General features: G+C 72.8%; 45 protein-coding genes, 1 tRNA gene and 2 pseudogenes. 27 read left to right on the top strand and 21 right to left on the bottom strand.

Annotation, left to right across the window (positions count from 1 at the left end; translation table 11 throughout):
- Positions 1-90: 90 nt before the first annotated feature.
- The gene (locus tag AB0J04_RS25740) at positions 91-651 is read right to left on the bottom strand and encodes a hypothetical protein (RefSeq protein WP_363170903.1); all 561 of its coding nucleotides are present in this window, start codon (positions 649-651) and stop codon (positions 91-93) included.
- 276 nt (positions 652-927) lie between these two features.
- Between AB0J04_RS25740 and AB0J04_RS25735 the strand changes: the two genes are divergently transcribed.
- Complete coding sequence (locus tag AB0J04_RS25735) at positions 928-1,443, top strand: DUF732 domain-containing protein (RefSeq protein WP_363170902.1); 516 nt, start codon at positions 928-930, stop codon at positions 1,441-1,443.
- A 203-nt stretch (positions 1,444-1,646) separates the two neighbouring features.
- Here the strand turns inward: AB0J04_RS25735 and AB0J04_RS25730 are convergent, their stop codons facing one another.
- The 4 genes from AB0J04_RS25730 to AB0J04_RS25715 all read right to left on the bottom strand — a co-directional run bounded on the left by AB0J04_RS25730 (position 1,647) and on the right by AB0J04_RS25715 (position 5,205).
- Positions 1,647-2,075, bottom strand: coding sequence for a hypothetical protein (locus AB0J04_RS25730; RefSeq protein ID WP_363170901.1), 429 nt, complete (start codon positions 2,073-2,075; stop codon positions 1,647-1,649).
- 169 nt (positions 2,076-2,244) lie between these two features.
- On the bottom strand, positions 2,245-2,922 hold the full coding sequence (locus AB0J04_RS25725) for a hypothetical protein (protein WP_363170900.1): 678 nt from the start codon (positions 2,920-2,922) through the stop codon (positions 2,245-2,247).
- Between the two features lie 734 nt (positions 2,923-3,656).
- Positions 3,657-3,730, bottom strand: a tRNA-Pro gene (locus AB0J04_RS25720).
- A 44-nt stretch (positions 3,731-3,774) separates the two neighbouring features.
- Positions 3,775-5,205 (bottom strand): MFS transporter, encoded by a 1,431-nt coding sequence (locus AB0J04_RS25715; protein WP_363170899.1) that lies wholly within the window; start codon positions 5,203-5,205, stop codon positions 3,775-3,777.
- Between the two features lie 159 nt (positions 5,206-5,364).
- Between AB0J04_RS25715 and AB0J04_RS25710 the strand changes: the two genes are divergently transcribed.
- Positions 5,365-5,943 (top strand): helix-turn-helix domain-containing protein, encoded by a 579-nt coding sequence (locus AB0J04_RS25710; RefSeq protein WP_363170898.1) that lies wholly within the window; start codon positions 5,365-5,367, stop codon positions 5,941-5,943.
- 9 nt (positions 5,944-5,952) lie between these two features.
- Here the strand turns inward: AB0J04_RS25710 and AB0J04_RS25705 are convergent, their stop codons facing one another.
- Positions 5,953-7,149, bottom strand: coding sequence for a serine hydrolase domain-containing protein (locus AB0J04_RS25705; protein ID WP_363170897.1), 1,197 nt, complete (start codon positions 7,147-7,149; stop codon positions 5,953-5,955).
- Between the two features lie 171 nt (positions 7,150-7,320).
- Here AB0J04_RS25705 and AB0J04_RS25700 point away from each other — a divergent pair, with 171 nt between their 5' ends.
- The 12 genes from AB0J04_RS25700 (at position 7,321) to AB0J04_RS25645 (ending at position 19,941) form a co-directional block, all read left to right on the top strand.
- Positions 7,321-8,487: an acyl-CoA dehydrogenase family protein gene (locus AB0J04_RS25700; protein ID WP_363170896.1), complete on the top strand. Its 1,167-nt coding sequence runs from the start codon at positions 7,321-7,323 to the stop codon at positions 8,485-8,487.
- Positions 8,487-9,254 (top strand): SDR family NAD(P)-dependent oxidoreductase, encoded by a 768-nt coding sequence (locus AB0J04_RS25695; protein WP_363170895.1) that lies wholly within the window; start codon positions 8,487-8,489, stop codon positions 9,252-9,254. The genes AB0J04_RS25700 and AB0J04_RS25695 overlap by 1 nt, the downstream gene beginning before the upstream one ends.
- Positions 9,255-9,329: 75 nt before the next feature.
- On the top strand, positions 9,330-10,079 hold the full coding sequence (locus AB0J04_RS25690; protein WP_363170894.1) for an FCD domain-containing protein: 750 nt from the start codon (positions 9,330-9,332) through the stop codon (positions 10,077-10,079).
- 98 nt (positions 10,080-10,177) lie between these two features.
- Positions 10,178-10,978 (top strand): enoyl-CoA hydratase/isomerase family protein, encoded by an 801-nt coding sequence (locus AB0J04_RS25685; protein WP_363170893.1) that lies wholly within the window; start codon positions 10,178-10,180, stop codon positions 10,976-10,978.
- 2 nt (positions 10,979-10,980) lie between these two features.
- A complete protein-coding gene (locus AB0J04_RS25680) occupies positions 10,981-12,024 on the top strand; it encodes an acyl-CoA dehydrogenase family protein (protein ID WP_363170892.1) in 1,044 nt (347 codons plus the stop codon).
- Positions 12,021-13,208, top strand: coding sequence for an acyl-CoA dehydrogenase family protein (locus AB0J04_RS25675; protein WP_363170891.1), 1,188 nt, complete (start codon positions 12,021-12,023; stop codon positions 13,206-13,208). The genes AB0J04_RS25680 and AB0J04_RS25675 overlap by 4 nt, the downstream gene beginning before the upstream one ends.
- The gene (locus AB0J04_RS25670; protein ID WP_363170890.1) at positions 13,208-14,794 is read left to right on the top strand and encodes a FadD3 family acyl-CoA ligase; all 1,587 of its coding nucleotides are present in this window, start codon (positions 13,208-13,210) and stop codon (positions 14,792-14,794) included. The genes AB0J04_RS25675 and AB0J04_RS25670 overlap by 1 nt, the downstream gene beginning before the upstream one ends.
- 1 nt (position 14,795) lies before the next feature.
- On the top strand, positions 14,796-16,007 hold the full coding sequence (locus AB0J04_RS25665) for a CaiB/BaiF CoA-transferase family protein (RefSeq protein WP_363170889.1): 1,212 nt from the start codon (positions 14,796-14,798) through the stop codon (positions 16,005-16,007).
- A complete protein-coding gene (locus tag AB0J04_RS25660) occupies positions 16,004-16,822 on the top strand; it encodes an enoyl-CoA hydratase (RefSeq protein ID WP_363170888.1) in 819 nt (272 codons plus the stop codon). The genes AB0J04_RS25665 and AB0J04_RS25660 overlap by 4 nt, the downstream gene beginning before the upstream one ends.
- Positions 16,822-17,955, top strand: a complete 1,134-nt coding sequence (locus AB0J04_RS25655; RefSeq protein ID WP_363170887.1) for a thiolase family protein — start codon at positions 16,822-16,824, stop codon at positions 17,953-17,955. The genes AB0J04_RS25660 and AB0J04_RS25655 overlap by 1 nt, the downstream gene beginning before the upstream one ends.
- Before the next feature lie 11 nt (positions 17,956-17,966).
- On the top strand, positions 17,967-19,115 hold the full coding sequence (locus tag AB0J04_RS25650) for an acyl-CoA dehydrogenase family protein (protein ID WP_363170886.1): 1,149 nt from the start codon (positions 17,967-17,969) through the stop codon (positions 19,113-19,115).
- Between the two features lie 67 nt (positions 19,116-19,182).
- Positions 19,183-19,941, top strand: coding sequence for an SDR family oxidoreductase (locus AB0J04_RS25645; protein ID WP_363170906.1), 759 nt, complete (start codon positions 19,183-19,185; stop codon positions 19,939-19,941).
- A 5-nt stretch (positions 19,942-19,946) separates the two neighbouring features.
- Here the strand turns inward: AB0J04_RS25645 and AB0J04_RS25640 are convergent, their stop codons facing one another.
- Entirely contained in the window at positions 19,947-21,236 is a 1,290-nt protein-coding gene (locus tag AB0J04_RS25640) for an amidohydrolase family protein (protein ID WP_363170885.1), read from the bottom strand.
- A gap of 25 nt (positions 21,237-21,261) precedes the next feature.
- Entirely contained in the window at positions 21,262-22,236 is a 975-nt protein-coding gene (locus tag AB0J04_RS25635; protein ID WP_363170884.1) for a CoA transferase, read from the bottom strand.
- A gap of 172 nt (positions 22,237-22,408) precedes the next feature.
- Between AB0J04_RS25635 and AB0J04_RS25630 the strand changes: the two genes are divergently transcribed.
- From AB0J04_RS25630 to AB0J04_RS25595, 8 genes are all read left to right on the top strand, one after another.
- Entirely contained in the window at positions 22,409-23,380 is a 972-nt protein-coding gene (locus AB0J04_RS25630; protein WP_363170883.1) for an enoyl-CoA hydratase/isomerase family protein, read from the top strand.
- Between the two features lie 555 nt (positions 23,381-23,935).
- A complete protein-coding gene (locus tag AB0J04_RS25625; RefSeq protein WP_363170882.1) occupies positions 23,936-30,886 on the top strand; it encodes an SDR family oxidoreductase in 6,951 nt (2,316 codons plus the stop codon).
- 29 nt (positions 30,887-30,915) lie between these two features.
- A complete protein-coding gene (locus AB0J04_RS25620) occupies positions 30,916-35,358 on the top strand; it encodes a beta-ketoacyl synthase N-terminal-like domain-containing protein (RefSeq protein ID WP_363170881.1) in 4,443 nt (1,480 codons plus the stop codon).
- An 86-nt stretch (positions 35,359-35,444) separates the two neighbouring features.
- Positions 35,445-35,702, top strand: coding sequence for an acyl carrier protein (locus AB0J04_RS25615; RefSeq protein ID WP_358808058.1), 258 nt, complete (start codon positions 35,445-35,447; stop codon positions 35,700-35,702).
- A 3-nt stretch (positions 35,703-35,705) separates the two neighbouring features.
- Positions 35,706-36,521 (top strand): alpha/beta hydrolase, encoded by an 816-nt coding sequence (locus AB0J04_RS25610; protein ID WP_363170880.1) that lies wholly within the window; start codon positions 35,706-35,708, stop codon positions 36,519-36,521.
- Positions 36,518-37,720, top strand: a complete 1,203-nt coding sequence (locus tag AB0J04_RS25605) for a glycosyltransferase (protein WP_363170879.1) — start codon at positions 36,518-36,520, stop codon at positions 37,718-37,720. Before AB0J04_RS25610 ends, AB0J04_RS25605 begins: the two co-directional genes overlap by 4 nt.
- Positions 37,717-38,787, top strand: a complete 1,071-nt coding sequence (locus tag AB0J04_RS25600) for a class I SAM-dependent methyltransferase (protein ID WP_363170878.1) — start codon at positions 37,717-37,719, stop codon at positions 38,785-38,787. Before AB0J04_RS25605 ends, AB0J04_RS25600 begins: the two co-directional genes overlap by 4 nt.
- 116 nt (positions 38,788-38,903) lie before the next feature.
- On the top strand, positions 38,904-39,845 hold the full coding sequence (locus AB0J04_RS25595) for an alpha/beta hydrolase (RefSeq protein ID WP_363170877.1): 942 nt from the start codon (positions 38,904-38,906) through the stop codon (positions 39,843-39,845).
- A gap of 90 nt (positions 39,846-39,935) precedes the next feature.
- On the opposite strand, the gene AB0J04_RS25590 is transcribed toward AB0J04_RS25595, so the two are convergent.
- The 9 genes from AB0J04_RS25590 to AB0J04_RS25550 all read right to left on the bottom strand — a co-directional run bounded on the left by AB0J04_RS25590 (position 39,936) and on the right by AB0J04_RS25550 (position 47,216).
- Positions 39,936-40,724: an alpha/beta hydrolase gene (locus AB0J04_RS25590; RefSeq protein WP_363170876.1), complete on the bottom strand. Its 789-nt coding sequence runs from the start codon at positions 40,722-40,724 to the stop codon at positions 39,936-39,938.
- Positions 40,725-40,972: 248 nt separating this feature from the next.
- Positions 40,973-41,227: a hypothetical protein gene (locus AB0J04_RS25585; protein WP_363170875.1), complete on the bottom strand. Its 255-nt coding sequence runs from the start codon at positions 41,225-41,227 to the stop codon at positions 40,973-40,975.
- A 42-nt stretch (positions 41,228-41,269) separates the two neighbouring features.
- Positions 41,270-42,220, bottom strand: coding sequence for a VOC family protein (locus AB0J04_RS25580; RefSeq protein ID WP_363170874.1), 951 nt, complete (start codon positions 42,218-42,220; stop codon positions 41,270-41,272).
- Entirely contained in the window at positions 42,217-43,293 is a 1,077-nt protein-coding gene (locus tag AB0J04_RS25575) for a 4-oxalomesaconate tautomerase (RefSeq protein ID WP_363170905.1), read from the bottom strand. The genes AB0J04_RS25580 and AB0J04_RS25575 overlap by 4 nt, the downstream gene beginning before the upstream one ends.
- A 50-nt stretch (positions 43,294-43,343) precedes the next feature.
- A complete protein-coding gene (locus tag AB0J04_RS25570; RefSeq protein ID WP_363170873.1) occupies positions 43,344-44,048 on the bottom strand; it encodes a 4-carboxy-4-hydroxy-2-oxoadipate aldolase/oxaloacetate decarboxylase in 705 nt (234 codons plus the stop codon).
- Complete coding sequence (locus AB0J04_RS25565) at positions 44,045-44,809, bottom strand: PIG-L deacetylase family protein (protein WP_363170872.1); 765 nt, start codon at positions 44,807-44,809, stop codon at positions 44,045-44,047. Before AB0J04_RS25565 ends, AB0J04_RS25570 begins: the two co-directional genes overlap by 4 nt.
- A 50-nt stretch (positions 44,810-44,859) precedes the next feature.
- The gene (locus tag AB0J04_RS25560) at positions 44,860-45,510 is read right to left on the bottom strand and encodes a GntR family transcriptional regulator (protein WP_363170871.1); all 651 of its coding nucleotides are present in this window, start codon (positions 45,508-45,510) and stop codon (positions 44,860-44,862) included.
- A 105-nt stretch (positions 45,511-45,615) separates the two neighbouring features.
- On the bottom strand, positions 45,616-46,143 hold the full coding sequence (locus AB0J04_RS25555; protein WP_363170870.1) for a hypothetical protein: 528 nt from the start codon (positions 46,141-46,143) through the stop codon (positions 45,616-45,618).
- Between the two features lie 68 nt (positions 46,144-46,211).
- Entirely contained in the window at positions 46,212-47,216 is a 1,005-nt protein-coding gene (locus AB0J04_RS25550; protein WP_363170869.1) for a LacI family DNA-binding transcriptional regulator, read from the bottom strand.
- 126 nt (positions 47,217-47,342) lie between these two features.
- On the opposite strand from AB0J04_RS25550, the gene AB0J04_RS25545 reads away from it, so the two are divergent.
- Both AB0J04_RS25545 and AB0J04_RS25540 read left to right on the top strand, forming a co-directional pair.
- Positions 47,343-48,536 (top strand): Gfo/Idh/MocA family oxidoreductase, encoded by a 1,194-nt coding sequence (locus tag AB0J04_RS25545; protein ID WP_363170868.1) that lies wholly within the window; start codon positions 47,343-47,345, stop codon positions 48,534-48,536.
- A gap of 147 nt (positions 48,537-48,683) precedes the next feature.
- Positions 48,684-49,358 (top strand): hypothetical protein, encoded by a 675-nt coding sequence (locus AB0J04_RS25540; protein WP_363170867.1) that lies wholly within the window; start codon positions 48,684-48,686, stop codon positions 49,356-49,358.
- 52 nt (positions 49,359-49,410) lie between these two features.
- Here AB0J04_RS25540 and AB0J04_RS25535 read toward each other — a convergent pair whose 3' ends face one another.
- Positions 49,411-50,445 carry a LacI family DNA-binding transcriptional regulator gene (locus AB0J04_RS25535; RefSeq protein WP_363170866.1) on the bottom strand — a complete coding sequence of 345 codons (1,035 nt, stop codon included), beginning with the start codon at positions 50,443-50,445 and terminating at the stop codon, positions 49,411-49,413.
- A gap of 135 nt (positions 50,446-50,580) precedes the next feature.
- On the opposite strand from AB0J04_RS25535, the gene AB0J04_RS25530 reads away from it, so the two are divergent.
- The 3 genes from AB0J04_RS25530 to AB0J04_RS25520 all read left to right on the top strand — a co-directional run bounded on the left by AB0J04_RS25530 (position 50,581) and on the right by AB0J04_RS25520 (position 53,774).
- Positions 50,581-51,774, top strand: a complete 1,194-nt coding sequence (locus tag AB0J04_RS25530; protein ID WP_363170904.1) for a phytanoyl-CoA dioxygenase family protein — start codon at positions 50,581-50,583, stop codon at positions 51,772-51,774.
- Positions 51,775-51,789: 15 nt separating this feature from the next.
- Positions 51,790-52,566, top strand: coding sequence for an SDR family oxidoreductase (locus tag AB0J04_RS25525; RefSeq protein ID WP_363170865.1), 777 nt, complete (start codon positions 51,790-51,792; stop codon positions 52,564-52,566).
- Positions 52,567-52,769: 203 nt separating this feature from the next.
- Complete coding sequence (locus tag AB0J04_RS25520) at positions 52,770-53,774, top strand: Gfo/Idh/MocA family oxidoreductase (protein WP_363170864.1); 1,005 nt, start codon at positions 52,770-52,772, stop codon at positions 53,772-53,774.
- A 58-nt stretch (positions 53,775-53,832) separates the two neighbouring features.
- On the opposite strand, the gene AB0J04_RS25515 is transcribed toward AB0J04_RS25520, so the two are convergent.
- The 3 genes and pseudogenes from AB0J04_RS25515 to AB0J04_RS25505 all read right to left on the bottom strand — a co-directional run.
- Positions 53,833-54,018: a hypothetical protein gene (locus tag AB0J04_RS25515; RefSeq protein WP_363170863.1), complete on the bottom strand. Its 186-nt coding sequence runs from the start codon at positions 54,016-54,018 to the stop codon at positions 53,833-53,835.
- Between the two features lie 450 nt (positions 54,019-54,468).
- Positions 54,469-54,969, bottom strand: a pseudogene (locus AB0J04_RS25510) (2-keto-myo-inositol dehydratase); the annotation flags it as partial.
- 1 nt (position 54,970) lies between these two features.
- Positions 54,971-55,235 (bottom strand): annotated as a pseudogene (locus AB0J04_RS25505) (sugar ABC transporter ATP-binding protein); the annotation flags it as partial.

Raw genomic sequence — 55,235 nt, 5'->3', positions numbered from 1 at the left:
TCCGCATACTGGATGTATTCGGGCGTTCCGACAACGCGGCGAGGTGCCGTAGCTGTCGTCGCGCGCCCGCCAGGGATTGCGGGACAGCCCTTAGCGGATCGCTCCGACCTCGACGTAACCGGCATACACGGTGCAGGGCCTCAGAGTGGTGACGCACGCATGGTCGGACATCTCGTTCGGCAGCCAACTCTGAGAGCCGAGGTAACCGTTCATGTCAGTGGCCCAGTGGAATTCGAAGACGATCCGATAGTTGCCCGAGCCTGTGGTGGGTTGGATGAATACCGCAGGGAACCGCACTTGACTCTCGCCGGCTCCGATCTGACGGACGATATCCCGCCGGGGGGTGACCGTGACCCAGCCGTCCGCGCCATTGCCCGTATTGCGTTGGACCGAATAGTTCGCAACGACGTTCTGAGCCCCGGCGTAGGCGGGGCTGCGTTGCACGACCGGGCCGGCAGCACTGTCGAAGGTCAGAGTCGGCGGCAGCGGCGGGAACCCGATATCGGACACACTCACCTGCGGCAGCGTCACCGCGCCGGGCTGCCCGATCGTCGCGTCGAGCCGCCAAGCGGCAGCAGGAGGAGCTGCGGCCAGAGCTCCCAGGAGCAGAGCCGTGGTCACGGCAAGGAAACCGAACAGCTTGCGACTCACAGCAGGCGACATATTCATGGCGGTGGCCTCACCCGAGAGATTTGGTGTGCACAGCGCCCCGAGAATTCCCCTGGAGCAAGGGTACGCCCGCATCCGCCTTGCCGCACGACCGGACCGATGGTCTCAGCTGCGACGACACCTTCGGACCGACCGTGCGGCCCGGCTCGCGAGAGGCATCCCGGGTGAGAAATGCGCGACGAGGCTAGGGTATTTGGAGAGGCTGGGGAAAACCATCGGCGCAACGGCCCGGCCTCCCTCGCTCGAGAGGTGATCGCGATGTCGAAACCCTGGCCGAACCGGATCGCTGGAGTCGTTCTCGCTGTCACGATCAGCCTGTTGACGCTGACCTCCGCGGGCACGGTCGCGCATCCGTCCGCCGACAGTGGGTCCACGGTTCGCACCGCCGCGAACTCCGCGCATATCCGGGGGAACTTGAGTTCCCCCGATCTCTCCGCCGAGTCGGACTCGTGCGGCCCGCCCGGTGCGCTCCCCGGCATCTTCCGGTGCGACAGCGAACAGCCGGAGGTCGACGGCGGCTACGACTACGACATCGCGTTCATCAATGCGTTCCGCGCGCAATTCCCGTACTTCCCACTGGACAACAACCAGATCGTCCAGTGGGGTCGTGCGGTCTGCCAGGTACTGAAGACCAGCCCCGAAAGTGCGGTGTTGCTGGCATTCGTGAACGCCGGCTGGTCCTGGGACGCGGCAGCCTGGCTCTTGGGTTCCAGCGAGAACGTCTACTGCCCGTCACTGCGCGACGGTGACATCGTCATTCCCGGCGCTCCCTGACCACACCTTCCACTGCCGTTCGGCAAGCGGTCCATGTTCACCCGACCCGTCGAGGAGAACGGTCAAGGGCCTTGCCTCACCGAAGTGAGACAAGGCCCCGATCCGCGACTACGGAGCGAACTCCGGTCGCTGGAGCGCTCCTCCACCGCCTACCGGTGGTCGGCCGGCTCCTTCGCCGTGGAACTGATCGTCTGCGCGCTCCTCTACCGCTCCGGCAGACCCAAGCAGGACGACAACCGGCTGACGGCGACCGCACCCGCGGCTCCATGGCGTTTCTGGACTGCCTGGAGCGCTACGGGGACCGCGCGCGGATCCGGCCGCAGGACGCGTGCGGCCTGCTGGACCTCGCCTCCTTCATCGGCTCGCCCCGCGTTGGCACGCTGGTGCACGCCTGCGGCCCGCAGCCGCTGCTTGGGGCCGTGCAGGAGAGTTACGTCGGCTGGAACCGCTGGTACCCAGGGCATCGAGCGGTTCGCCCAGGTCCGGCCAACCGCCGAGGCCGCTCCGGCGGGCGCCTTCGACGTGGTGCTCGCCCGGTCGGGGTGCACGCTCACCGTGCCGCCGGACCGATCGGTGCTCGAAGTGGTGAGGGAGGCGGGTGTCCCGGTGCTGTTCTCCTGCCGGGAAGGCACTGCGGCACCTGTGAGACGGACGTGCTGGACGGTACGCCGGACCACCGGGACTCAACTCTCGACGAGGACGAGCGGCCCCTCGGACCACACCATGCTGATCTGCGTCTCGCGTTCCTGCGGCCCCCGGCTGGTGTTCGACCTCTGACGGGGAGGGCAGCCGCACGAGGACTCAGTCGTCGTCGCTGGAGTTCTCCCTCGGCAGGAACCTCTGGCGAGCCCAGAGGCTCAGCAGTGCCGTTCCGCCGACCACCAGCGGCACCGGGTCTCGGGCAGGCGGAGCCAGCACATATCCCAGCGCCGTGGCCGTGCAGACCGTCAGGGGAATGAACGCCGCCGCACCCTCCATCCCCCATCGCAGCCTCGGTTGAGCAGTGCCCAGGGCGCTCGCCCCACCGGGCACCCAAGGGCCGACAGCGACCACCAGCAGTCCCGCGGTAACGCAGGCGTCGACCAGCTGACAGGACATCACCTCGGGGCCGTGCGGGCCGACCGCCCACAGACGCAGTGTGTCGCCGATCAGCATGAGGGACACCCCGGCGAGCCCGACCCACAAGGTGTCTCTCTGGTCGCTCCGTACGAGACGGCGCAGGGCGAACAGAAAACTGAGGAACACGACCTCCGCGGCCCACAGAACACCGACCATCCCCGTCCCCAGCCGCCAACCGTCACCGGCCCCCCGCAGCAGTGCCCATCCCGTCATGAACACGGCCCCGGTCGTGACGACCCCGTCGAGCACGCGCCGGAGCAACACATGCCGACCTGTACCGGCATCGGCCGCGACCACCAAACCGGCCATCCCCAGGCCGACCGTCAGCGTCACGCCGGTGACCACCACAGAACCCAGCAACGATCGCCCGTCCCCTCCCGAAGCCGGAGGCTGAGCAGACAGCACGGTGACCGCTCCCCGGTACACGCCTCCGGCTACCGCGGAACCGCCCAACAGCAGCAGACGCGTCTGCACCCGTCCGCTCGTTCCCCTCGCACGGAGGATCAGGGAGGCCGCCAACGCCCAGCAACCGGCGGACGGCCCGAAAGCCGCCATCCGCGCCGCCCCGCTACCGGCGGCCCACGACCCGCCGAACGTCAGCACCGTCCCCACGAGACCTGCCACGCCGACCGAGCCCCAGGTCCGCGCCCAGGTCCTACGGCAGCGGCCCGCCCGGAGCCTGAGCACGTCCGGCGACTTCCCCAACCCCGACATCAGGTGCGCCTTTCCACCGGTCCCCCGCGTCCGCAGGGCCTCCCCCGCAGCCCCCGGATCCATAGGGAAAGCGTAAAGATCCGGCACCCGGCCCCGAACGAAACCATCGGTTCATTCACTCGTACTGCGTAAGGGAGGAGAGATCACCGACTCTCCGCTTCGCGCAGCCACCTGCTGACCTCACCGGCCGGCTGCGGCCCAGCGCCCACACCTCACCGCAGCGGATCCTGTGCCATACCTACGGACGACGGCGCACCTTGACCGGGTCGAGGTGCGCTTCAGCCCAGTCAAGTGCGTTGGTCCCCAACTGGTCCCCAAGAATGATCAAGGGCCGGTTTCGGATGCCTCCGAAACCGGCCCTGACCTGCGACTTCGTAAAGTCGGGACGACAGGATTTGAACCTGCGACCCCTTGACCCCCAGTCAAGTGCGCTACCAAGCTGCGCCACGTCCCGCGACGTCTCCGCGGCGATGAGCTGCGGGAACGCGCAGGTGAACCTTACCGTACGGGGGTGGGTGCGGTGGTCGGCGTCCCGTGGGCGGTCGGCTGCGACGGGCGGCCGGCGCGGTGGACGGGGACCAGCAGGGCGGCGAGTGCGGCGCCCAGGCAGAGCACGGCCAGCAGGGTGAAGCCGTGGGTGTAGCCGGAGTCGTACGGCAGGCCCGACGGCTGGAGGCGGCCGGTGACCAGGACGCTGGTGACGGCCGCGCCGACGGAGCCGCCGATGGTACGGATGTTGGCGTTCATCCCGGTGGCGGCGCCGGTCTGTCCGGCGGGGACGCTGCCGACGATCAGGTTGGCCATCGAGGCGAAGGCGAGACCGATGCCGAGGCCGAACACGCCTGCTACGAGGGCGACTTGCCACTGCTCGTCGTGCCAGAGCGCGAGAAAGCCCAGGGCGAGGGCGCCGAGTGCGGCGCCGGTCGTCAGCAGCGCCTTGGCGCCCACGCGGGGTTCGAGACGTCCACTGAGCACACCCGAGACGAACATCGCGACCAGCATCGGCAGCATGAGCAGGCCGGAGGCGGTGACGCTCGCGCCGAAGCCGTAGCCGGCCGCGCTCGGGGTCTGGACGAAGCCGGGCAGGAAGGACCAGATCGCGTACATGCCCGCGCCGAAGAGCAGCGCGGCGAGGTTCGTCGTCCACACGGCCGGGAGGCGCATGATGCGCAGGTCGATCAGCGGGTTGCGGGAGCGGGCCTCGAAGGCCAGCCACAGCGCGAAGAGGGCGACGGCCACGGTGAACAGGCCGATCACGCGCGCCGAGCCCCAACCCCAGCTGCCCGCCTGGCTGAGCGGCAGCAGCAGGGCGACCAGCCAGCCCGACAGCAGCACCGCTCCGAGCCAACTGACCTTGCCCTCCGCCCGGTTGGGCGACTCGGGCACATAGCGCAGGGCGATCAGGGCGGCGACGGCCACGATGCCGACGGGGATCCAGAACAGCCAGCGGTAGTCGAGCGCGGAGACGATCGGTCCGGCCGCGACCATGCCGACGCCGCCGCCGGCCGCGATCACGGCGGACAGGTTGCTGATGCTGCCGGGCACCTGGGACGGGGCGAACTCGTCGCGGATGATGCCGAAGGAGAGCGGGAACAGGGCGCCGCCGATGCCCTGGATCACCCGGGCGACGATCAGGACGCCGATGTTCGGCGCGAGCGCGGCGAGCAGACAGCCCGCCAGGACGGCGAGGAGGACCGCGACGAGGGTGCGTTTCCTGCCGATCAGGTCGCCGACCCGGCCCAGGATCGGCGTGAAGACGGACGCGGACAGCAGATAGGCGGTCATCACCCAGGTCGCTGTGGACTGCGAGGTGTGCAGAGCGTGCTGCACGGTGGGCAGGGCGGGCGCTATCAGCGACTGGAGCATGGAGAACACGCCCGCACCGGTCGCGAGGACCGCGAACGTGAGGCGCGTGGACTTGCGGGGCATGAGAAGCCTCTCGGAATCCCGGAAAGGACGAAAGGAAGGAAGAACGAACGGAAGACAGGAGGAAGGAGGAGAGCGGCCTCGGACTGGTAAAGTGGAGGCACTCCTCCACTGTAGCGGAGGCACCCCTCCGTTTCAACCGAGTCCGCCCAGGAGGCAGCAGTGACGGCCCAGCCGTTCCCGGTCGGCGAGATCGTCGCCGCCCAGCGCCCGCACCGTAAGGACGCCGCCCGCAACTACGACGCCCTGCTTGCCGCGGCACGCGAGGCGTTCGCCGAGCACGGCTCGGAGGCCTCGCTGGAGGACATCGCCCGCCGCGCCGGCGTCGGCATCGGCACGCTCTACCGGAACTTCCCGACCCGCCGCGCCCTCTTCGAGAGCGTGTACGCCGACGAGGTCAACGCGCTGTGCCAGGCGGCTCTCGAGGTCGGCGACCTCGAGCCGTGGGAGGCGCTGACGGCCTGGCTGGGGCGGTTCGCGGGCTACATGGTGACCAAGCGGGCCGTGCGCGAGGCGCTGGAGGACGAGTCGGAGATCTTCGGCGCCTGCCGCGCGTCGATGTACGCGGCGGGCGGACCGCTGTTCGAGCGGGCCCAGGACGCCGGTGCGGCCCGCAAGGACATGGACTTCGGCGACCTGCTGAGGCTGGTCGCCGGCGTCACGGCGACGACGTTCACCGACGACGCCCAGCGCGACCGCGTCCTGGCCATCGCCCTGGACGGGGTGCGCGCCGGGCGCTGAACCGGCCGGTCAGTCCGCCAGCGGGTAATCGGGGGCCAGCAGCTCGGCGATCCGCTCGGTGATCGTCTGGGCGTTGTTGCCGGCGGGGGCGTCCGGGCCGACGGTCGTCGACACGGCGATGGACAGCCGCTCGTGCGGTTCGTACGCCATCACTGCCGCGTAGCCGAAGAAGGACGGGTTCTGCACCACCCAGCCGTTCTTGACGACGACGCCGACGCCGAAGTGGAAGTCCTCGGTCATCGGCAGACAGACGGTGGCCGGACAGGTGTCCGTCGCCTGTCCGAGGCCGACCGTGCCCGGGTTCAGCTGGGTGCGGTGGGCGCGCCGGGAGAGCAGCTCGCCCGCGCCGATGCCCTGCCCGGAGCGGGCGAGGTCGCAGATGTCCTGGGTCAGGATCGCGCCGGGGGCGGTGGTCCAGGACGGGTTGAAGTAGGTCGACTCCTCGTAGGTGCCGCGCTCCTCGTCGTAGGCGTGCAGGACGGGACGCGGGATGACCGCGGTGTCGTTGTTGCGGGTGTTTCGCAGGTCGAGCGGCTTCAGGATCCGCTCCTGGAGCAGCTGCTCCAGCGGAGTGCCGGTGATCTTCTCCAGCGCCTGGCCGAGGAGGACGAAGTTGGCGTGCGAGTAACTCCAGTTGGTGCCGGGCTCGTACCACAGGGGGTGGCTCAGCGAGATCCCGACGACCTCCTCGGGCGTCCAGTGCTGCCACGGGTCGGCGTAGAGCCTCTCCAGGAAGACCGGGTCGGTGACGTAGTCGTGCAGGCCCGAGGTGGAGTCGCCGAGCATGCGCAGGGTGATCTCGTCGCCGTGCGGGAGGTCGGGCAGCCAGCGTGAGACCGGGTCGTCGAGACGGACCTTGTGCTCGTCGACGAGCTGGAGCAGCACGGTGCCCATGAAGGCGATGCCGACCGAGCCGGTCCGGAAGTGCATCGCGGGGGTGGCCGGCACGTCCGTCATGGACTCGCCGACCGCTCCGGTGACGAGTTCACGTCCGTCGACCGTGACCTTGACGAGGGCGGCTTCGAGATCGAGGTCCTGCTGTGCCTGGCGGACGATGTCCATGACCTGCCGCGCCTGGCCCTCGGGGTTCCGGGTGGCGGCGCACGCCTGGTCATGGCGTTCGGGGGCGGCCGCGGCGACCGCCGTCTGAAGAGTCGAGGCGAGGAGGGCGGCGGCGCACAGGACCGCCGTACGGGTACGCGTCATATGCGCACTATGGGCTGATCGTCACACCGGCTCCGACGCCAACACTCCGGACGGCGACGCCCCGGACCCGTACGGAGGAGTTGACGTGACAGTTGACATGACGGCCACTTTGGTCTGACCTTTGTTATGTTTCGCATCTCGCGTCGTATCCGCCAGAGGGGTGTCCCCGCCGTGGACTTCGAGCTGACCGAGGACCAGAACACGATCCGCAAGGCCGTCGCCGGGCTGCTGAAGGACTTCGACGACCGGTACTGGATGGAGAAGGACCAGGCCCACGCGTTTCCCGAGGAGTTCTACGCCGCCGTCGCGGGCGGCGGCTGGCTGGGCGTCACGATCCCGGAGGCGTACGGGGGCCACGGTCTCGGCATCACCGAGGCCTCGCTGCTGCTGGAGGAGGTCGCGCGCTCCGGCGGCGGGATGAACGCCGCCAGCGCGATCCATATGTCGATCTTCGGCATGCATCCGGTGGTGGTGCACGGCTCCGAGGAGCTGAAACGGCGCACGCTGCCGCGTATCGCCTCCGGCGACCTGCATGTCTGTTTCGGGGTGACCGAGCCCGGCGCGGGACTCGACACCACGAGCATCACGACGTACGCGCGCCGCGACGGCGACCACTACGTGGTCAGCGGGCGCAAGGTGTGGATCTCCAAGGCGATGGAGTCGGAGAAGATCCTGCTGCTGACCCGGACGTCGAGGCTGGACGAGGTGGACAAGCGCACCGACGGGATGACGCTGTTCCTCACCGACCTGGACCGCGACCGCGTCGACGTCAGGCCCATCCCGAAGATGGGCCGCAACGCCGTCACCTCGAACGAGCTGTTCATCGACGACCTGCGGATCCCCGTCGAGGACCGGGTCGGCGAGGAGGGGCAGGGGTTCCGGTATCTGCTCGACGGGCTCAACCCGGAGCGCATGCTGATCGCCGCCGAGGCGCTCGGCATCGGGCGCGTGGCGCTGGAGCGGGCCGTGCGCTACGGCCGCGAACGGGTCGTCTTCGGGCGGCCGATCGGGATGAACCAGGGCGTGCAGTTCCCGCTCGCCGACGCCCTCGCCCGCCTGGACGCGGCCGAGCTGGTGCTGCGCAAGGCGACCTGGCTGTACGACAGCGGGCGGCCCTGCGGGCGGGAGGCGAACACCGCCAAGTACCTGTGCGCGGACGCCGGGTTCGAGGCCGCCGACCGGGCCCTGCAGACCCACGGGGGCATGGGCTACTCCGAGGAGTATCCGGTGGCCCGCTTCTTCCGTGAGGCGCGGCTCCTGCGGATCGCGCCGATCAGTCAGGAAATGATCCTGAACTACCTGGGATCGCACACACTGGGACTTCCGAGGAGCTACTGATGAGCGTTCGGTCGGGTCTGTTCGATCTCACAGGGCGCTCCGCGCTGGTCACCGGCGCGGCCGGCGGCATCGGCGCCGCCGTCGCCGAGGCCCTCGCGCAGGCGGGTGCGGCGGTGCTGGTGACCGATGTGGACGAGGCGGCCGCGGCGGCCGTCGCCGGGAAACTGGCCGCGGCCGGGCATACGGCGGACAGCGCCGCGCTCGACGTGACGGACCGGACGGCGGCCGACGCGGCGGCGGCCCGCGCGGCCGCGCTCACGGGCGGAACGCTGCACATCCTCGTCAACAACGCCGGAGTCACCGCCCCGGCCATGTTCGACAAGCTGACGGAGGACGCCTTCCGCCGGATCCTCGACGTCCATGTCCTCGGCGCCTACCGCTGCGCGCAGGCGGCGCTGCCGCATCTGCCGGAGGACGGGCGGGGACGGATCATCAACGTGACGTCCTCCGCCGGCCTGGTGGGCACCCTGGGCCAGGTGAACTACTCCGCCGCCAAGGCCGGGATCGTCGGTCTGACCAAGTCCCTGGCCCGCGAACTGGCGCGCAGAAACATCCTGGTGAACGCTCTCGCGCCGCTTGCCGCGACCCCGATGACCGAGACCATCCGCACGAACGAGAAGTTCGCGCCCCAGATGCTGGCCCGGATTCCGCTCGGGCGGTGGGCCGAGCCGGAGGAGGTCGCGGGCGCGTTCGTGTTCCTCGCGTCCGACGCGGCGTCCTTCGTCACCGGGCAGGTGCTGCCGGTGGACGGGGGAACGGTCATGTGACACCCGCCGCCGCCTCTGTGTTGAATGGTCCGACCGAAAACGAACCGAACCGGACCCGACGAGAGGCCTGACCCCGTGCCCCGCTCCCAGCAGCCCGCCCCCCGCTTCGACACGCTGACCGTCCCGAAGGCCTCGGACGTGCTGGCCGCCGAGGTGCGCGAGCGGATCCTGTCCGGGGAGTTCGGCGAGGGCCTGGCGCTGCCGCCGGAACGGCAGCTCGTCGAGCAGACGGGACTGAGCCGGGCGACGGTGCGGGAGGCGCTGCGGGTCCTGGAGGTCGAGGGGCTGCTGGAGATCCGGCCGGGGCGCGGGGGCGGCGCCTTCGTGCACCGGCCCGGGCGTGAGTCCCTGGCGAACACCGTGCGGCTGGTGATCCGGGGGCAGCGGATCCGGCTGGCCGCCCTGCACGAGACGCGTGAGGCGATCGAGCCGACCTGCGCGGCGCTCGCCGCCCGCCGCCACAGCGACCTCGATCTCTCCGAACTCGACGCCGCGCACGCCGAGTTGGTGGGTGCCGGTGAGGACGTCCAGCGGTTCCTGCGGGCCAACGTGCGCTGGCACACGGCGGTGGCGAAGGCGGGCGACAACGAGTTGCTCATCGGGTTCATGAGCGCACTGTCGCAGTCCATCCACGCGGCGACCGACCTGGAGCAGTTCATGGACGCGGACATCCGTGAGGTGACCGCCCGCGCCCACGCCCGGATCACCGAGGCGATCCGGGCCGGCGACGAGGCGGCGGCCGCCCGGCGGATGACGCGACATGTGTGCGGGTTCGCACAGGCGTCCGCCGAGGTGGACAGCCGTACTTCGCTCCCGCCCGCGTGAGCCCTCGGGGATTCGGCGACAACCCGAGCGAGAATGTGATTCTCTAATAGGTGCAACACCATTGACAGTTTCGGTCTGACCTTTAATACCATCCGGGTATGAGCGAGGTGAGTCCCGTACTGACCGTGGTCGCGGACGGCGACGTCCGTATCGTCACGCTGAACCGCCCCGACCGACTGAACGGCGTGAACGAAGATCTGCATCGCAGACTGTCCGAGGTGTGGCGCGAGCTCGCGGACGACACCGAGGCGCGGGCCGTCGTCCTCACGGGCGCGGGCCGGGCGTTCAGCGCGGGCGGCGACTTCGACCATCTGCGCCGCCACCACACCGATCCCGAACTGCGGGAGCGGTCGATCCGCCTGGACCGGACGATCCAGACCGACCTGATCCGCTTCCCGCTGCCCATCGTCGCGGCGGTCAACGGCCCCGCGGTGGGTTTGGGTTGCTCCCTGGCGCTCGGCTGTGACCTCGTGCTGATGGCCGAGGACGCCTACCTCGCCGACCCGCATGTCTCGGTCGGCCTGGTCGCGGGCGACGGCGGGGTGACCCTGTGGCCGCTGCTGACCAGCCTGCTGCGCGTGAAGGAGTACCTGTTCACCGGGGACCGCATCCCGGCCGCGACCGCGGTCGAACTGGGCCTGGCCAACCGGATGGTGGCGAACGACCGGCTGATGGCCGAGGCGCTCGCCCTCGCCCACCGGCTCGCCGCCCAGCCCGCCGAGGCGCTGCGCGCGACGAAGGCGGCGCTGGCCGCGGTCGTCGAGCAGGTCTCGCGCGGCGGCATGGAGGCCGCGCTGCTGGCGGAGCGGGCCACCATGACGAGCCCGGACCACATCCGCATCGTCGAGGAACTCGCCTCCCGGGCCAGCCGCCGGGCGTCGGCGGGCGAGGGGGCCTGATCGTGGAATCCGAGGAGTTCCTGCTGGTCCGCGACCTGCTTCGGTCCTTCGCGACCCGGCACCGGATGGGTTCGGCCGACGAGGTGAAGCCGGCCGCCCGGACAGCGGCGCAGCAGGCGCTCGAAGCGTTGGGGCTCACCGAGCTGCGCGCCACGACACCGCCGGTCGCCACCGTCCAGGAGTGCGCACTGCTCGCCGAGGAGCACGGCCGACAGCCGCTGACCACGTCCCTGCTGGGCACGGTGCTGCTGGCGCCGGAGGTGACACGCCTCCTGGCCGACGGCTCCGGTGCGGGCGCGGTCCCCCCGCGCGCGGTCCCCACGATCGCCCTCGCCCCGGACCTCCGCTTCCCCGGGCCCGCGCCCTCCCGACTCGTCGCCTGGGACTGCGAGGGCGCGGACGGCGCCCTGTGCGTGGACGCCCAGGGCACGGTGACCCGGGCCGAGTCGGGATCCTCCGCCCCGACCGCCGACCTGCTGCGCAGTGTGCGGACGGCGCACCCCGGCCCCGTCGTCGGGCGGCTGAGCCCGCGGGCTCACCAGCACTGGCAGGCGTACGCCCTGGTGATCGTGGCGAGTGAACTCGTCGGCGCGGCCCGGGCGTTCGTCGAGCTCAGCGTCGACTACGCCCGCGAGCGCCGTCAGTACGGGCGGCCGATCGGCTCCTTCCAGGCGGTACAGCACCTGCTCGCCGACGCGACGGCCCTGGTGGAGGCCTGTACGAGCGCCACCCGGTACGCCGCCTGGTGCGTGGACCACGAGCCGCCCGGCCGGGCGCTCACCGCCGCCCGGGTCGCGAAGGCGGAGGCCGACGTGTCGACGGTGGAGGCGGTGTACGCGGGCATGCAGGTGTTCGGCGGGATCGCCCAGACCTGGGAGCACGTGGCCCACCTGTACCTCCGCAAGGTCCTGCTGGGCGCGACCGTCCTGGCGACCACGGCCGACCTGCTGCCCACCCTGGCCGAGCCGGAACCCGACCTGGCGGAGCAGGAACCCGACCTGACGGAGCCGCAGCCCGCCGCCGCGGAGCCGGAGGCCGCACGATGACCCCTGCCATGGACACGCCCCTCGACTTCGGGGACCCCGCCGACCTGGAGAAACTGCGCCGGGACTTCCGCGCCTGGCTGGCCGAGCACCCGTTGCCGGAACGCCTCCCGGACGAGCCGGTCCCCGTCTTCCTGCACCGCTGGCACCGCCTGCTGCACTCCGGCGGCTGGGTCGGCCTCGACGTGCCCGAGGAGTACGGCGGACGGGGTCTGACGCCACTCCACCAGGTCGCGGTGAGCGACGAGTTGGGGGCGCGCGGCGCTCCCGGCGTGCCCCGGATCGGCTATCTCGCCCACGCCCTGCTGGAGTTCGCCTCGCCGGACCAGCGCCGTCGGCTGCTCCCGCGCATGCTGGCCGGCGACGACGTGTGGTGCCAGGGCTTCAGCGAACCGGGCGCGGGCTCCGACCTCGCCGGCATGACCACGTACGCCGAGCGCGGCGACGACGGCAGCGGCAGCGGCAGCGGCAGCGGCAGCGGCGGGCACTACACCGTGCGCGGCCAGAAGCTCTGGACCAGCTACGCCCAGTACTCCACCTACTGCCTGCTGCTGGCCCGCACCGACCGCACCGCTCCCCGGCACGCGTCGATCTCCGCCTTCGTCCTGCCCCTCGACCGGCCCGGCGTGACCGTGCGCCCGCTGCGGGCGGCCGGCGGCGACGACGAGTTCTGCGAGCTGTTCCTGGACGACGTACGGCTGGCGGAGTCGGAGCGGATCGGGGCCGAGGGGGACGGCTGGGCGCTGGCGATGACGACGGTGTCGTACGAGCGCAACGCGCTGGACACCGGGCATCTGTCGAAGTACGGGCTGCTGGTGGAGCGACTGCGGCGCACCGCGAGCGAGCGGCGCGGGGAGCTGCCGGACGGGCTGCTGTCGGAGATCGGGCGGTGTTTCGTGGACTACGAGGTGCTCGTCGCGCACGCCCGCCGCCGCACCGCCGAGCGGCTCGCCGGGCAGGTCGCCGGCCCGGCGTCGTCCGTCGACAAGCTGCTGATGACCCGGGCCGAACAGCGCTTGTACGAGACGGCGTTGAAGGTCTTCCCGGAGGAGCTGCACGGGCCGGGCGGGGACGTCTTCTCCGAGTATCTCTACTCACGGGCCGCCTCCGTCTACGGCGGTACGTCCCAGATCCAGCGGAACATCATCGCGGGTCGCCTGCTGCGCCTGCCGAACGGAGCCGACTGATGCCCCACGACCAGGAGTTCCAGAGCATCCCGAACGTCATCAGGCTCGCCGCGCGCCGGTTCGGGGACGCTCCGGCCCTCCTCGACCGCGACGAACAACGCCTGAGTTTCACGGAGTTGGAGGAGCTGATGCTCCGGTCCGTGCGATCGGCGGTCGCTCTCGGCATCGGGCCGGGCGACCGGGTCGGTCTGTGCGCACCGAACTCGGCGGAGTGGATCGTCGCGGCGCTCGGCATCCAGGGCGCGGGGGGAGTCGTCGTACCGCTCAACACCCGCTTCAAAGCAGGGGAGATCTCCTACATCCTGCGCAAGTCCGGGGCGAAGGCCCTGTTCGCGGCCGCGTCCTTCCTCGGCGCCGACTACATCGCCGATCTCGAGGCGAGCGACCCCGACCTGCCCGCGCTGCGGCGCACCGTCTCGGTGCTCGGCCCGCGCGGATCGGCCGACCTGGCCTGGAGCGAATTCCTCGACCTGGCAGGCGAGTCGGACGAGTCAGCGGCGCATGCGGCGATCGACCGGCTCACCCCGGACGACGTCTCCGACGTGATGTTCACCTCCGGCACCACCGGCCACCCCAAGGGCGTGATCCTCACGCACGGGCAGTCGCTGCGCGCCTACGGCTGGATGTCCGAGGAGTACACCTTCCGCGCCTCGGACACGTTCCTGGTCGTCCCGCCGTTCTTCCACTGCTTCGGCTACAAGGCGGGCTGGCTCGCGTCCTTCATGCACGGGGTGACGGTCATCCCCATGCCGGTCTTCGACGCCGGGCGCGCGCTGGAGATCATCGAGCGGGAGCGGGTGAGCATTCTCCTCGGCCCGCCCACCATCTTCCACGACCTGCTCCACCACCCCGAGCGCCCCGGCCGCGACCTCACCTCCCTGCGCGTGTCCATGACCGGCGGCACGACGATCCCGGAGTCGCTGATCCGCGCGATGAAGAAGGAGCTGTCCTTCGACATCGTCCTGAGCGCCTACGGGCTCACCGAGTCGTCGGCCCTCGTCACGACGACCCGCCTCGGGGACACGGAGGAGACGGTGGCCCGCACCACCGGCCGTCCCATCCCCGACGTGGAGGTCCGCATCGCCGAGGGCGGAGAGGCGGGAGTCGCGGAGAAGGGCGTCGGGGAGATCCTGGTGCGCGGCTACAACGTCACCAGCGGTTACTGGGACGATCCCGGGGCCACGGCCGAGGCGATCGACGCCGAGGGCTGGCTGCACACCGGGGACGTCGGGCACGTCGACGCGGCCGGCAACCTGGCGATCGTCGACCGCAAGAAGGAGCTGTACATCGTCGGAGGGTTCAACGCCTATCCGGCCGAGATCGAGAAACTGCTGCTCGGCTACGAGCCGATAGCGCAGGTCGCGGTCATCGGCGTGCCCGACGAGCGGCTCGGGGAGGTGGGCTGCGCCTTCGTCGTCCCGCGCCCCGGAGCCGAGGTCACCGAGGCGGCCCTGATCGCCTGGGCCCGGGAGCACATGGCCAACTTCAAGGTCCCGCGCCATGTCCGTATCGCGGACCGGCTGCCGCGCAACGCGAGCCAGAAAGTGCTCAAGCACGAGCTGCGCGCCCGGTTCGGGAGCCGCTGACATGGAGGCGGACGCAACCAGCGGGACGGACGGGCCCCTCGCGGGGATCACGGTCGTGGCGCTCGAACAGGCCGTGTCGGCGCCCATGTGCACCCGCACGCTGGGGGACTTCGGGGCCCGGGTCGTCAAGGTGGAGAACCCGCGCGGCGGTGACTTCGCCCGGCACTACGACGATGTCGTGGGCGGTCTCGGCGCGCACTTCGTGTGGCTGAACCGGGGCAAGGAGTCGGTCGCCCTGGACCTCAAGTCGCAGGCGGGGATGGACATCCTGCTGCGGCTCCTGGACCGCGCCGACGTGCTCGTCTCCAACCTGTCCCCCGGAACGACGGCGAAACTCGGCGTCTGTCCGGCCGACTTGGCGGTGAGCCACCCGGGTCTGCTCGCCGTCGAGATCGACGGCTACGGTGCCGGCGGCCCGCTCTCCCACAAACGCGCCTACGACCTGCTGGCCCAGGCCGAGTCGGGGGCGTGCGCGGTGACGGGCCGGCCCGGGCAGCCGGCCAAGCCGGGGCCGCCGGTGGCCGACGTGTGCAGCGGGTTGTACGGGGCCCTGTCGGTGATGGCGCTGCTGCACGGCAAGGGGCGCGGACAGGACGTCCCGGCCTCGGTCGCGGTGAGCCTGTTCGACACCATGACCGAGCTGATGGGATACCCGCTGACCTACACCCGGCACTCGGGCGTCGAGCAGCAGCCGCTGGGCATGAGTTCGCCGGCGGTGTCGCCGTACGGGGCGTATGCGACGGCCGACGGGCAGACGGTCGTGCTCGGCACGACGAACGACCGGGAGTGGGACCGGCTCGCCCGTGACCTGCTGGGGCGGCCCGACCTCGCGGAGGACGACCGGTTCCGGTCGAACGCCGGGCGGGTCGAGCACCGGGCCGTGCTGGACGCCGAGATCGGCGCGTGGTGCGCGCGGCACGCGCTGGCGGAGGTCCAGGACCGGGCGGACGTCGCCGGCATCGGCAACGCCCGCTACAACACGCCACGCGAGGTCCTCGTCCATCCGCAGCTCGCCGCCCGCGACCGCTGGCGGGAGATCGACACGCCGTCCGGGCCGGTCCCGGCGCTGCTGCCGCCTCCGGTGCTCGACGGCTACGACCCGCCGATGGGCGCGGTGCCCGCGCTGGGGCAGCACACGGACGCCGTGCTCGCCGAACTCGGCCTGTCCGCAGGGGAGATCGACACACTGCGCAGACAGGGAGCGGTGCGGTGACGGGACTGCTGACGCAGGACGCCGACGGAGTGCGCACCCTCACGCTCAACCGCCCGCACCGCAGGAACGCCCTCGACGCCGAGCTGTGGGAGGCGCTGCGGGCGGCCCTCGTCGAGGCGGGGGACGACCGGAGCGTGCGGGCCGTGGTGCTCACGGGGGCGGGCGGCGCGTTCTGTTCCGGCGCGGACATCCGCAAGGGCGTCGGCGAGGCGGCCCATCCCCTGTACCGGATACGGCCGTTGACCGATGTGGCGCTGCTGCTGCACGAGCTGCCGGTGCCGACGGTGGCCAAGGTGACCGGGGTGGCGGTGGGCGCCGGCTGGAACCTGGCGCTGGGCTGCGACCTGGTCGTCGCGACCCCCGAGTCGACGTTCTCGCAGATCTTCGTGCGCCGCGGCCTGTCCCCGGACCTCGGGGGCTCCTGGCTGCTGCCGAAGCTCGTCGGTCTCCAGCAGGCCAAGCGGCTGGCGCTGCTCGCGGAGGTCGTCGACGCGGCGGAGGCCGAGCGCCTCGGCCTGGTCACCTGGGTGGTGGACGGGGACAAGGTGGACGCCTTCGTCGACGATCTCACCGCGCGGCTGACCGCCGGGCCCCCGGTCGCGCTCGCGCAGACCAAGGCCCTCCTCAACGAGGGCGTCGACCGCTCCCTGCGGGAGGCGCTCGCGAGCGAGGCGCGGGCGCAGGCGGTCAACTTCGCCTCCACCGACGTCGCGGAGGCGTTCAGCGCGTTCGCGGAGAAACGCCCGCCCGGTTTCACGGGCCGCTGGGCGGTACCCCGCTCCACCACCGGAGCCGGACGATCGGAGGGCACGTGATGCGGGAAGCGGTGATCGTGGCGGCGGTGCGCACGCCGGTCGGCAGGCGCGGCGGAGGGCTGGCGGAGGTGCATCCGGCCGACCTGTCCGCCGCGGTGCTCGCGGCGCTGGCGGAGCGGACCGGGCTCGACCCCGCGGCTGTGGACGATGTGATCTGGGGGTGCGTCTCCCAGGTGGGCGACCAGTCGAGCAACATCGGCCGGTACGCGGTGCTGGCGGCGGGCTGGCCGGAGAGCGTGCCGGGGACGACCGTCAACCGGGCCTGCGGGTCGAGTCAGCAGGCGCTGGAGTTCGCCGTGCAGTCGGTGCTGTCCGGGCAGCACGACCTCGTGGTGGCGGGCGGGGTCGAGGTCATGAGCCGGGTGCCGCTGGGCTCCGCCAAGGGAGGCGGAACACCGTACGGGCCGGGAGCCCTGGCTCGCTACCAGGGCTTCTCCTTCAACCAGGGCGTCTCCGCGGAGTTGATCGCGCGGAAGTGGGGGTTCACGCGGACCCGGCTCGACGCGTTCGCGGCGCTCTCGCACGAGCGGGCTGCGGCCGCGCAGGACGCGGAAGCCTTCGAGGCGGAGATCGTGCCCGTGGCGGGCGTCGCGGCGGACGAGGGGATCCGGCGGGGTACGGGTGTCGAGACGCTGGCCCGCCTCAAGCCGTCCTTCGAGGAGGACGGGGTGATCCATGCCGGCAACGCCTCCCAGATCTCCGACGGGGCGGCCGCCCTGCTCGTCACCACCCCCGACAAGGCGCGGGAGTTGGGGCTCTCCGCGCTCGTGCGGTACCGGGCAGGGGCGGTGGTCGGCTCCGATCCGGTACTGATGCTCACCGGCCCGATCCCGGCGACCGAGAAGGTGCTGCGGAAGGCCGGGGTGGGGCTGTCGGAGGTCGGGGTGTTCGAGGTGAACGAGGCCTTCGCTCCGGTGCCGTTGGCCTGGCTGGCCGAGACCGGCGCCGCCCCGGAGCGGCTCAACCCGCTCGGCGGGGCCATCGCCCTCGGCCATCCGCTGGGCGCCTCCGGAGCCGTCCTGATGACCCGCATGATCCATCACATGCGCGCACACGGGATCCGCTACGGCCTCCAGACCATGTGCGAGGGCGGCGGCACCGCGAACGCCACGCTCGTCGAACTGGCCGACTGAGAGGAGGAGTTGTGCGCCGAGATCTGTTCACCGCCGACCACGAGGCGTTCCGGTCCCTGGTCAGGGACGTCGTGGCGAAGGAGGTGGTGCCGCACTACGCCGACTGGGAGAAGGCCGGCCGGGTACCCCGCTCGTTCTTCGAACAGCTCGGCTCCCTTGGCCTGTTGGGGATGGCGGTGCCCGCCGAGTACGGCGGCGCGGGCCTGCCCGACTACCGGTACAACGTGGTGCTCCAGGAGGAGGCGTACCGGGCGCTGGTCACGCTGGGCACGGTACGCACCCAACTCGATGTGGTGCTCCCCTACTTCCTCGCCTACGCCGACGCCGGACAGCGGGAGCGCTGGTTCCCCGGCCTGGCCGCCGGGAAGCTGCTCACCGCCGTCGCGATGACCGAGCCGGGCACCGGCTCCGATCTCGCCGGGATCCGTACGACCGCCGTGCGGGACGGCGACGCGTATGTGCTGAACGGGGCGAAGACGTTCATCACCGGCGGGCTGCTGGCCGATCTGGTGATCGTCGTGGCGCGGACGTCGTCCGATCCCGACGACCGGCGGGCGGGCCTGACGCTGCTCGTGGTCGAGGACGGCATGCCCGGGTTCACCCGCGGGCGCGTGCTGGACAAGCTGGGCATCAAGGTGCAGGACACGGTCGAGCTGGCCTTCGACGACGTCCGGGTGCCGGTGGCCAACCGGCTCGGCGAGGAGGGCGCGGCGTTCTCCTACCTCGGCCACAACCTTCCGCAGGAGCGGATGACGGTCGCGGTCGGGTCGGTGGCGCAGACCAGGGCGGCGCTCGACACCACGGTCGCCTACGTCAAGGAACGCCAGGCGTTCGGCCGGACGGTCGCCTCCTTCCAGAACACCAAGTTCGAACTGGCCGCCGTGTCAGTGGAGTTGGAGGCCGCGCAGACGATGCTCGACCGGGCCGTCCTGGAACTGGTGGAGGGACGGCTCTCCGGCTCCGACGCGGCGAGGGTGAAGCTGTTCTGCACCGAGGTCCAGGCCCGGGCCGTCGACCGGTGTCTTCAACTCTTCGGCGGTTACGGCTACATGCTGGAGTACCCGATCGCCCGGCTGTACGCGGACGCCCGCATCACCCGTATCTACGCCGGGACGAGCGAGGTCATGAAGGTCATCATCGCCAAGTCGCTGGGGTTGTGAGGAGCTGAGGTTGTGAGGAGCTGGAGTTGTCAGGAGCTGGAGTTGTGAGGAGGAGGTCGTGAGGAACATGGAGGACTTCTCCGCACGTCAGGGTGTCGCGTTCGTGGCGGGCGGCACCGGCGGGATCGGCGCGGCCGTCGTACGGATGCTGGCCGCGCGCGGCAGCGCGGTGGCGTTCACCTACCGGGCCAGCCTGCGGGCGGCGCGGGCTCTGCTGGAGGAGGTGAAGGCGGTCGCGGCGCTGCCGCTCGACCTCACCGACGAGACGGCGACGGCCCGGGCGGTGACCGAGACAGCCGAGGCGTACGGCGGCATCCACACGCTCGTGTACGCGGCCGGGCCGCATGTGCCGATGCGACATCTGAGCCGGGTGTCGCCCAGCGAGTACCGGGCCCAACTCGAGGCGGACGCGGTGGGGTTCTTCAACCTCGTGCATCCCGCGCTGCCCGTGCTGCGCGAGAGCCGGGGCAGCGTGGTCGCCGTGACCACCGTCGCCACCCGCCGCTTCCCGGTGCGCGACGGACTGTCCTCGGGGGCGAAGGGAGCGGTCGAGGCGGTCGCCCGCGCGCTGGCCGCCGAGGAGGGGCGCTACGGGGTCCGCGTCAACTGCGTCGCGCCCGGCATGCTCACCGACGGCATCGCGGGCCGACTGATCGAGTCCGGCGAACTGGACGACGACGCCCTCGCCGTCACCCGGCGCAACATCCCGCTGCGCCGGTTCGGGGCGGCGACCGACATCGCGGAGGCGGTGTCCTTCCTCGCCTCGGACCGGGCCGGGTTCATCACGGGGCAGGCGCTGGGGGTGGACGGCGGCTACAGCGTGTGACGGTGTCACTGCCGGTGAAGCACCCGGCCGCCGACACAGGCGGCCCGTACGACGTCGGCGGACAGCGCGTCGAGCGCCTCGCGCAGGGGCACGTGCAGCAGGCACAGATCGGCGACGGCGCCGACCGCCAGCTCCCTGATGACCGACGGTCGTTCGGGGCGGCCGAGGAACATGCGCAACGCGGCCCCGGGCGGGACGGCCTCCCCGTCGTCGCGCTCCGCCGCCGCCCGCATCACCGCCCAGGGGTCATGGGTGCCGTACGGCGCGTCCGTTCCCGCGGCGACCGGGACGCCCGCCTCGGCCAGGCTGCGGCAGCGGTAGAGGTGCGGCCGGTCGTCGGGGTCCACGTCGGCGGCGTAGGCGTGGGCGCGTTCCACGGGGAAGTGCGGCTGGGTCACCACGGTCACGCCGAGCCGCCGGATCCAGTCGATCGTCTCCGCCGGGATGACGGCCCCGTGCTCGATCCGGTCGCCGTCGACCGGACCGGCCTCGTCCAGCGCGAGCAGCGTCACGAGCAGCTGAACCCTCGTCACGCAGTGCACGGCGACCGGCCGGGGGCGCAACTCCTCGACGGTGGCGGCGAGTTCGGCCGGGGTGGGGAGGGTGGGGTCGTCGAGCATGAGCTTCACCGGCGGGTCGACGCCCATCACGAGCAGTCGCTGGGGCAGCACCGACAGGGTCTGCGCGAGGCCCTGCCCGGGGTGCGGGTCGGCGTTGGTGAACCCCGTGACGCCGAGGCGGGCCGCGCGCCGCCCGACCCCGTCGAGGTCGAGACGCAGGGGCGGGACCAGGTACCGCAGCCGCTCGTCCTCCCGCCAGAAACACCCGTCGCGGTGGCCGCTGCCGCTGTCCCTGCCGCTTTCGCCTCCGTCGAGGTCGAGGCCCGTCGCGTGCAGGGCGGCGCTGTTCAGGAACCACATCGCGCCGCTGCGGTGCTGGACGCGCACCGGCCGGTCGGGGACCACGGCGTCCAGCGCCCACCGGTCGAGCTCCCCGGCGACGCTCTCGTGGTAGCCGACGGCCCGGACCCACTCCCCCGGGGCCCCGCCGCGCAACGCCGCCACGAACCCCGCGCGGCCGTGCACATCGGCGGGTCCGACCCGCACCGAGGCCGACTCCGCCGCCAGCGCGGCCAGGTGGACGTGGTGGTCGTGCAGGCCCGGCAGCAGCGCGCCGCCCCGCCCGTCCACGTCGGCCGGCCCGGCCAGTCCCCGCCCGATCTCCGCGATCCGCCCGTCCTCGACCCGGACGTCGACACGGCCGCGCCCGGCCACCTCCGCGTCCCGGATCAGCACGGCCGCCCCCGGGTCGGCACGGGCCTCACCGCGAGCCCGCCCCGGCGAGCGCAGCCGCGCAGGCGGTCATGGACACGCACAGGAGTTCTCCGCCTCCGGCGGCCAGGGAGCGGGCGGCCGCGTGGGCGGCGAACAGGCCGGTGACGGGGTCGGCGAGGGCGTCGCCGAGGAACACCGGGTCGCCGTGCCGATCACGGCCGGTCAGTCCGGCGGCCACGGCCGCGTCGTCGCCGAAGGCGATCCGGTCGTCGTCGCGGCCGTACCCGGTGATGCTGACCCAGACGCGTCCGGGGCGGGCGGCGAGGAAGCGTTCGGCTCGGATCCCGAGCCGGCGCAGGGCCCTCGGCCGGGACGCCTCTATGACGAGGTCCGCCTCGTCGACGAGGGCTGCGAGCGCCCCGGTGGCGAAGTCGAGGACGCGGCTCTCGTGCCCGTCGTGCAGCCACCGGTAGAAGTCGGGATGCCCGGAGCGGGCCCCGTCGGGCCGGGCTATGCTCTCCGCCTTCACCACGCGGGCCCCCGCCAGGCCCAGCAGACGTGCGCAGAGGGGGCCCGCCCACAGCGCGGAGAGGTCGACGACGCGGAGGCCGGGCAGCGGGCGCACGAGTGGCTCGCCGTGGCGTTCCGCGCGCACCGCAGGCCGGTCGGCCCCGGCCGAGCCGAGCGCGGCGGCGGGGATGCCCAACAGCTGGGCCTGTTCGGCGAGTTGCCGTGCCCCGACACCTCCCGCCGCCGTTGTCAGGTCGCCGCCCTCGGCCCCGAGCAGGGCCAGCAGGGCGGGCAGGGCGGCCGTGTCGTCGGGGCGGGCGAGGTTGACGGCGGCCCAGCCGTCGGCGGTGGCGAGCAGTCGGCAGGAGCCGCCCGCGGAGACGCGTCCCGGCAGTGGGAGACCGGCCAGCCGGGCCCGCAGGAACAGGGCGGTGGGCAGGTCGACGGGGACGCCGGTGAGGGCGGTGAAGTCGCGCACGGTCGCGGCGAGGGGGCCGAGTCGCGCCGCCACGGTCTCCGTCCAACGATCTTCGAACGACCGACGATCTTCGAACGACCGACGACCTTCCAACGTAAGCCGTTCTTCCAACGCAAGACGGTCTTCGGGCATCCGGCGGTCTTCGAGCATCCGAGCGTGCTCGAGAGCGGCGTTCTTCATGATGTGAACACCCTTCTCTACGCAGGTGAAGAAAGATTACACTCCGGTGGTCATGGAGCCGCCGTTCCTGCTGGTCGACCTCGACCGCACCGCAGAGCCGGAGCCGCCCCCGCCCCCGGCCGCGGCGGACCGCGTCCTGGTGGGAGTGGCGGCCGAACCGTGTCCCGTCTCCGGGCAGTTCGACGTTCTCCTCACTCCCGTCCCCGATCCGCCGCGGCCATGGGTGGGGTGCACGGATCCGTACGCCGCCGCCCGCGACCTGCGCCGGACCGTCACCCGACAGCCGGCCGCCGCCGTCGCGCTGGTGCAGGTGCTGCGCATGGGCGCGGCTCTCGGCCCGGCGGAGCGGCTGGTCGTCGAGTCCCTCGCCTACTCGGCCCTCCAGGGCGGCACGGGCTTTCGCACCTGGCTGGCGGCCGCCCGGCCGCGCACCTCGCGCCCGGCCGCCGAACCGGTGCGGCTGCGCCGGGACGGCGAGCTGCTGACCGTCACTCTGAACCGGCCCTGGGTGCGCAACGCGTTCGACGCCGCCACCCGCGACGCGCTCTGCGAGGCGCTGGAGGTCGCCGTGGCGGATCCGTCCGTCGCCCGTGTCGACCTGCGCGGCGCGGGGCCGGTGTTCTGCAGCGGGGGCGATCTGGCCGAGTTCGGCATGTCCCGCGACCCCGCAAAGGCGCACCGGGTGCGCGTGGCGCGCAGTCCGGCGGCGCTGCTCCAGCGGTGCGCGGCGAAGGTGACCGCGCATCTGCACGGGGCCTGTGTGGGTGCGGGCATCGAGCTGGCGGCGTTCGCGGGACGGGTTTCGGCCACGCCTGACACGACGGTCCGACTGCCCGAGATCGGGATGGGTCTGATCCCGGGCGCGGGCGGCACGGCGAGCCTTCCGGTGCGCATCGGCCGTGAACGCACCGCCTGGCTGGCCCTGTCCGGGGTCCCGCTCACCGCGCGGGAGGCGGTCGGCTGGGGGCTGGTGGACCAGGTCGAAGGCAGGGAGTGACTACGCAGTCAAGCCGGTCGACGACCTCCCGAGGACCGGCTTGACTACGTAGTCATTCCAGTTTTCGCGGCAGCCCGGCCCACGTCAAGACCCGTCTCGCGGGACGGCCGGAAGCCGGGAAGGTTGCCGCGTGGACAAGCCTTTCCCGGTCACTCCACGGCGGTCACACAGAATTTTCCTCACCGTCCGCGCGATGCCGGGAATGCGGGTCCCGAGTCGGACATGCGGTCTAAAGGAACCCATTTCCTGCGGTCGTTCACGTTTCCACAATGTGAGTGGAGAGTGAACGAGAGTGCCCGCGAAAGGAATTCATCCGATTTCCTACGCCCTGGCCCTCTGCCCGCGACTGACCGAATCGTTGCGGCTGGATACCGGCCGATCGTTCGAACGTTGACCAGTGAGTAACAAGCGCACTACCTTTCAACGCGTTTCGAGCACGCGCTTTAGAACGGCGTTCCGCGGTGGACCACTCGACCCCTCCCCCCGGAATCCGGTGAGCCGCCATTGCTGTCCCGAACTCCCCACCGTGCTGTCTGACCCTTGATTCGGAGAATCATGACGTCCGCTGTGCGTTCCGAGGACATGATCATCGGCATCACACCTTTCGGCGAACCCGACGCCGGGCTCGCCCTCGCGATCGGCCGGGCCGGCGGGTCAGGCGTGCTCGACCTCGGGTCCGGCGACCGAAGAACCCGGGAGGCCCTCTCCCGCCTGCGCCGCGCGTCTCCCGGCGCCTTCGGCGTCCGGGTCGGCGCACACTGCCGGCTCGCCCCCGCCGACCTGGAGCCCTACGCCCCGCACACCGTGGTCCTCACGACGGCGGCAGCCGCATCGGCTGCCGCAACACCCTGGCCGATCGCCGAGCTCGCGGCGCGCTACCGGGTCCTCGTGGAGGTCACCGACCTGGCGGGCGCGCGGGACGCGATAGGCGCCGGGGCGCACGGCCTGATCGCCCGGGGCGCCGAGTCCGGCGGCCGGGTCGGCGACCTGAACACCTTCGTCCTGCTCCAGCAGCTTCTCGCCGCACCCGAGGTGAGCGTGCCGGTGTGGGCGTGCGGCGGCATCGGCCCGCGCACGACCGCCGCCGCGGTGGCCGGCGGCGCGGCCGGGGTCGTCCTGGACAGCCAGCTCGCGCTGCTCGCCGAGTCGGCGCTGCCCGAGTCCGCCGCCGCGGCGCTGCGCACCCTGGACGGCTCGGAGACCGTCGTCCTGGCCGGTCACCGGGTCCTGCTCCGGCGGGGCCCGGACGCCCCGCGGATCGCCGAGGGCGCCGGACCGGAGGCGGTGGCGGCGCTGCTGGGCGCGCAGGATCCCCGCACCCAGCTGCTCCCGGTGGGCCAGGACGGCTTCCTCGCCGCCCGGTTCGCCGAGCGCTGGGGCGATGTACGGCGGACCGTGCGCGGGCTGCGGGAGGCGGCCCTGGACGCCCTGCGCGACGACACGGCCGGACGGGCGCTGCGGGCCCCGTCGCCGATGAGCCGGGCGCTCGGCACCCGACTCCCCGTCGCGCAGGGGCCGATGACCCGCGTGAGCGACGGCCCCGCGTTCGCCGCGGCGGTGGCGGCGGACGGCGCGCTGCCGTTCCTCGCGCTGGCGCTGGCGGACGGCGCGCGGACGCGGACGATGCTGGCCGAGACCCGGGACGCGGTCGCCGGCCGCCCCTGGGGCGTGGGCGTTCTCGGCTTCGCGCCGGAGGACGTGCGCACGGCCCAGCTGGAGGCCGTACGAGAGCTGCGGCCGACGCACGCGATCATCGCGGGCGGACGGCCGTCCCAGGCACAGGCGTTGGAACGGGACGGCATCCGCACCTTCCTGCACGTGCCGTCGCCGGGCCTGCTGCGGCAGTTCCTGGAGGCCGGGGCGCGCCGGTTCGTGTTCGAGGGCTCGGAGTGCGGCGGACACGTCGGACCGCGAGCCTCCTTTCCGCTCTGGGAAGCCCAACTCGCCGTCCTGGACGACTTCCTGGCGGGCCGCGGGGCAGACGACGTCGAGGTGTTCTTCGCGGGCGGCGTCCACGACGGGCGGTCGGCCGCGATGGTCGCCGCGCTCGCCGCGCCGCTCACCGCTCGCGGAGCGGCCGTCGGCGTGCTGATGGGCACCGCCTACCTGTTCACCGAGGAGGCGGTGGCGCACGGCGCGATCCAGCCGCTCTTCCAACGGCAGGTCATGGACGCCGAGCGCACCACGCTCCTGGAGTCGGCGCCGGGTCATGCCACGCGTTGCGTGCCCAGCCCGTTCGCCGCCGACTACCGTGGCGAGGAAGCCCGGTTACGCGCCGAGGGCGTCCCGGACCGGCGGATCTGGGAGGAGCTGGAGCGGCTCAACGTCGGCCGGCTGCGCCTCGCCAGCAAGGGGACGACCCGGGACGCCGACGGGGCTCTCGCCGCGGTCGACGAGCAACGCCAGCTCGCCGAGGGAATGTTCATGGCCGGTGAGGTGGCCGTGCTGCGCTCGGCGACCACCACGGTCGCGGCGCTCCACGAGTCCGTGACGACGGGCGCGGACGAGCATCTCTGCGCACGCGCCGCCGAGTTGGGTCTGCCGGACGAGGTGCGGGAGCCGGTCGCGCCCGCCCCGCTCGACATCGCCGTCGTCGGCATGGCGTGCATGTTCCCGCAGGCGCCCGACCTGCCTGCCTTCTGGGCGAACGTCGTCGGGGGCGTGGACGCGGTCGGCGAGGTCCCGGCCGACCGGTGGGACCCGGCCGTCCACCACGGGGAGTCCACTGCGTCCAAGTGGGGCGGCTTCCTGCCCCGCATCCCGTTCGACCCCCTGCGCTACGGCATCCCGCCGACGTCCCTCGGCAACATCGAGCCGGTGCAGCTGCTGTCCCTGGAGGCGGCCCGGCGCGCCCTGGAGGACGCCGGATACGGCGACGGGGGCCGGGAGTTCGACCGCTCCCGCACCTCCGTGGTGTTCGGTGCGGAGGCGGGCAGCGACCTGTCGAACGCGGCGACGCTACGCGCGGTGCTGCCCTCCTACTACGGGAAGGTCCCGGCGGGCCTGGAGGGCCAGCTCCCGCGGCTCACCGAGGACTCCTTTCCCGGCATGCTCGCCAACGTCATCTCCGGGCGGATCGCCAACCGGCTGGACCTCGGCGGCGCCAACTACACCGTCGACGCCGCCTGCGCCTCCTCGCTGGCCGCGGTGGACGTCGCCTGCAAGGAGCTGGTCGGCGGCACCTCCGACGTGGTGCTGTGCGGCGGCGCCGACCTGCACAACGGCATCAACGACTACGTCCTCTTCTCCTCCGTGCACGCCCTGTCGCCGACCGGCCGCTCCCGCGCCTTCGACGGCTCGGCGGACGGCATCGCGCTCGGCGAAGGCGTGGCCTGCGTCGTCCTCAAGCGGCTCACGGACGCCGAACGCGACGGCGACCGGATCTACGGCGTCATCAAGGGCCTGGGCTCCTCCAGCGACGGCCGCTCCCTCGGGCTGACCGCCCCCAGGCCCGAGGGCCAGCGCTCGGCTCTGGAGCGCGCCTACCGCAACGCGGGCGTCTCCCCGGCCGACGTCGGGCTCGTCGAGGCGCACGGCACCGGGACAGTCGTCGGCGACCGCACCGAACTCGGCATCCTCAGCGAGGTGTTCGGCGAGGCCGGGGCGCGGCCGGGCGGCTGTGTGATCGGCTCGGTGAAGTCGCAGATCGGCCACACCAAGTGCGCCGCCGGACTGGCCGGACTGATCAAGACGGTGCTGGCCCTGCACACCGGTGTCCGGCCGCCCACCCTGCACGTCGAGGCCCCCAACTCGGCCTGGAACGCGGACGACAGCCCCTTCGCCTTCCACGCGGAGGCCCGCCCCTGGGCCACGCCTGCGGAGGAACGGGTCGCGGGAGTCAGCGCGTTCGGCTTCGGCGGGACCAACTTCCATGTGGTGCTCAGCGCTTACGCCGACGGTGTGCCGCCCGTGCGGGGACTGGACGCCTGGCCGGCCGAGCTGTTCGTCTTCCGGGGCCGGGACGAGGCCACGGCCCGCCGCGCGATGGAGGAGCTCCTCAAGGCGGCGGAGGCGGAGGGCAGCCCCTGGCGGCTGCGGGACCTGGCGCTCGCCGCGGCGCGGCGGTCGGACGCCGGCGGCGACCCGGCGCGGCTCGCCGTCGTGGCGACGGACGTGACCGACCTGGTCGAGAAGCTGCGGCAGGCGCTGACCGAACCCACCCGGGAACGCGCGCCGCGAGGCGTCCACCGCGCCGAAGCCGATCAGGAGGGCGCCCCCGGCGAGGCCAAGGTCGCCTTCCTCTTCCCCGGCCAGGGCAGCCAGCGCACCGGCATGCTCGCCGAGCTGTTCGTCGCCCTCCCCGAGCTGCGCCCCTACCTGGAACTCGGCCGCGCCCACGCCGACACCCTCTACCCGCCAGCCGCCTTCGACGACGCCGTACGCGGCCGGCAGCAGGCCGCGCTGACCGACACCCGGGTCGCGCAGCCGGCCCTCGGCATCGCGGGCCTCGCCGCCCACGCCGTGCTCACCGCGGCCGGGGTACGCCCCGACATGGCCGCCGGACACAGCTACGGCGAGCTGGTCGCCCTCTGCGCGGCCGGCGCCCTGACCCCGGAAACGCTGCTGGAACTCAGCGCGGAGCGGGCGACGGCGATCCTCGAAGCCGCCGGGGCAGCCGAAGGCTCGGGCGGTGATCCCGGGACCATGGCCGCCGTCTCGGCGGGCGCGGCGGAGGTGACGCAGGCGCTCAAGACGGCCTCCGCACCGGACTCCGTCGTCGTCGCCAACCGCAACTCGCCCGAGCAGACGGTGATTTCGGGCCCGACGGCCGCCGTCACCGAGGCCGTACGGCTGCTGCGCGAGGCCGGTCTCGGCGCCAAGCGGATCCCCGTCGCCTGCGCCTTCCACAGCCCGCTCGTCGCGGGCGCGGGCGACCGGTTCGCCGCGGCGCTCGGCGAACGCCCGGTGCACGCTCCCGAGTTCCCGGTGTGGTCCAACCGCACCGCCGCCCCCTACCCCGCCGCCGCCGACGCGGTACGGGCCGAGCTCGCCGCCCAGATCGGCGCCCCGGTCGCCTTCGCCGAACAGATCGAGGCGATGTACGAGGCGGGCGCCCGCGTCTTCGTCGAAGCCGGTCCCGGGTCGGTGCTGACCCGGCTGGTCGGTCAGATCCTCGGCGACCGTCCGCACCGCACGGTGGCCTGCGAGCCCCGGCCCGGCGGCGGTCTGCGCGGCTGGCTGGACGCCCTGGCCGCGCTCGCCGTCGCGGGGCTGCCGGTGCGCACCGGGTGGCTGCTGCGCGGCCGGGACGCCGTGGACGCGGTGCGGACCCCCGTGCCGAAGCGGCCCGGCTGGACGGTGGACGGTCAGTTGGTCCGCACCGCCGCCGGCGCACTCCTGCCCGGTGCGCTCGCACCGGCCCGCCGAGTCGTGGAGACCCCCAAGACCCTGGAGACGACTGTGACGACGAACCCCCCGCACGGCGTCCCGTCCGACCACCGGGACGCGATCGTCTCCGAATTCCTGCGCACCAGCCGGGAGATGATCGCCGCCCAACGGGACGTGCTGCTCACCTACTTCGGGTCCACCCCGGGCGCACCGATCGCCTCGCCCGTGGCGGTGACACCGCAGGTGATCCAGGCGGTCCCCCAACTCCCCTCTCCGCAACCGGAGACAGCGGCCCCGGTGCCCGCTTCTGTGGAACCGGCCGGCGCGGTCGACGTCCAGCAGGTCGTCCTGGAGATCATCAGCGAGCGCACCGGCTACCCGATCGACATGATCGAGCCCGACCTCGACCTCGAGGCGGATCTCAGCATCGACTCCATCAAGCGGGCCGAGATCGCGGGCGAGCTGGCCAAGCGCCTCGGCGCCGGGGCCGACGCCGACCTGACCTCGATGGGCGACGACGAGCTGGAGGAGCTGGCGAAGGCGCGTACGGCCGCCGCGGTGACCGACTGGCTCACCGCCCGGCTCGGCGCCCCGGCACCCGTACCGACGACCGGGAAGCCCGCACCTGCCACCGCAGATGCTTCCCACCAGGTCCCGCAGCAGGTCGCACAGCAGGCCCCGCAGACGGTCGTCCTCCAGGAGGTGACGGGCGAGCCGCCCAGGCGGCACGTGCTGCGGCAGGTCCCGCTCGACGAACCCGCCGACGAACCCGCCCCCGCCACCCTGCTCTCCGGCACCCGTTGGATCCTCCTGGGGGACGCTCCCGAGGCCGCCGCCCGTCTGACGGCCCACGGCGCCGACGCCGTCGTCCGCACCCCTGATCACGTCCTCACGGAGGCGGACGGGCCGGTGGACGGCGTGCTGTGTCTCGGAGCCCTCGCCGGTGACGACGACACGCCCGTCCTGCCCGACGCGTTCCCCGTCCTGAAGGCGGCCCTGGCGCGCGGCCCGCGCCGGATCCTCGCCCTCCGGGCGGCCGACGGCGAGACGCCCGACGCCCGGACCGCGGGGCTGCGCGGGCTGTTCCGGACCGTGGCCCGCGAGTACCCGGAGACGGTCGCCCGGGTCGTCGAGCTCGCCGACGCCTCGCCGTCAGCCGTCGCGGACGCCGTGATCGCCGAGGCCGTCGCGCCGGACCGCACCCCGGTCGTGCTGCGCACGGCGGCCGGCCGGCACGGTTTCGAGCTGGTCGAGGCGCCGCTCGGCGCTCTCGGCAGCACCGGCGCCGGACCGGCCGGGGACGGAGCCGCGGAGGCGGCCGCGCTCGGCCTGGACCAGGACTCGGTGGTGCTGCTGGCCGGCGGGGCGCGCGGCATCACCGCGCAGTTCGCCGCCGCGCTCGCCGCCGCGTCCCGCTGCCGGCTGGAACTGCTCGGCCGCACGCCCGCGCCGGAGGGGCCCGAGGACGCGGACACCGCGGCCGCGCACACCCCGGCCGAGCTGCGCGCGGCGCTCGCCGCCCGCGGCGGTACGAAGCCCGCGGAGATCAATCGGGCGGCCGAACTCCTGCTGGCGCAACGGGAGATCACGGCGACCCTGGCCGAACTCGACGCGCTCGGCAGCCGGGCCCGCTACCGCTCGGTCGACTTCCGGGAGCCGGCGGCGGTGCTCCAGGCGGTGAAGGAGATCCACGCCGAACACGGCCGACTCGACGGCGTGGTGCACGCGGCCGGCGTGATCGAGGACCGGCTCGTCGCCGAGAAGAGCGCCGAGTCCTTCCAGCGGGTCTACGGCACGAAGGCGACCGGCGCCGACGCGCTGCTCACCGCGCTGGAGGAACTGCCCGCGGCACCCGCGTTCACCGTGCTGTTCGGCTCGATCTCCGCCGTCCTGGGCAACCGGGGTCAGGTGGACTACGCGGCCGCCAACGACGCGCTGGAGACCCTCGGCGCGGCCTTCGCCGCCCGCACCGGGCGCCGCGCGGTGACCGTGCACTGGGGCCCGTGGGCGCCCTCGGCCGCGCACGCCGGGATGGTCGGGGTGGAGCTGGCCCGCGAGTACGCCCGCCGTGGCATCCGGCTGATCGACCCCGAGGAGGGCACCGCGGCGCTGCTGCGGGAGCTGGCCTGGGGCGAGGAGTCCGCCACCGCGGTCGTCTACACCGCGTCGGGCTGGTGACGAGTTCGGTGACGGTTCGTCAAACTCAGGTGGCCATAGTCGGGATGGCGGTGCTGCTGCCGGGCGCCGCCGATCTGGACGCCTACTGGCGCAACCTGCGCGACGGCGTGGACGCGATCGGCGAAGTGCCGGACGGACGCTGGGACGCCGAGTTCTACCGTCCCGGCACCGCGTCCGAACCGGCCGTCGCCGACCGGGTGTACGCGCGGCGGGGCGGGTTCGTGGACGGACTTGCGGAGGTGGAGGTCACCCGGTTCGGGATCATGCCGAACTCGGTGGCCGGGACCGAGCCCGACCAGCTCATCGCCCTGCACGTGGCCGCGGCCGCCGTCGAGGACGCCGGGGGCATGGACCGCCTCCCCGACCGGGGGCGGGTCGGCGTCGTTCTCGGCCGGGGCGGCTACCTCACCCCCGGTCTCGTCCGACTCGACCAGCGGGTCCGCACCGCGGGCCAACTCGTGCGCACCCTTGGCGAGTTGCTGCCCGACCTGACCGGTGACCAACTCGACCGGGTGCGCACGGCGTTCACCGAACGGCTCGGTCCGGACAGCCCCGAGTCGGCGATCGGCCTGGTGCCCAACCTCGCCGCCTCCCGGGTCGCCAACCGGCTCGACCTGCGGGGGCCGGCGTACACCGTGGACGCGGCCTGCGCCTCGTCGCTGGTCGCCGTGGACCAGGCGGTGGGCGAACTCGCCTCCGGGCGCTGCGACCTGATGCTCGCCGGGGGCGTCCACCACTGCCACGACATCACCCTGTGGAGCGTCTTCTCCCAGCTCCGCGCACTCTCCCCCAGCCAGCGCATCCGGCCCTTCCACCGGGACGCCGACGGGATCCTGATCGGCGAGGGGACGGGCGTCGTCGCCCTCAAGCGGCTGGGCGACGCCGAGCGCGACGGCGACCGGATCTACGCCGTGATCCGGGGCACCGGCGTGGCGAGCGACGGCCGCGCGGCCGGGCTGGTCAACCCCGACCCCGGCGGTCAGGCGCAGGCCGTGCGACAGGCGTGGCGGGCCGCCGGGCTCGACCCCGCCGAGCCCGGCTCGGTCGGTCTGCTGGAGGCGCACGGCACCGCGACCCCGGCGGGCGACGGAGCCGAACTGGCCACGCTGGCCGCGGTGTTCGGCGGACCCGGGGACGGTGAAGCCGTCCTGGGGTCGGTCAAGTCGATGATCGGGCACACCATGCCCGCCGCCGGGGTCGCCGGCCTGGTCAAGGCCGCCCTCGCGGTCCACCACCGCACACTGCTCCCCACGCTGCACTGCGACGACCCGCACCCCGCCCTGGCCCGCACCCGCTTTCGCACCCTGGAGAAGGCGGCCGACTGGGAGAGCGGCGCACGCCGGCCGGTGCGCCGCGCCGCCGTGAACGCGTTCGGGTTCGGCGGGATCAACGCGCACGTGGTGCTGGAGGAGCCGCCGGGCAGGCGGGGCGCCCGCGCGGTCGTGTCGACACCGACGCGCCCGGTCCTGGAAGTCGCCGAACCCGAGCGCGTGTTGCTGCTCGCCGCCGACTCCCCCGCGCGCCTCGCCGCGCTCCTGGACGCCGACGACGACGCCGTGCGGGCCGCAGGACTCGACGCCGCCCACCCGCACCCGGGCGCGGGCCCGGCCCGCCTCGGCATCGTCGACCCGACCGTCAAGCGGCTCGCCCTGGCCCGCCGCGCGGTCGCGGGGCAGCGCGCCTGGCACGGCCGCAGCGACGTCTGGTTCCGGCCGAGCCCTCTGCTGGGCTCCGGTCCGGGCGGCCTCGCGTTCCTTTTCCCGGGTCTGGAGGGCGACTTCACGCCTCACGTCGACGACGTGGCAGCCCACTTCGGTCTGCCCGCCCTTCCGGTCGACACGGGCCGGGCCGGCGATGTCGGCCGCCACGGCTTCGGCGTCGTCGCCGTCGGCCGCCTCCTCGACGCGGCGCTGCGCCGCAGCGGCATCGTGCCGGACGCGGTCGCCGGGCACAGCGTGGGCGAGTGGACGGCGATGGCGGCGGCCGGAATGTACTCCGGGGACGAGGTCGACGCGTTCATGGCCGGCTTCGACCCCGACTCGGTGACGGTCCCCGGGCTGGCCTTCGGCGCGATCGGAGCCTCCGCCGAGCGTGTCCTGGCCGCCCTGCGCGACGAGGGCGGCACCGCGGCCGGACTCGTCCTCTCCCATGACAACGCGCCCGGCCAGTCGATGGTGTGCGGCCCGCAGGCGGCGGTGGAGGACTTCGTGCGGGCCTTCCGCGCCCAGGGCGTGCTCAGCCAGGTGCTGCCCTTCCGGTCCGGCTTCCACACCCCGATGCTGCGCCCCCATCTCGGCCCCATCGAGGAGGCCGCCCACCGGTTCCGGCTGCATCGGCCGCACACCCCTCTCTGGTCGGGGACGACCGCCGCGCCGTTCCCCGAGGACGAGGCGGGGATCCGGGCGCTGTTCGTGCGGCACCTGCTGGAACCCGTCCGCTTCCGGCAGTTGACCGAGGCGCTGTACGCGGCCGGTCACCGGGTGTACGTACAGGTCGGCCCCGGGCAGCTCGGCTCCCTCGTGGGCGACACCCTCGGCGGCCGTGACCACCTGGTCGTCGCCGCCAACTCGCCCCACCGCACGGGCCTCGCCCAACTCCGCCGGGTGGCCACCGCGTTGTGGACGGCGGGAGCGGCGGTGGCACCGGCCCTGGCCTCCCCCACCGATGCCAAGGCGCAACGTCCGCCCGTGCGGCTGGATCTGGGCGGCGCGCTGGTGTCACTCCCGCCGGAGAAGCTGGCCGAACTCCGCAGCGGACTGCGCCCTCGCAACGCGACTGGGAGCTCCTCACCGCTCGACGCCCTCACCGAACGCTCCCCGATCGCCGCCGAGTTGAGCGCGCTGCTGCGTGAGACGGCGGACACGGCCGCGGCCCTGATGAACGCCCCGGCCCCGCCCGCCCCGCTCGCCCCGCGCCGCGCCACCGTCCGTGTCTCCCCCGACACCATGCCGTACCTCATGGACCACTGCTTCTACCCCCAGCGCGTCGGCTGGCCCGACGTCGCCGACCGGTGGCCGGTGGTCCCGGCGACGACGATCGTGCAACTCATCGTGGACACGGCCTGCGAGGCGGCCCCCGGCACCGTGCCGGTCGCCGTGCACGGGGCCCGGTTCGAGGAGTGGCTCACCGCGACCCCGGCCGTCGACGTGCCGGTGACGGCGACCCCCGAGGGCCCCGACCGGCTGGCCGTCTCCTTCGGCCCGCGGGCCCGCGCCACGGTGGAGCTCGCCGCCGCGCACCCCGCCCCGCCCTCCGCCCCCTGGACCACCGACCCCGCGACCGAACGCGCCCCCGACCACACCGCCGCCCAGCTCTACAGCGAGCGCTGGATGTTCCACGGCCCGGCGTTCCAGGGCGTCACGGAACTCACCGCGATCGGCGACCGGCATGTACGCGGGGTCATCACCACCCCGCCGGCGCCCGGGGCGCTGCTGGACAACGTCGGCCAGATCCTCGGCTACTGGATCATGGCGACCCGTACGGAACGGACCGTGGTGTTCCCGGTCGGGATGCGGGAGATGCGCTTCCACGGGCCGCATCCGGCGCCGGGGACCGAGGTGGGCTGCCTGGTGCGGATCACCTCGCTCACCGACACGTTCCTGGAGGCCGACGTCCAGCTCACGGTCGGGGGCGCGGTGTGGGCGGAGCTGTCCGGCTGGCAGGACCGCCGTTTCGACAACGACCCGAAGACCCGGCCCGTCGAGCGCTTTCCCGACCGCAACACGCTGTCCGAGTCCCGGCCGGGCGGCTGGCAACTGCTGCACGAGCGCTGGCCGGACCTGGCCTCCCGTGAGCTGATCATGCGCAACTCCCTCGGCGGGACCGAGCGTTCGGAGTACGCGCAGCACGCGCCGCGCGGGCGCCGGCAGTGGTTGCTGGGCCGGATCGCGGTCAAGGACGCGGTACGGCAGTGGCTGTGGGACCAGGGCGAGGGCCCGGTCTTCCCGGCGGAGCTGCGGGTGCGCAACGACGAGGCGGGCCGCCCGTACGTCACCGGCGTGCACGGCCGCGAACTGCCGCCGCTGGACGTGTCGTTGGCCCACTGCGCGGAGGCGGGAGCGGCGATCGTCCGGCCGCACACGCCGGGCCCCGGTCCGGGGATCGACATCGAGGAGGTCACCGACCGCACCCCGGAGGCCCTCGCCGTCGCCCTCGGCACGGACGAACTGCGGCTGCTGCGCCGGCTGTCGGCGGAGACCGGCGACTCCGAGGCCCTGTGGTTCACCCGCTTCTGGACGGCGAAGGAAGCCGTCGCCAAGGCGGAGGGCACCGGATTCGGCGGCCGGCCACGGGACTTCACCGTGTTCGACGCGACACCGTCCGGCGACCGGCTGACGGTATCGGGCCGCCTGGAACGCGCCTACCCCGTGCACTGCGCACCGGCCGCCAACCCGCCCCGGCTGCCGGACCGCGCCTACGTAGTGGCATGGACGACGGGACACCCGACCGCGAAGGAGCACGACGCCCGATGACCTCTCCCACTCCCCCCATCCCCGTCACCGCCGCCGACACCCCGGTCGCCGCCGACCCGGAGTCCGTGCTCGCCGATCTCACCGGCATGCTCGCGCGGCTCCTGGAGGACGAGTACGGCCTCGACGACGTCGAGATCGGCATGCGGACGACCTTCAACCGCGATCTGGAGCTGGAGAGCATCGACCTGGTCACCCTGGCCGGTCTGCTCCAGGAACGGTACGGCGACCGGGTCAACTTCGCCGAGTTCCTGGCCGGCATGGAGTTCGACGAGATCATCGAGCTGACCGTCGGACGGCTCGTCGAGTACGTCGTGACGAGCCTGAAGGCCGCGGAGGCGAGCTGAGTCATGGCGATGGTCGACACCGGCGCGGTCCGGTTGCACGTACAGCGGCTCGGCCCCCGGGAGGGCCGGCCGGCCACCGCCACCGTGGTGCTGGTGCACGGTCTGCTCACCGACAGCCTGGCCAGCTACTACTTCACCGTCGCGCCCGCGTTCGCGGCGGCCGGCCTCGACGTCGTGATGTACGACCTGCGCGGCCACGGCCGCAGCGAACGGCCCGCCGAGGGCTACACGTTGGACGACAACGTCGACGACCTGGCCGCCCTGCTCGACCGGCTGGCGGTGACCGGTCCGGTGCACCTGGTCGGCAACTCCTACGGCGGCACGATCGCGTTCGGCTACGCGGCCCGGCACCCGGAGCGGGCGGCGAGCGTCAGCCTCATCGAGTCCGAACCGGCCACCGCCGCCTGGGCGGTGAAGCTGGAGGACATCCTGAGCCGGGTGGTGACGCAGCTCGCCCACAGCGAGTCCGAGACCATCGACTGGATCGCCGCCCACCGCGGCCACCACACCGCCCGCCTCGCCAAGGGGGCGGCCCGTCTGGTGCGCGAGACCTCGCTCGGCCGGGACATCCCTGCCAGCCGAGTGCTGACGGAGGCTCAGATCGCTTCGGTGGGATGCCCGGTGCTGGGCGTGTTCGGCGGCGACTCCGACCTGGCCGAGCTGGCGCCCTGGCTGGAGGCGGTGCTGCCGGACTGCCGGACCGTGGTGATCCCGGGGCACGAGCACTCGATCCTGGTGGAGGCCTCGGGGACCGTCGGCGGGCACATCCTGACCCTGGTCGACGAGGCCGGGCGGGTCGCGGCGGAGGCGGCCGGGTGAGCCGATTCCTGTTCGTCGTACCGCCGTTGGTCGGGCACATCAACCCGACGGTGGGCGTCGCCGCCGAACTCACCGCGCGGGGACACCTGGTGGCGTGGGCGTGCTCCGACCCGGAGCTGGTCCTGCGGCTGGCGGGCTCCGCGGCCGGGGCCGTCTTCGCGTGCGCCGGAGCGCCGCAGGGCGAGCGGCCCGCCGAACTGCGCGGCCCGGAAGCGCTGAAGTTCCTGTGGGAGTGGTATCTGCTGCCGCTGGCCGAGGCGATGGCGCCGGGGGTGCGGACGGCCGTCGAGGCGTTCCGGCCGGACGTCGTCGTCGCCGACCAGCAGGCCTTCGCGGGCGCGCTGGTCGCGGAGCGGCTGGGGGTGCCGTGGGCCACCTCGGCGACCACGTCGGCCGAGTTCACCGACCCCCTCGCCGGGCTGCCCAAGGTCAGGGAGTGGCTGGACGGGCGGCTCGCCGGGCTGCGGGCCGCCGTCGGGGACCCGGCGGGCACCGCCGACCCCCGCTTCTCGCCGCATCTCGTCCTCGCCTTCAGCACACCGGAGTTGGCGGGCGACTCCCGCGCAGGGGTCTGCTGGGTCGGGCCGTCGATCACCGCTCGCCCGGCCGCCCCCGGCTTTCCCTGGGAGTGGCTCGACGCCCACGGTCGCGCACCCGGTGCCAGCGGTCGCGCGACCGTGCTGGTCACGCTGGGCACGGCCAACACCGACGTCGGCGGCCGGTTCCTCGACGTGTGCCGAAGCGCCCTGCGTGAACGGGCGGACCGGGTGCAGGCGGTGATCGTCGACCCCGGCGGCACGCTGGAGCCGGCTCACGACGGCGACAAGGACGACAAGGACGTGTTGATCGTGCCGTCCGTGCCGCAACTCGCCCTGTTGGAAAGGGGAGTCGGGGCGGTCGTCTGCCATGCCGGGCACAACAGCGTGTGCGAGGCGCTGTGGCACGGAGTGCCGCTCGTGGTGGCTCCCATTCGCGACGACCAGCCGGTGGTCGCCGGGCAGGTCGCGGAGGCGGGGGCCGGGGTGCGGGTGCGGTTCGGCCGGGCCGGCGCACGGCAGGTGGGCGCGGCGATCGACGCCGTCCTGGACGACCCCGGATACCGCGCCGCGGCCGACCGGATCCGCAAGGCGTTCCGCGCCGCGGGCGGCGCGTCCGCCGCGGCAGCCCAACTCGACGAACTGGTCAGGGAGTTCAGATGAGCGACGACGAGACCAAGTCCGCCGAGCGGATCGCCGAGCTGCGCCCCGCCTACCAGGCCGACATCGCCGCCGGCCCGGACCGCCTCTTCGAGCCCCGGCGCACGACCTGCCCCTGGTGCGGATCGACGGAGCTGACCACCCGGCTGCGCACCACCGACCTGCTCCAGCACAAACCGGGCCGGTTCGTCCTGGACCGCTGCGGGGGCTGCGGGCACACCTTCCAGAACCCTCGGCTGAGCGCAAAGGGCCTGGAGTTCTACTACCGGGACTTCTACGACGGGCTGGGCGAGAAGAAGCTCGGCGACACCTTCGGGGGCCGCACGAGGATGTACCGGGGGCGGGCCGAGTCGATGCTGCCGCACGACTCGGCCCCGAAGGCCTGGCTGGACGTCGGCACCGGGCACGGTCACTTCTGCGCGGCCGCCCAGGAGGTGCTGCCCGACACGACGTTCGACGGCCTCGACTTCACCGACGGCGTCGAACTCGCCGAGCGGGAGGGCCGGGTGGCGCACGGCTACCGGGGCAGCTTCCCCGACCTCGCGCCCGAACTGGCCGCCCGTTACGACGTGGTGAGCATGTTCCACTACCTGGAGCACAGCACCGACCCCGACCGGGAACTGCGCGCGGCACGCGGCACGGTACGGCCCGGCGGGCATCTCCTCATCGAGGTGCCGGACCCCGAGAGCCGCTACGCCCGGCTCCTGGGCCGCTGGTGGCTGCCGTGGCTCCAGCCGCAGCACCTGCACTTCGTCCCGGTGGCCAACCTGCGCGAACGGCTCTTCGGCCTGGGCTTCACCGTGGTCGCGGAGCAGCACGCCGAACCGCACGACCCGGTCGACCTGCTGGCCGCCGTCTGGCTGGCGCTGGACCACGCGGCGCCGCGCGAGGACGCGCCCTGGCTGGCGGAGCCGCCGAACGCGCTGCGCCGCGCGGTGCGCGGGGCGGTGCTGCTCGCCGGGATTCCGGCGCTGATCGTGGGCACCCTGCTCGACCGGTTCGCGGCACGGCCGCTGTCGCACCGGCTGGGCGTGTCCAACGCGTACCGGATCGTGGCCCGGCGCGAGTGACGCGCGGGTGCGGATCCGGGTCGCGCCGTGCTAGTGCCGCGGCAGGCAACGTTCGCCCCGTTCCCATCATCAGGAATCCTGGCGATCGACGGTACGGCTCGACGAACGGAACGCGTATGTCCATCCTGGCCCGACCGGCCGTGGCCGCCCTCGCAGCGAAGACGATGCAGAGCCTCACGGAGCTCGCGAGCCGACGCTCCGGCGGCCCTGGCTCACCGGCCGCCTGGCAGGCCCGCTTCCCCGAATACCCGCGCGATGTCAGCGAGTTGACGGTGCCGACCTCCGTCGCCCCGGCCCCGGTCACGGTGTACGCGCCGCCGACCGGGACGGCGACGCGTCCGCCCGTGCACGTCAACTTCCACGGCGGCGGCTACGTCATGTCGATGCCGGCGGTGGACGACGCGCTGTGCCGGTTCCTCGCCGTCGAGGCGGGCGTGGTCGTCGTCAACGTCAAGTACGTCGTCGCCCCGCAGCACCCGTTCCCGGCGCCGACCACGCAGGCCCACGACGTCGTGCGCTGGGTGGCCGAGCACGGCGCGGAGCACGGCTGGGACGGCGGACGGCTCACCGTGGGCGGGCAGAGCGCCGGCGGCGGACTCACCGCGGCCGTGGCCCGGCAGTCGCTGGAGCAGGGCGGCCCCACGATGGCGCTCCAGGTGTTGCACTACCCGCCGCTGGACCTTGCCACCGGCGCGAAGGCCAAGAAGGCGGCCGTCGCCAAGCCCATGCTGCGGCCGTGGATGGGGGAGATCTTCGACACCGCCTACGTGCCCGACGCCCGCGAGCGCGCCCACCGGCTCGTCTCGCCCGCGGGCGTCGCGGACACCGCCGATCTCAGGGGCATCGCCCCGGCGCTGGTGATCACCGCCGAGTACGACCTGCTCCGGAACGAGGCGGCCCGGTACGCCGAGCGCCTCGGCACGGCCGGCGCCCTCGTCGAGCACCACGAGGTCGAGGGAGCCGACCACGGCTACGACACCAAGGACGACGAACGGGCCCGCACCACCTACGCCCTGATGGCCCGTCACATCAGGAAGGCGACCACCGCGACCTCCTGAGCCCGAGGGACCGGGAGAGCGGGAAGCCGCCCCGGCCCCCTCCTCCCGACTTCTCGGCGCGCTCGGTGAGATCGCGCCGACCTGTGGCTTTCAGCGCACCGACGCCGTGGCCGCCTGCGCGATGACCGCGGCGACCGCGGCCGGCTGGTCGACGAGGAGGAGATGCCCCGCGTCGGGCACGGTGACCAGGCGGACGTCCGGGCAGGCTTCGAGGCCGCGCCGCTCGGCGTCGGTCAGGCCGACGGCATCGCGGTCGCCGCGCACCACCCAGGCGGGGACGCCGGCCTCGCACAGCCTCGGGACCAGGGACGGATACCGGTCCAGATACGCGTAGTAACCGCGCACGATCTGGCGGCAGACCGCCGGGTCGTGGCCGCCCATGACCGTCGCCAGCGCCTCTGCGCGATGCGGCGGCAGTTCGTGTTTCACGGCCCGGGGCAGCAGCGTGAGCATGGCCTTCCAGGCCGCGGCGCCGAGCACCGGCACTCTGCCCAGGCTGTTCAGGACCGTCAGGAACCGCTCCTCGTCACCGCGCGAGAAGGTCGGCGACAGCAGCACCAGCGGCCCCTTGAACAGGCCCAGCGCGGCCATCTCGAGCGCCACGTTCGCGCCCAGGCTGTGCCCGACGACGGCGTCGCAGCGGGCCTCGGCGGCGAAGTCCGCCATCAGGTGGGCATAGCTCTCCATGGAGACGTTCACGGGCGCCTCGGTCCGCCCGAACCCCGGCTGGGTCGCCGCGACCATCCCGAGGCCCGCCAGCGCCGGCTCCGCCATGACGTCCGCGTAGAACTCGGTCGTGCACAGCGCCCCCGGAATCATCAGCACCCGGTGCGAGGCGTCCGTCGCCCCCGCCCGCCGCACATCCCAACGCTCACTCATAGGACGAGCGTCCCGCGAGACGAGCCCGACCGCACCCCGAGCAGCCCGACCCCGACGCCCGCAACCCCTGAAAGCGCCGGGCGCCGGACAACACCCGCGACCGCAACCCCCAGGGGCGCGGGGGAACCGCGCGACCAGCCCCCACCGACCCGCAGCCGACGAACTCCCCGCAGCCCCCGGGAAACGCCGGACGCCGGCCCCGCACCCCGTGCGGGGCCGGCGTCCGCCCTCGCCCCCGGTGGGCCGGTTCAGTGGACGCCGACCAGCTCCTCGTCAGCACTGCGCATCAGGGTGGGCAGCCAGGTGGCGACGCCGTAGACCAGGAGGAGACCGCCGAAGGAGGCCGGCCAGTACTGCAGGGTCTGGGTCCACTCGCCGTCGCGGAACAGGTTCTTGAGCGCGTTCCAGCGGTCGGCCGCGCCCTGCTTGGCGGACTTCGCGGCGGGCAGTTCGACGTCGTAGCGGGCGGTCGGCTCGCGGGCCTCGTCGGTGCGGCCCTTCATCAACAGTTCGCCGCGCCCATCCGGCCGGCTACGTCCGGCCGGCTACGCCACCGGCGGGGTGCCGTGCGTGTGGAAGGACTCGATCGTCTTCAGGCCCCAGGCCTGCCCCTTCTTGCGCTCCTCCTCGGTCCAGGTGACGAGCGGCCAGTCGGGGGCCAGGACGAGACGCGTGAGCGGGTTGCACAGCTCGATGCGGTTGCCGCCGGGCTCGTAGACGTACAGGAAGAACGTCTGCTGGATGGCGTGCTTGTGCGGACCCGTCTCGATGAACACCCCGCTGTCGATGGCGAGGTCGGCCGCCCGCAGGATGTCCTCGCGGGTGTCGGTCGCGAAGGCGATGTGGTGCAGCCGGCCGGCGCTGCCGGTCCGGTCCGAGGTGTAGACGACGTCGTACGACTTGTTCGTGTACGTCAGCCAGCGCGCCGCGATCCTCCCGGTGTCGAGCCGGATCTGCTCGGTGGGCCGGGCGCCGAGGACGTGCTGCTGGAACTCGGAGTTGGCGAGCACGTCGGCGGCGAGGAAGTTGATGTGGTCCAGACGCCGCACCCCCACGCCCCGGTTGGGCTTGGCCTGCGGCTGGTTCTTCAGCGCGGGCTTCAGCTCGTCCGGCGCCCGGTAGTGCTCGCTCTCCCAGTACAGGGCGTGCTCGTGGCCGTCCGGGTCGGTGGTGACGTAGAGCTTGCCGAGGCCGGGTTCGTCCTCGACCCAGTGGCCGGCGCCGCCCGCCTCCTCGACCGCCTCGACCCGGCGCCGGAGGGCCTCCTCACCGGCGGCGCGCAGGGCGAGCCGGCCGAGGCCGGGCTGTTCACGGGCGGTGAGCACGAGGCTGTGGTGCTCGTAGTCGTCGAAGGTCCGCAGGTAGACGGTGTCGCCGTCCTCCCCGTTGACGGTGAGCCCGAGGCAGTCCGTGAAGAAGGCGACGCTGGCCTCCAGGTCCGGGGTGAAGAGCTGGGCGTGGCCGATGTGGGCGATGTCGCCGAGCGGCGGAGTCATCGTCGATCTCCAAGGGGGTGCGGGGGGCTGGGAGCCGTCTCGGCGGAGCGGGGGAAGACCGTGCCGTCGAAGATCTTGCGGGCCGTGCGGACCACGGCGGTGCGGCGGGCCGAGGGCAGGCCGTCGGGGGTGGTGCCGAGACTGCTTTCGATGTCCAGGAATCCGGTGGGATGTTCTATGCGGATTCGGTCGCTTTCGGGCTTGAGCTCCGCGATCTCCGTGCCCACACCGCCTTCGATCCGCAGGCCCGCGGCAACGCCGGCGGCACCGAGGACACCGATGGAGGGGTGGCAGTGCACGGGGATGAAGGTGCGGGTGGTGACCGCGCCGCCGAGCCGGGGCGGGGCGAGCAGGGTGAGCTTGGGGACGGTGGTGTCCGAGACGTCGCCGAGGCCCATCAGCCGGCCCGCCGCCAGGCGGATCGCGCGCAGCCGGGCGGCGAGGGACACGTCCTCCTCCAGGTCCCGGGGCGACTCGTAGCCGGTGACCCCGAGGGCGGAGGCGGCGATCAGCACCGTCGGCATCCCGTTGTCCACACAGGTCACCGCGACGCCCTCGATCTCGTCCCGGACGTTGCCGGTGGGCAGCAGCGGACTAGCGCCCGGCGGGAACTCGATCACCACGGGCGCGGCCGCCCCCGGCACGCCCGAGATCTCGGCGCCGCCGGAGTAGTCGACGCGACCGCCCGGGGTCGGGAAGGTCGCCGTCGCGCAGTCGCCGGAGTTGACCATGCGGACGCGGACGGCGGTCTCCCGCTGTCCAGGGGCGACGAGTCCGCGCTCGACGGCGAACGGGCCGACGCCCGCGAGGATGTTGCCGCAGTTCTGACGATCACTCACCTCCAGTCGGTCGACGGCGACTTGGAGGAACAGATAGTCGACGTCGGCGCGCGGATCGGCCGAGGGCGAGATCACCGCCACCTTGCTGGTCAGCGGGTGCGCGCCGCCGAGGCCGTCGATCTGACGCGGGTCCGGGCTGCCCATCACACGCAGCAACAGCGCGTCGCGCAGGGCGGGTTCGGCGGGGAGGTCGGCGGCGAGGAAGTAGGCGCCCTTGGAGGTGCCGCCCCGCATCAGCAGACAGGGCACCTCCTCGAAACCGGGCGCCTCCTCGGGCACGGAGGTCACGAGGACTCCCCCGCGTACTCGTCGTACGTCCGGTACTCCACGCCGAGCCGTTCGAGGGTCTCCCGCAACCCGTAGCGGTCCAGGCCGAGTTCGCCGTCGAGGAAGGCGGCGCGGGTGCGGGCCTCCTTGGCCTCGCGGGCCTCGGCGGCTTCGACCGTGGCACGGGCGCGCTCGCGCGGGACGACCACGACGCCGTCGTCGTCGGCGAGGATCACGTCACCGGGGCGGATGACCTGACCGTCGATGGCGATCGGCACGTTGACCGAACCGCCGGTGGCCTTCACCGTGCCCTGCGAGGAGACGGCCCGGGCCCAGGCCGCGAAGCCCATGTCGCGCAGCTCCTGCGTGTCCCGGATCCCCGCGTTGGTGACGACGCCGCGCACTCCGCGCCGCCGGAGCGCGGTGGCGAACAGCTCGCCGAACATGCCGTCGGTGGACGGGGAGGTGGTGGTGACGACGAGGATGTCGCCCTCGCCGCACTGCTCCACGGCGGCGTGGATCATGAGGTTGTCGCCGGGCCAGCTGAGCACGGTCACGGCGGTTCCGGCGACCCGTACGCCCTGCTGGACGGGGCGAACGCCCGGTCCCAGCAGCCCGGTTCGGCCCATCGCCTCGCTCACCGTGGCCACTGCGAAACCGGCCAGCGCGTCGACGTCCTCGGCCGCCGCCTTCGGCGGGTCGGTGACGATGACCCCGCTCATGCCAGCTCCTGCGCGATCTGCGGGAACGGCCGCATGTACGCCTCGGCCATGGTGGTGTGCGCAAGTCCCAGGTTCGGACCGGCGTTCCGCTTGAGCTGGACGCCCCGGCGGACGGCGAGGTCGGTGTAGTAGGCCCACAGGTGCTGCTGTGCGCCCAGGCACTCCATGGCCTTGCGCTTGGTGTCCCACACCTCGGTGATGTCGAGCAGCACCTCGGGCCTGAAGCCGCTCATCTCCGGCTGGTGCGGCTCGAAGTAGAAGACCGGCGGCGCGCCGATGATCTCGCCCTCGCCCGGGTAGCCGATGGCCTGGGCGAGGATGCGGGCCTCCAGCGCCATCCGGTTGGCGGCCGGGTGGTCGCCGTTGTACGGGTCCTCGGTGGGGTGGGTCAGGACGACGTCCGGCTGGGTGTCCCGGTACACGGCGACGAGTCGGTCGGTCAGCTCGGCGCCGGCCACGAGCGGGTAGTCGCCGGCGTCGAAGAAGCGGACCTCCGCGCCCAGGGCGGCGGCGGCGCGCTCGGCCTCGTCCCGGCGTATCGCCTTGATCTCGTCGAGCTTCTTGCCCTCGCGCCACGCCTTGGCGGACTCGCCTCGCTCGCCGAAGGTCAGACAGGCGACGGTGACCTGCTCCCCGCGGGCGGCGGCCAGGGCGATGGCGCCGCCTGCCCGCCACACGAAGTCCCCGGCGTGCGCGGTGACGACGAGGGTCGATCGTGCCGTCGATCGGGGTGCGGAGGCGGGCGCGTCGGCCTGGGTCATTCTCGGATCTCCTTGGTGGCAGGTGGGCCGCCCGCCCCGCGCAGCCGTGATCAGTCGCGCAGCGCCTCGATCACGCTGGTGAGGTGGGCGCGGGCGGCCCGATCGGCCGCCTGCGGGTCTCTGGCCCGGATCGCTTCGATCATGGTCAGGTGCTCGTTCAGGGATTGCTGTGGCCGACCCGGCCTCAGCGCCAACTGGAAGCGGTGGCGGACCAGTTGGGCGTTCAGCCGCTCCAGCAGTTCCTGCGCGGTCCGCTGGCCGGAGAACTCCCGGATGCGGACGTGCAGTTCATGGTTGAGGTCGGAGTAGGTGACCGGCTCGCCGTCGGCGACGGCCTTGGTCATGGCCGTGCCGAGATCGGTCAGCTCGATCAACTGGTCGTCGTCGGCCAGCACGGCGGCCTTCGCCGCGCACAGCCCTTCGAGGACCATCCGGCACTCGGTGATGGCGACCGCTTCGTCCACGGTCACCACCCGCACCCGCGAGCCTCGGTTGCGGATCCGCTCGACGAGTCCCTGGGACTCCAGATCGATCAGCGCCGCGCGGATACTGGCCCGTGTCACACCGAACTGCTCGGCGAGCTCCTGCTCCACCAGCCGCTGCGCCTGCGCCATCTCGCCGTGCAGGATCGCCTGCCGCAGCTGCGCGAGCGCGTGCTGCTTGGCCTGCTCCCCGGTGCTCGGACGGGCTTCTTTCGGCATGGGTGCCCTCCCTGAGTGGGTGCGTGTCGAACCTAAATCCAGCCAAACAAGATTGTCAACAATTTTGTCTGAGGTATGCGGAGCATGACTTGATGAATGACCGCGTTACTTGATGACGGCGTTCGCGACGACCACGATCACGCCGAGCAGCGCGTCCACCGCACCGATCAGTATCGCGACCGGCCACGGCCGGTGCGCCCAGCGGGCTGTGACCAGGCCCAGGGTGAACAGCAGGCAGACGTTCAACGCGAACGCCGGGTACTCCACCCCGTTCGCCGGCCACCACCCCCAGCCCGCGCCCGCGAGCACCGCGACGGTGGGCAGCACGGCCGCGACCAGCGGCCACTCCAGCGCGAGGGTGCGCCACGCGTCCCCACGGCGGTGCGGGGCGCGCTCGGCGATGTAGTGGGCGTAGCCGTGCGCGAGCGCGGAGGCGAGGGCGGTCACCAGCAGCCAGACGGCGTCGTAGCGACGGCTGCCTCGCGAGGCGTGCCCGTACTGGCTGAGGGCGGCGACCATCGAGCTCGCCAGGACCGCGCCGTAGACACCGCCGAAGAGCAGAGCCTCACGGGTGTCGTGCGCGTGCGGCTGGTGCGGGTGCGATTCGTCCACCGCCGCGGTGTCATCCGCCATGCGCTCCACGATCACCCGGCCCCGGGCGGCTCGCCAGGCGGACGAGCACCAGCGGACGAGGTACGCGCTCAGACCGTGGGAGGCGGTCCCGTCGTCCCTCGGACCTCGAGGGTCGGGGCCGCCAGGTGCACCCGCCCCGCTCCCCCGGGCCGTTCGAGACGGTCGAGGAGGCAACGGGCGGCTCGGCGGCCGACCTCGCGACCGGCCCCGTCGACGGTCGTGAGCCACAGATGGCGCAGCCGGGAGATGCTGGTGTTGTCGTAGCCGACCACGGACAGGTCGCGCGGCACCCGCAGGCCCAGTTCCTCGGCCGCCGACAGCACCCCCACCGCGGTCATGTCGTTGACGGCGAACACGGCCGTGGGCCGGTCGGCGCGGGCCAGCAGCCGCACCGTCGCCCGGTAGCCGCCCTCCTCGGTCATGTCCCCCGCCTCGACCGGCGCCCCGTCGGCCGGTCCGAAAGCACGCATCGTGGCCTCGAAGCCGCGCCGACGCAGGTCGGCCACGGCGCCGTACCCCGCGAGGTGGGCGATGCGGCGGTGACCGAGTCCGACGAGGTGCTCGGTGACCAGGCGGGCGCCCTGCTCGTCGTCGTTGGCGACCAGGTCCACCCCGGCCGGCACCGGCTCCCGGGCTCCGGCGACCACCACCGGCATCCGGGCCGCGACCGCCTCCAGGGCCGCCGGGTCGGGCAGGGTGCCGACCACGACCAGCCCGTCCGCCCCCAGGTCCAGGAAGGGCCCGGCCGGGTCCTGGCCGACGTGCCGGTTCAGCCGGGCGTCGGCGAGCAGCATGTGCAGGCCGCTCGCGTGCAGCAGGGAGTTGAGACCGTCCAGGAGGTCGACGTACCAAGGGTTGCGCAGGTCGTGGAGCAGGACGCCGATCGTGCGGGTGCGCTGCTCGCTGAGGCTGCGCGCCGCCGCGTTGGGCCGGTAGCCCAGCTCGCGCACGGCGCGCAGGACGGCCTCCCGCTTCTCGGCGCGCACCTGGTCGGAGCCGCGCAGTACGAGGGAGACCAGCGACTTGGACACTCCGGCCCGGTCGGCCACGTCGCGGATGGTCGGCGGTCTCATGGTATGGACCGTTCCATGCGAGCCCGGGGTTGTCAAAGGGCACCGGGAAGCCTTGACATCCTCGGGAAACCGCCCGCAGGGTGGCCTGGACAGGAAATGGACCGGTCCAAAGAGGGGCTGTCAGTCATGGTCGAGTCGATGGATTCGGTGGACGCGATGGACGCGGTGGATTCCCTCGGGGTCGCCGTCGTGGGGTTCGGTTGGATGGGGCGGGTGCACTCGCAGGCGTACGCCCGCGTCCGGCACCACTATCCGCAGCTCGCCCTGCGCCCCCGGCTCGTGACCGTCGCCGAGGATGTGCCCGGCCGGGCCGAGGAGGCCGCGGACCAGTTCGGCTTCGCCTCCACCACCCGGGACTGGCGCGAGGTCGCCGCCGATCCGCGGGTGCGGGCGGTCAGCATCACCGCGCCGAACTTCCTGCACCGCGAGATCGGCGTCGCGATGGCCGAGGCCGGCAAGCACATCTGGATCGAGAAGCCGGTCGGCCTCGCTCCCGAGGACGCCCGGGCGGTCGCGGACGCGGTGGCCAAGGCCGGCGTCCAGGGCGCGGTCGGCTTCAACTACCGCAACGCGCCCGCCGTCGAGACGGCCCGCGAGCTGATCGCCTCCGGCGAGCTCGGCACGGTCACCCACGTTCGCATCCGCCTCTTCAGCGACTACGCGGCCCACCCGGACGGCGCCCTGACCTGGCGTTACGAGCGCGAGCGGGGCGGCAGCGGAGTGCTCGGCGACCTGGCCTCGCACGGCGCCGACCTGGCCCGCTTCCTGCTCGGCGACATCGCGTCCCTGACGGCCGACACGGCGGTCTTCGTCCCCGAGCGGGCCCGCCCGACGGGGGCGACCGCGGGCCACAGCCGCGCCGCCGGCGGCGAGCTCGGCCCGGTCGAGAACGAGGACTACGTCAACTGTCTGCTGCGCTTCGCCTCCGGCGCGCGGGGCGTGCTGGAGGCCTGCCGGGTCTCGGTCGGCGAGCAGAACAACTACGGCTTCGAGGTGCACGGCACCAAGGGCGCGGTCTTCTGGGACTTCCGGCGGATGAACGAACTCGGCGTCAGCCGCGGCACGACGTACCAGGACCAGCCCGTCAGCACGGTGTACGTCGGCCCGGGCGACGGCGAGTTCGGCGCCTTCCAGCCGGGCGCGGCGAACGCCATGGGCTACGACGACCTCAAGGTCGTCGAGGCGTACCGGTTCCTGCGCTCGATCGCCGAGAACACCCCGCACGGGGCGACGCTCGCGGACGCGGTGCACAGCGCGACCGTGCTGGAGGCCATGTCCCGGTCCGCACAGAGCCGTTCCTGGGTGGACGTGCACCCGTAGGGGTGACGGTAGGACCACCCCCGTTCCGGTTCCCAGGCCCAGGGACCGCGCGCCCCGAAGACGGCAGGCTTCAAGGGTCGGCACGCACGGACATGCCACGCCGACACCGAATCCGCATCCGCCGTACCGAGAACTCGGGGGACACCCATGTCCGAAGTCGTAGCCCGGCGCCTGACCGGTCTCGCCGCCGTCGTCGCCGCACTCGCGCTCATCGTCCAGGTACCGCTGTACTTCGTGTACGCGGGCCCGCCCCCGGACGCCAACGTCCTGTCCCGGCTGCTCATCGGGATCGTCGCGCTGGCGTCGGTGGTGGTGTTCGTGACGGCGTTCCGGGAGCTGGTGAAGCGGGTCGGCCCGGCCCATGAGTGGGTCGGCTCGCTCGCCTTCTCCACCGGCCTCGTCTACGCGATCGTCACCCTGGTCTCGATGGGCCTGGAGGCCGGCGCGGTGATCGACGTCGACCACCCGATCGACCCGACGATCGACGTCAGCGGCACCTACATCCTGTACGGGTCGATCTCCCGCCTGATGCTGGCGCTGTTCCTGACCGCCTTCGGGTACGCCGTCTCGCGCACCCGGATGCTGCCGCGCTGGACCGCCCGCTCGGCGTACGTCCTGGCCGCGATCAACCTGGCCTTCGTGCCGTCGCTGTTCTTCGGCAACGACCCCGCGTTCTTCTACGCGGCGAACGGCTGGGGCACGACGGCGCTGATGGGGGCGGTCCTCAGCTACTGGCTGCTGGCCGTGGGCGTCTCGACGTACCGCGGCGCGGCCCGCGCCGACCGGGCGACGGCGGCCTCCGCACCGGCACTCCAGCGCTGAGAAGCGCTGATCAGCGCCTTCGGCAGTACCCGCACCCCAGGGGCGGCCCGCGTCAGCCGGCCGTCGCCTGGGGCGGCATGTTGTACGGGGTGACCACCTGGATCGCCGACGGCAGCCTGGGCCCCGCCGGGGGCAGCGCCCCGTGGGCGCGCATCACGGTGTGGCAGGCCTCGCGCACGTCATGGCGCAGGTCGTGGTGGAGGACGACGGACAGCCGGTGCTCGTGCAGCAGCCGGGTGTTGTCGTGGTCGAGGTCGTGCGCGACGAACACGGCGCACTCGCGGCCGAGGTCGGCGAAGGCGCGCAGGGTCGCGATGTTGCCGCCGCCGATGGAGTAGACGGCCCGGATCTCCGGATCCCGTTCCAGCGCGGCCCGGACGAGGTCGTACTGGGTGGCGTCCAGGCCCTGCCCCTCGGCGATCTCGACGAGCGCGCGGTCGGGATGGCGGGCCCGCATCGCGCTGCGGAAGCCCATCTCGCGCTCCTCCTCGTTGCGGAAGAACCCGCTGCTCAGGCTGGTGAGCACATTCCCGGGGCGGTCGCCGAGCCACTGACCCATGAGGTAGGCGGCGGTGGCTCCGGCGGCCCGGTCGTCGATGCCGACATAGGCGAGGCGGGCGCTGGCGGGCAGGTCCGTGACCAGGGTGACCACGGGGATGCCGGCGGCCGTCAGCCGGCCGACGGCGGCGGTGACCTCGGGGAGGTCCGGCGCCTTGAGGATCACCCCCTGGGAGCCGCGCCGGGCTATCCGGTCCAAGGTCGCGATCAGCTCCGGGGCCGGTCCGGTCTCCCGGAAGTGGAACCGGGAGCGCAGCACGGCCGGGTGCAGGGACGGCAGCTCGGCCTCCAGGGCGGACCGGACGGCGGTGGTGAACCGTTCCGGCGCCTGCATCACTATGTCGATCATGAAGGTGCGGCCGACGAGTCTGACCTGGGTGCGCTGCCGGTCCAGATCGGCGATGGCCCGCCGCACCTCCTGCGCGGTGGACTCGCGCACCCCTCCCCTGCCGTTGAGCACCCGGTCGACGGTGGCCTCGCTCAGACCGGCCTGACGTGCGATCTCACGGAGGGGGAAGGGGTGGCCCACGGAAGGCTCCTAGGAGGTCGGGGAAGGCTCTTTGAAGGGTTTTTGACGGCTGCCTGCCGGTTGTTCGACGGGTTTGTCATGACAAGAATGGCAGGGCAGAGCCGCCTTGTCCTCGAAGTCATCGAAGGGACGCCGATGTCCTTCCCCTCCGCGCACGGTCATGCCTGGGTGACCGAGCAGGACTGCGACCTCGACGTGTTCCGCTCGCTCGTCGAGCGCACGACCGACCTCGCCGACTTCCCGCACGCCACGACGGTGGAGGGGAACGTCCTCGTCTACGACAGCGAGCGTCTGCGCACCGCCGCGGACCCCTCCGGAACGGGCCGTGAGCCGGCCGGCCGTGAGCTGCGCGCCGAACTGGTGCGGGCCCTCGCCGACGGTCCCGGGATCGTCGTCTTCCGGGGCGCCTTCCCGGACCCGGCGGTCGTCGACCGGCTCACCGCCGCCTTCGACGCGCTGATCGCCGAGCAGCACGCCTCGGGTACGACCGCCGGCGACCACTTCGCGAAGCCCGGCGCCAACGACCGCGTCTGGAACGCCCTGGAGAAGGCCGCCCTGTACGACCCGGAGGCGTTCGCCGAGTACTACGCCAACGACATCCTCGCCCTGGTCTCGCGGGCCTGGCTGGGCCCCGGCTACCAGGTGACCTCGCAGGTCAACGTGGTCAACCCGGGCGGCGCGGCGCAGAGCCCGCACCGCGACTACCACCTCGGCTTCCTCTCGAACGAGGTGGCCGCCGCCTACCCGGCGCATGTGCACCGCCTCTCCCCCGTGCTGACGCTCCAGGGCGCGGTCGCGCACTGCGACATGCCGGTGGAGTCGGGCCCGACGCTGTACCTGCCGTACTCGCAGACCTACGAGCCCGGCTATCTGGCGTGGCGGCTGCCGGAGTTCCAGGCGTACTTCGACGAGCACCGCGTCCAACTGCCGCTCGCCAAGGGCGACGCGGCCTTCTTCAACCCGGCGGTCTTCCACGCCGCCGGCACCAACCGCACGACCGACCTGCGCCGGACGGCGAACCTGCTCCAGGTGTCCTCGGCCTTCGGGCGCGCGATGGAGACCGTGGACCGGGAGGCGGTGGCGAACGCGGTCTTCCCCGTGCTGCTGAAGCGCCGGGCGGAGGGCGTGGGCGAGGAGTGGCTGGAGCGCGTCATCGCCGCGAGCGCCGAGGGCTACCCCTTCCCCACCAACCTCGACAGCGACCCGCCGGTGGACGGCATGGCCCCGCCCTCGCAGGCGGACGTCGTACGGCGGGCGCTGCACGAGGAGTGGACCCCGCAGACACTCCGGGACGAACTGCGGGCCGGCGCCGAGCGGCGCATCAGCTGAAAGGATCTTCCGTACATGGGACTTCTCCACGACAAGGTCGTCCTCGTCAACGGCGGCAGCCAGGGGGTCGGCGCGGCCATCGCGCGGGCCGCGGTGCGCGAGGGCGCCCGCGTCGCCGTCACCGGGCGGCGGCCGGAGCCGGGCGAGGCGCTGGTGAAGGAGCTGACCGCCGACGGCGGCACGGCGCTCTTCGTCCGGGCCGACCTGACGGACGCCGCGCAGGCGAAGGCGGCGGTGGCCGAGACGGCGGCCGCGTACGGCCGGGTCGACTGCCTGGTCAACTCGGCGGGGCTGACCTCCCGGGGCACGCTCCTGGACACCACCCCGGAGCTGTTCGACCAGCACATCGCGATCAACCTCAAGGCGCCGTTCTTCGCGATGCAGGCGGCGGTCGCCGACATGCTGGCCCGCGAGGCGCCCGGCACGATCGTCAACATCATCACCACCTCGGCGCACGGCGGCCAGCCGTTCCTGGCGCCGTACGTCGCCGCCAAGGCGGGCCTGGTCGGCCTGACCCGCAACGCGGCGCACGCCCACCGCTTCGACCGGGTCCGGATCAACGGCCTCAACATCGGCTGGACGGCCACCGAGGGCGAGGACGCGACACAGAAGACGTTCCACGGCGCCGGCGACGACTGGCGCGAGCAGGCCGCCGCGAAACTCCCCATGGGCAAACTCGGCCAGCCGGACGAGATCGCCGACTTCGTGGTCTTCCTCCTGTCCGACCGCTCGGGCGTGGTCACCGGATCAGTGATCGACTGGGACCAGAACGTCCTCGGCGGCCTGGACTGAACCGTCTTCTTTCGGACGGGATCTCCTTTCGAGCCCGTCCGGCGTTTGAGGACGAGGTCTTCTTTCGAGCCCGTCCGGCGTTTGAGGACGGGATCTCCTTTCGAGCCCGTCCGGCGTTTGAGGACGAGCCCGAAGGGCGACGGGGTCCGGGGCGGAGCCCCGGCAACAGACAGCAACCACAACACAGGAAAGCAGCGGAGCGCATGCGCATCGGAATCCTCGGCCTCGGCCGCATCGGCGCCTTCCACGCCGAGACCCTCTCCGGACTCGACATCGTCGACTCCCTCGTCGTGACCGACCCGTTCGCCGAAGCGGCCAAGGCCGCCGCCGAGCGGTTCGGAGCCGAGGTCGTCGACTCGCCCGAGGCCCTGCTGGCCGCCGGCGTGGACGGCATCGTCGTAGCCGCCGCGACCGACGCGCACCCCGCGTTGATCCTGGCCGGCGTCGAGGCCGGCATCCCCGTGTTCTGCGAGAAGCCCGTCGCCAGGACGATGGCCGAGGGCGTCGAGGTCCTCAAGGCCGTCCAGGGCAGCGCCGTGCCCATCCAGATCGGCTACAACCGCCGCTTCGACGCCGGCTTCGTCGCCGCCCGGGCGGCCGTGCAGGCGGGCGAGCTGGGCAAGCTGCACACGGTCCGCTCGACCACACTGGACCCGGCCCCGCCGCCGGCCGCGTACATCGCCGCCTCCGGGGGCATCTTCCGGGACTGTTCCGTGCACGACTTCGACATCATCCGCTGGGTGACGGGCCGCGAGGTGACCGAGGTGTACGCGGTCGGCGGCAACCGGGGCGCCGAGTACATCAAGGAGGCGGGCGACGCCGACACCACCGGCGCGATCCTGACCCTCGACGACGGCACCATCGCGGTGGTCTCCAACTCCCGCCACAACGCGCGGGGTTACGACGTCCGGATGGAGATCCACGGCTTCACGGACTCGATCGCCGTGGGCCTGGAGGACAAGCTGCCGCTGCGCTCGGTGGAGCCCGGCGTCACCTTCCCCGCGGGCACCCCGCACGACTTCTTCATGGACCGCTTCACGGCCGCCTACCGCGCCGAACTCACCGCGTTCACCGAGGTCGTGGCCGGCACCCGCACCTCGCCCTGCACGATCGAGGACGCGTTGGAGGCGGGCTGGATCGCGGACGCCTGCACGCTGTCCCTGCACGAGCACCGCCCGGTGACGATCGCGGAGGTACGGGCCTCCTGAGCCCGCGGAAGGGCTGCCGGGGCCTCACCGGAGGATCCCCGGCCGCCCACCTCCGACTTCACAGCCCGTAGCGCACCACGAACTCGTTCGGGTCGTAGGCGTCGCGCGCCGGGTCTCTCGGGGCGGCGGGCCGCTCCTCCACCATGTCCTCGATGCGCACCCGCTCGGGCAACGCCCCGAACCGGGCCCTGCGCTCGGCCGCCGCGCCGCCGGCCTGCTCCTGCTCCTGCTCTTCTTCCTGCATCTCACCCTCCCCGTCCGCTGCTCCGCACACCTACTCTTCTCTTGAACGTCCTCACCTCGCCGCCGGTTCCGCCGGCAGGTCGAAGATGTGGTCCGGGGAGACGATCGTCGTGATCGCGTCGCCGAACAGGGTGCTGGGCTCCTCGTTCTTGCTTGTAGTTGATGTCGGTGTTCAGCACGACGACGAGCGTGGTCCGCGCGGACGGCGGATAGAGTCCTGCACCTTGAAGACGCCGAGCCCGTATCCGGCGCCCGGGACAGTGGTGGGCGGTGTGATCAGCCGCTGCTGCCGGACGGCGGGGCTGATCATCCGGTCGTCGTCGGGAAGTGCGCCCGTGGCCACGGTGCGCGCCCAGACCCGCAGGTCCCCGATGACCAGGCCGAGCAGGATCAGGTTGGTGTTGCAGTAGTAGAACTGCGCGCCCGGCTGGACCAGCACGTCGAGGCACCCCGGGTCGGCCTGCTCGAGGTGGAGGCAGCCGATGCGTTCATCGTGGGTCTCGATCCGCTGGACGCTGTCGCCGCCGCAGTAGGCGTAATGACCGACGTCCAGGCAGAGGTCGACCAGTTCGGTGTCGGTGGAGTCCAGGAAGCGCTCGACGTGCTCCTCGGTGCCGATGTGGGTGTCGGCGTGCGGATGGACGACGGGGTCCAGGCCGTACGCCTCCTTCACCTCGTGGCCCAGGCGGCCTCCCAGCGGAGGGGCCGCGGTGCAGGCCGGTGAAGACCGTGCCCGCGGACACCTTCAGGTTCGCCTGCCCACTTCGTCGGTGAGGCGGGCCGGGTCGGTCGGCCGATAGCCGTAGGGGCCGAGTTCGATCCAGGAGTACCCGGCCTCGGCGACCTCGTCCAGGAACCGTTTTCAGGGCACCTGTCCGGGATCGTCGGGGAACCGCACGCCCCGGGAGTCGGGGGCCGAGCCGACGCGGATGCGGTCGAGCGCGTTCGTCAGGTCAGGGCGTCCCCTCTGCGGGGGTCGCCACGGGGGCGGTGAGGTCCTTCTCCTCCGGGAGCTCCTCGACGTCCACGCCTCGCACCTGGGCCAACTCGTGCTTGAGGGCGGCGAGTTCGGTGCCTCCGGCCATGTGGTTGGTGAGCTCTTCGAGGCTGACCTCGCTGCGGGCGGCGGTGAGTTCCATGGTGCCCAGGCGCAGGACGCTGAAGTGGTCGCCGACCATGTAGGCGTGGTGGGGGTTGTGGGTGATGAAGATGACGCCG

Origin of the sequence: Streptomyces sp. NPDC050263 (genome assembly GCF_040655955.1) — a bacterium.
Taxonomy (GTDB): Bacteria; Actinomycetota; Actinomycetes; order Streptomycetales; family Streptomycetaceae; genus Streptomyces.
This window is presented reverse-complemented; position numbering and strand designations above follow the sequence as displayed.

Bases quoted from the DNA above. Each gene is read 5' to 3' on its own strand.
- AB0J04_RS25735 (WP_363170902.1), top strand. From the start codon at position 928: ATGTCGAAACCCTGGCCGAACCGGATCGCTGGAGTCGTTCTCGCTGTC.
- AB0J04_RS25715 (WP_363170899.1), bottom strand. From the start codon at position 5,205: ATGCCCCGCAAGTCCACGCGCCTCACGTTCGCGGTCCTCGCGACCGGT.
- AB0J04_RS25705 (WP_363170897.1), bottom strand. From the start codon at position 7,149: ATGACGCGTACCCGTACGGCGGTCCTGTGCGCCGCCGCCCTCCTCGCC.
- AB0J04_RS25695 (WP_363170895.1), top strand. From the start codon at position 8,487: ATGAGCGTTCGGTCGGGTCTGTTCGATCTCACAGGGCGCTCCGCGCTG.
- AB0J04_RS25685 (WP_363170893.1), top strand. From the start codon at position 10,178: ATGAGCGAGGTGAGTCCCGTACTGACCGTGGTCGCGGACGGCGACGTC.
- AB0J04_RS25675 (WP_363170891.1), top strand. From the start codon at position 12,021: ATGACCCCTGCCATGGACACGCCCCTCGACTTCGGGGACCCCGCCGAC.
- AB0J04_RS25670 (WP_363170890.1), top strand. From the start codon at position 13,208: ATGCCCCACGACCAGGAGTTCCAGAGCATCCCGAACGTCATCAGGCTC.
- AB0J04_RS25665 (WP_363170889.1), top strand. From the start codon at position 14,796: ATGGAGGCGGACGCAACCAGCGGGACGGACGGGCCCCTCGCGGGGATC.
- AB0J04_RS25655 (WP_363170887.1), top strand. From the start codon at position 16,822: ATGCGGGAAGCGGTGATCGTGGCGGCGGTGCGCACGCCGGTCGGCAGG.
- AB0J04_RS25645 (WP_363170906.1), top strand. From the start codon at position 19,183: ATGGAGGACTTCTCCGCACGTCAGGGTGTCGCGTTCGTGGCGGGCGGC.
- AB0J04_RS25625 (WP_363170882.1), top strand. From the start codon at position 23,936: ATGACGTCCGCTGTGCGTTCCGAGGACATGATCATCGGCATCACACCT.
- AB0J04_RS25615 (WP_358808058.1), top strand. From the start codon at position 35,445: ATGCTCGCGCGGCTCCTGGAGGACGAGTACGGCCTCGACGACGTCGAG.
- AB0J04_RS25610 (WP_363170880.1), top strand. From the start codon at position 35,706: ATGGCGATGGTCGACACCGGCGCGGTCCGGTTGCACGTACAGCGGCTC.
- AB0J04_RS25600 (WP_363170878.1), top strand. From the start codon at position 37,717: ATGAGCGACGACGAGACCAAGTCCGCCGAGCGGATCGCCGAGCTGCGC.
- AB0J04_RS25595 (WP_363170877.1), top strand. From the start codon at position 38,904: ATGTCCATCCTGGCCCGACCGGCCGTGGCCGCCCTCGCAGCGAAGACG.
- AB0J04_RS25590 (WP_363170876.1), bottom strand. From the start codon at position 40,724: ATGAGTGAGCGTTGGGATGTGCGGCGGGCGGGGGCGACGGACGCCTCG.
- AB0J04_RS25585 (WP_363170875.1), bottom strand. From the start codon at position 41,227: ATGAAGGGCCGCACCGACGAGGCCCGCGAGCCGACCGCCCGCTACGAC.
- AB0J04_RS25580 (WP_363170874.1), bottom strand. From the start codon at position 42,220: ATGACTCCGCCGCTCGGCGACATCGCCCACATCGGCCACGCCCAGCTC.
- AB0J04_RS25575 (WP_363170905.1), bottom strand. From the start codon at position 43,293: ATGCGGGGCGGCACCTCCAAGGGCGCCTACTTCCTCGCCGCCGACCTC.
- AB0J04_RS25570 (WP_363170873.1), bottom strand. From the start codon at position 44,048: ATGAGCGGGGTCATCGTCACCGACCCGCCGAAGGCGGCGGCCGAGGAC.
- AB0J04_RS25565 (WP_363170872.1), bottom strand. From the start codon at position 44,809: ATGACCCAGGCCGACGCGCCCGCCTCCGCACCCCGATCGACGGCACGA.
- AB0J04_RS25560 (WP_363170871.1), bottom strand. From the start codon at position 45,510: ATGCCGAAAGAAGCCCGTCCGAGCACCGGGGAGCAGGCCAAGCAGCAC.
- AB0J04_RS25555 (WP_363170870.1), bottom strand. From the start codon at position 46,143: ATGGCGGATGACACCGCGGCGGTGGACGAATCGCACCCGCACCAGCCG.
- AB0J04_RS25550 (WP_363170869.1), bottom strand. From the start codon at position 47,216: ATGAGACCGCCGACCATCCGCGACGTGGCCGACCGGGCCGGAGTGTCC.
- AB0J04_RS25545 (WP_363170868.1), top strand. From the start codon at position 47,343: ATGGTCGAGTCGATGGATTCGGTGGACGCGATGGACGCGGTGGATTCC.
- AB0J04_RS25540 (WP_363170867.1), top strand. From the start codon at position 48,684: ATGTCCGAAGTCGTAGCCCGGCGCCTGACCGGTCTCGCCGCCGTCGTC.
- AB0J04_RS25530 (WP_363170904.1), top strand. From the start codon at position 50,581: ATGTCCTTCCCCTCCGCGCACGGTCATGCCTGGGTGACCGAGCAGGAC.
- AB0J04_RS25525 (WP_363170865.1), top strand. From the start codon at position 51,790: ATGGGACTTCTCCACGACAAGGTCGTCCTCGTCAACGGCGGCAGCCAG.
- AB0J04_RS25520 (WP_363170864.1), top strand. From the start codon at position 52,770: ATGCGCATCGGAATCCTCGGCCTCGGCCGCATCGGCGCCTTCCACGCC.
- AB0J04_RS25515 (WP_363170863.1), bottom strand. From the start codon at position 54,018: ATGCAGGAAGAAGAGCAGGAGCAGGAGCAGGCCGGCGGCGCGGCGGCC.